We start from the raw sequence: 56,145 nt of genomic DNA, 5'->3' as shown, positions 1-56,145 counted from the left end.
GGCGGCCACGCGCCGGTAGCGGGCCATCAGCACCCGGCCCCACAAGCTGAACACGGTGTCGCCGGGGTCGAGGTAGCGCGGTGTTGCGGTATTGGTCCTGCTGTCGTTGCGCGCTGGCCGGCGTTCTTGATCAGAGGCGCGACGGTGCGGGGTGCTGTCCTTGTCGTCAGGGCCGTCAGTCATGCTGTTCCTCATTTACTGTAGACGTGTTGTCAGTGTGCCACAAGCCAGCGTCGGAAGTCGCCCGGTTCACAATTCCTTACATGTCAGCCGGTATCAAACGGAAAGCCCGGCCCGCCTTGCCGGCCCTATAATCGGGCCATGAGAAAAATATGGAAAACCATCGGCCGCGTGGTCGCCTCGATTGCGATCGGCGTGGCCACTGCCTGGGGCGCGCTGGCGTTGTGGTTCCAGCCGCCGTTCCAGGTGGAGGCGCTGCGCGTGCCGGCCATGGGCTTATGGGTGTCGATCGCGCCGGTCACGCTGTTCTGGTGGTGGCGTCTGCACCGCGCGCGCGTGCTGCTGCCGTGGGGCGCTGCCATGGCGGCGCTGCTGGTGTGGTGGGGCACGCTGCAGCCGAGCCACGATCGGGTGTGGGCCGACGATGTCGCGCGCATGGTGACCGGCGAGGTGCAGGGCAGCGTGGTCACGCTCGACCAGGTGCGCAATTTCGACTGGCGCAGCGACGACGACTATACGCAGCGCTGGGAGCGCCGCAGCTACGACCTCGATCAACTGCGTTCGGTGGACGTGGCGCTGTCGTACTGGATGGGTCCCGCGATCGCCCACACGCTGGTGTCGTTCGGCTTTGCCGACGGCCGCTACCTGACATTCTCGATCGAGATCCGCAAGGAGCGCGGCGAAAGTTTCGACGCCGTCGCCGGCTTCTTCAAGCGCTACGAGACGGTGCTGATCGCCGCCGACGAGCGCGACATCCTGCGCGTGCGCACCAATGCGCGCGGCGAGGATATGTATTTATATCGTTTGAACATTCCGCAGAAAACCATGCGTTCGCTGTTCCTGGCGTACCTGGACGAAGGCGCGCAGCTCAAGCGCACACCGCGCTTCTACAACACGCTCACCGCCAACTGCACCACCATCGTGTTCGAGATGGCGCGGCGGATCGACACTGCGCTGCCGCTAGACTGGCGCCTGCTGGCCTCGGGCTACCTGGACCGTTACCTGTTCGACCTGGGCGCGCTGGCCGGCCCGCAAAATTTCGACACGCTGCGCCAGGCCGCCCACATCACCGCGCGCGCGAAAGCGGCAGACCAGGCGCCCGACTACTCGGCCGCTATCCGCCGGCCGCCAGCTTCGCCTTGAGGATCTTGCCGGTGGCCGCCGCCGGCAGCGCATCCATCACGATGATCTCGGCCGGTCGTTTATAGGGCGCCAGGTGCTGCGCCAGCCAGGCATCCAGCGCTTCCAGCGTGACCGGATGGCGCGCATCAAGTTCAATATACGCCACCACGTCCTCGTCGCCCTGTGCGCCGGGGCGTCCCACCACCGCCGATTGGGTTACGCCCGGATGGGCGTTCAGTACCGTTTCGACTTCGAGCGGATAGACGTTGAAGCCGGCGCGGATAATCAATTCCTTGCTGCGGCCGACGATGAACAGTGCGCCATCGGCATCACTGCGGGCCAGGTCGCCGGTATCGAACCAGCCGCCGTCGCGCATGCATGCCGCCGTCAGCTGCGCCTCGCGGTAGTAGCCAAGCATGACGTTCGGGCCGCGCACCCACAGCTGGCCATCGACACCGGGCGCCACCTGTTCGCCGTGCGCATCGACCACGCGCGCCTGCACGCCCGGAATCGGCTGGCCCACCGAGTTGTCGCTGCGCGGCTGGTCGAGGCGGGTCTGGCTGACGGTGGGCGCCGTCTCGGTCAGGCCGTAGCCGTTATGCAGCGGCACGCCAAGCACCCGCTCCACGCGCGCCTTGAGGCTGGGCGAGAGCGGTGACCCGCCGGCGTAGGCGAAGCGCAACTGGTTCGGCAGGGGCGCATCCACGCTGCCCAGCTTTTCCAGCAGCTTGGCGTACATGGCCGGCACGCCCTGGAGAATGGTCAGTTGGCGATCATGCAGCGCGGCCAGCAGCGCCTCGGGCGTGAACCGCGGGCACAGGTAGAGACAGGCGCCGGCGTACAGGGTCCCGAGCATGACCGATGTCAGGCCATAGACGTGCGTGATCGGCAGGACGCCGTACGCACGGTCCGATGGGACCAGGCCGCGCAGCCGGCTCGAGACGGCGGCGACGAACAGCAGGTTGCGGTGGCTGAGCATCACGCCCTTGGGCGCGCCGGTGGCGCTGGTCGTGCCGGTGGTGTACACCAGCGCCGCCACCTGGTGTTCGGATGCCGCGTGCACGGGCTCCGGTACGCGGCCGGTATGCAGGGCGCCGAGCATCCAGGCGCCGAACGGCGAATCGGCCACCGGGGCCGCGTGGCGCAAACCGTGCGCGGCGGTGTCAGGGAAGGCCGCGCCGCCGGGTGCGCTGGTGTAGATTACGCGGCGCGCGCCACAGTGATCGCGGATCTGGTCCACCTCGTGCGCAGACAGGCGTCCATTGACATGGACGATCCAGGCGTCGAGATCGGTGGCGGCAAACGTGAGCGCCACCTGCGCTGCGCAGTTTTCGCCGACCACCATCAGGCGGTCGCCGGGGCGCAGATCCAGTGCACGCAAGGTGGCGGCCGTTTCGTCGATGGCCGCGGCCAGCTGGGCGTAGGTCCAATGGCGGCTGCCGTCGTGCAGGGCGGGGGCGTGGGGCGTGTCGTGCGACCAGCGGCGCACGATGGCGCCGAGCCGCGCGGGCAGCGCGGCCAGCAGGCTGTGGGAATTGAAGTCGTTCATGGTGCCGGCAGCGTCGGTGGCGAAAAAGCGGCCAATGTGACGGCGCAGCGCGCCAGTGTCAAGCCTTGATGTCGAGCAGCGAGCCCAGTGTTTCGTCTGACGTCTTGATTACCGACAGCGAGGCCTGGGTCTGCGCCTTGTACAGCAGCGAGTTGGTGATGTCGGCGGCCAGGTCGGTGCCACTGGGCTGGTCGCCAGCCGCCAGTCGCTGCCCCTGCAAGGAAATCGAGACGCCACCGCCGGCCGGTGCCGATTCGCGGAAATTTACCTGCGCCGGCTGGAAGCCCTGCGTCGAGGCGTTGGCGATGGAATTGGCGCTGTTGGAGAGCGCGGTGAGGCCGGCAGACACGCCGCTGGCGCCAATATTGAGAGCTGAAATAGCCATGATGGAATTCCCCTAAGGCAATACTTCGATTGTACACCTTTGATCCAGATCATGCTTCGTGCGCGTTGCCGGCGTAGCCTTGCAGTTCGATCTGCGCTAACGCAATACGCTCGGCTCGCTTCTTTCAACACCCTCATCCATGGAGGATTACTCAATGTTTCCATATTCGCAATCCGTGACGCCCGCCGTCAAATCCCATCTCGATGCCCAGATGGCGTTTTTCAACGATATGTCGCGCTCGGTGTTTCGCACCGCCCAGCAGTTCAACGACCTCAACCTGCAAATGGCACAAACCATGCTGGAAGACGTCACCCACGCCAGCTGCGAGTGCCTCACCGCTAACCGGCCGACCGACATGATCTCGGCCGCAGCCAACCGCGCCCAACCGGCCACCGACAAAATGCGCGCCTACCAGCAGCACCTGTCGCGCATCGCTGCCGACACCCAGGTGGAAATCTCCAAGGTCGCCGGTGAGCACGTGGAGTCGACCAGCCGCACGGCCAAGGCCCTGGCCGACGAAGTGGCGCGCACCGCCCAGGAAGAGGCGCAGCGTGCCATGCAACAGCAGCAGTCGGCCATGGATCGGGCGTCCGATCCGTTCCAGCAAAACGGTGGCCGGCGCATGCAGGAGGGGCAGGGTAACCAGGACGGCCAGGATCGCCAGTCCAATGTCAGCAATGGTAGCAGTGGCAGCCAGGCATCCGGCCAGGCCACGCCAGCGCAAACCGCAGCGCATGCAGCATCTCAAAGCGGCAAACAAAGCGGCACCCGCAAGGAAGCCTGATGGTGTGTTCCCCCTCCTGAGGCAGACGACGTGACCGTGAGCGATGCTTTATCATCGGGGCTTGTTGTCCTGGAGATAAAGATATGACGAATGCCACGAATCCGACCAACCATCAGGCAGACTCCCTGCACATCGTTTGCCCTCACTGCGACACCGTCAACCGGCTGCCCGCCGCCAGGCTGGCTGCGCAGCCGGTGTGCGGCAAGTGCCAGAGGCCGCTGTTTACCGGCCAGCCGGTCGATCTGAGCAGCGCGCGGTTTCTCAAGCATATCGAGCGCAGCGACATTCCGGTGCTGGTGGACTTCTGGGCGCCATGGTGCGGGCCTTGCCGTACCATGGCGCCGTTCTATGCGCAGGCTGCGGCGCAGCTCGAGCCGCATTACCGCGTAGTCAAGGTCGATACCGAGCAGGCGCAGGACCTGGCGGCGCGCTATGCGATCCGCAGCATCCCCACGCTGGCGCTGTTCAAGGGCGGCCGCGAAATCGCGCGCCAGCCCGGCGCGATGGATGCGACCAACATCATCGCCTGGGTCAACCAGAACAATCGCTAAGGATACGGGCCCGGCTGCAGGCGCCGCCGCCAGAGTTGGCCGCTAATCTCACTGCGAGCCGGGTATTGTGCGGCCACGCACCGACGATTTGGCAGGCCCGACCGACACTGTCGTTAATATCAAGGAGGAAATATGATCGACGACCAAGCACGCCGAGCGTTCATCAACGAACTGTGGGAGCGTTTCGAAGAATTACAGCAATGGGCCGAAGCCAACTGGCCCGACCAGGAAAATCCGCTCACCAGCGCCGACTTCGTGGAAGCGCGCAAGGAAATCCTGGGCCTGCGCAACCCGTCGCAAGCACCGGGCAAAGTCCCCGAAGCGCGCGAGCCGGAGCAGGGCGGGGCGCAGTATGAAAACCTCAATCCTGCGCCTTGGCCTTGAGCTACAGCGCCTGAATCCGTCATCCCCGCTTTCGCGAGGATGACGGCGCTGTCTCCGCCTAACTCAATGCACCACCGGCTTGCCCACCTGCGCCAGCAGCCACGCCAGCACGGCCACCAGCAAACTCCCCAGCACGCCCCACGCCAGGTTCAGCGCGCTGTCGAACAGCAGCGGCGCCAGCAGCCCGGACACCAGCGCAAACAGCAGCATCTGCACGAACGACTGCATCGACGAGGCCAGCCCGCTATTGTTGGGGAAGTACTCGAGCGCCATCAGCGTAATCGGCGTCATCATCAGCGACAGGCCGAACGAATAGATAAACAGCGGCAGCACCGCCCACGGCACGGCAGCGGTGAAGTACAGGTTGTAGCCGACATTGATCACGCCGGCCAGTATCATCACCGCAAAGCCCATCCAGGCCTGTGTTTTGCGGGCAAAGCGGTGCGCGAATTTGCCCGACAGCGCCGAGCCCACCACCATGCCGCCGATCAGCGGCACGAACATCCAGGCAAACGCGGTTTCCGGCAGGTGCAGGATATTCATCACGAAGTACGCGGCCGAGCCGATGTACAGCGCCACGCCGGCAAAGCTCATGCCCACGGCAATGGCCAGCAGCAGGAAGTGGTGGTGGCACAGCACCTTCCAGTAATTGCGCGCGATCACGCCGAGGTGGAACGGGTGGCGATCTTTTACCGCCAGGCTTTCCGGCAGCAGGCGCTGGACGGCAAAGTACATCACGATGCCGAAGATGGCCAGGAACCAGAAGATCGAGCGCCAGCCGAAGCTCACCTGCAGCCAGCCACCGAGCACCGGCGCAATCGCTGGCGCCAGGCCGAACACCATCATGATGTGGGCCAGGATTTTTTGCGCAGCCGCACCGGTGAAGCGGTCCTGCACGATGGCGCGGCCCACGACCGACCCGGCACCCGCCGCCAGGCCCTGCACGATGCGGCAGGCCAGCAGCACGCCGATCGACGGCGCCAGCGCGGCGCCGATCGAGGCGGCGATGTACAGCACCAGCGAGACCAGGATCACCGGGCGGCGGCCGAACGAGTCGGACAGGGTGCCGTAAAACAGCATCATGAAGGCAAAGCAGAACAGGAACATGCTCAGGGTTTGCTGGACCATGATGGGGCTGGCGCCGAACGCCACGCCGATGGCGGGGAACGATGGCAAATAGGTATCGATAGCGAGCGGGCCGACCATGGTCAGGCCGGCCAGCAGGATGGTCAGCAGAATATTCATTAAAGGCGTATTGTTCGTTGGACCCGGCATTTTACGCGATATGCGGTCACCGCATATCGAGCGACATTTTGATTCGTTCACCTGGCGGTGCGGCGCGCGTATGCTTCATCATCGGCAGCACCATGGCCAGAAATTTTAAATTATCGAGACATGACTATTGATACCTTCGACGCCACCGGCGTCAAACCATCGCACTGGAACCTGGCCAGCGTGATCGAACAGCTGCGCGTCTCGCGCGAGGCCACCCACAATATCCGCCACCAGGGCCGGGTGCGCGAGCTGCCGTCGCGCGAGGCGCTGCAAATCATCGTCAACGGCCTGTCGGCGGTGCTGTTCCCCACCCATTACGGCCGGCCCAACCTGACCGACGAGAGCATCGACTACTTCGTGGGCGACACCCTCAACACCACCCTCAACCGCCTGACCGAACAGGTGCGGCGCGGCCTGCAATTCTCGGCCACCGAGGAAGTGCCCGACGACGCCGTGCTCACCCAGCAGGCCCACGCCATCACGCGCGAGTTTGCCGCCAACCTGCCGGGCATCCGTGCGCTGCTGGTCTCCGACGTGCACGCGGCGTTTTCCGGCGACCCGGCCGCCACGTCGGTGGCCGAGATCATGCTGTGCTACCCGGGCACCATCGCCATCCTGTACTACCGCCTGGCGCACTGCCTGCACCGGCTTGGCTCGCCGTTCCTGGCCCGGCTGATCTCCGACATCGGCCATTCGCTCACCGGCATCGACATCCACCCCGGCGCCCAGATCGGTGGCAGCTTCTTCATCGACCACGGCACCGGCGTGGTGATCGGCGAGACTGCGATACTGGGCCAGCGGGTGCGCCTGTACCAGCACGTCACGCTGGGCGCCAAGCGCTTCCCGGCTGACGACCAGGGCGTGTTGATCAAGGGCGTGCCGCGCCACCCGGTGGTCGAAGACGACGTGGTGATTTACGCCGGCGCCACCATCCTGGGCCGCATCACCATCGGCGCTGGCTCCACCATCGGCGGCAACGTGTGGCTCACGCAGAGCGTGGCGCCCAACAGCAATGTCTCGCAGGCGCAGATGCGCAACGATTAGGCTGCCGCCGAACCCCCTTGCCGCGCCGGCTGCAGGTCACACCGGGCGTCAAATCCCAACTTGCCGCCCCGCGTGGCCGGCAGGCAGGCCGGCGCCGCTGCCGAGCACCTGTTGGCGCAGCGTGCCGCCTTCATAAGCAGTCCGATAGCGCCCGCGCCGCTGCAATTCCGGCACGATCAACTCCACCACGTCGCGCATGCTGTCGTGGGCCACGGCACAGGCCAGGTTGAAGCCATCAATGCCGGTGTCGTCCTGCCACGCTTGTAGCTGGTACGCAGATGAACAGCGCCGCCTCGCGCGCGGTCCAGGTGCGCTCGGGGCCGGACTGGCTAAACGACGCCAGCGCCGAGCGGCCGGCATCCGACTCGATGTACGCGACGGTGGCATCGAGCGGAAATTTGCTGAAGTCGATACCGGTCCAGCCGGACAGCAGCGCCAGCACAATTCCGGCTATTTATATGCAAAAAAGTCATGTGTCGCAAACCGCATATGGAAGCGCAAAACTATTCGTTCTGATTTCAACGGGACGGTTCTATTCTGGCCGGCACAAACAATTGACGGGGATAGCACCATGAGCATTCTTCTTTTAGGCGGCAGCCCGGCTGCGGTATCGAGCACCGGCCGTTTGCTGGACCACGTGGCCGAGAAACTGGCAGAGAGGTTGGGTGACATTCGCCCTGGCCACCGCTACACCAAGGTGCAGGTACGCGAACTGCCGGCCCACGCGCTCTTGCAGGCCGAGACCTCGGACCTGGCCATCAAGCGCGCCATCGCTGCCGTGGCCGACGCCGACGCCGTCATCATCGCCACCCCGGTCTACAAGGCGTCGTACACGGGACTATTGAAAGCCTTCCTCGATCTGCTGCCGCAAGACGGCTTGGCCGGCAAGCTGGTGCTGCCGCTGGCCACCGGCGGCAGCCAGTCGCACATGCTGGCGCTGGACTACGCGCTGCGCCCCGTGCTGCACGCACTCGACGCGCGCCACGTGCTGGCCGGGATCTATGCCACGTCGTCGCAACTGGTGTGGAACGAGGGTAGCGGCTTGGCGGTCGATCAGGCCATCGCCTGGCGTGTGGAGGCTGGCGTGGAGGGACTGGCTGCTGCGCTGCACGGGCAAAAGTCGTGGCTGGAGCAACTCGCGCAGGCGCCGTTCGTGGCGCCGGTCGAACCGATCCGCCTGGCGCGCTGAGAGGGCTTCCACATGACCACCCAAACCATCAAAATCGTCACCGCCACCGAGGTCACCGGCCCCGCCAACCGCCGTTCGCAGCAACGCACCACGCGGCGCCGCACCCTGGGCTTGCTGATCGCGGCCGGCGTGCTGGGCGCCAGCGCGCACGTGCCGTCGCTGGCGCAGGCCAATACCGCGCAGGGCAGGCAGGAAATCAGGATCGGCTACCAGAAATACGGCACGCTCACCCTGCTCAAGGGCCGTGGCACTCTCGAGCAGCGCCTGGCCGGTAAAAACGTCACCGTCAAGTGGACCGAATTTCCGGCCGGGCCGCAACTGCTCGAAGGCCTGAACGTGGGCAGTGTCGATTTCGGCACCGTGGGCGAGGCGCCGCCGATTTTCGCCCAGGCCGCCGGCGCCAACCTGGTGTATGTCGGCAACGAGCCGCCGTCGCCGGCCAGCGAGGCGATCGTCGTGCCGAAGTCCTCGACCGTGCGCAGCGTGGCCGACCTCAAGGGCAAGAAGATCGTCCTGAACAAGGGGTCCAATGTCCACTACCTGTTGGTCAAAGCGCTGGAAAAAGCGGGTGTCGCCTACCAGGACGTGCAGGTGATCTACCTGCCGCCGGCCGATGCGCGCGCCGCGTTCGAGCGTGGCAGCGTCGATGCGTGGGTGATCTGGGATCCGTTCCTGGCCGCCGCCGAGAAGCAGATCGGTGCGCGCTTGCTGGCCGACGGCAAGGGCCTGGTCAACAACTACCAGTTCTACCTGGCCGCGCGGCCCTACGCCGAAAAGAACCGGGACACCGTGCGCATCGTGCTCGAGGAAATCGCCAAGGTCGATGAATGGGGTGCGGCGCATCCGAAGGAAGTCGCCGCCATTCTTTCCACCCAGACCGGCCTGCAAACCGACATCGTGGCGCTGGCTGCGTCGCGCTACGCGTACGGCGTCAAACCGATTACCGCCGGCGTGCTGGAACAGCAGCAGAAGGTGGCCGACGCTTTCGCCAATCTAAAACTGATTCCGAAGCCGATCGCGGTCAAGGATGCGCAGCTCGGCGCCAGCCAGCTGGCCAGGAAATAAAGGATTACATCATGTCGTTGAATATCTTCTGGTTCATCCCCACCCACGGCGACAGCCGCTATCTTGGCACCACCAAGGGCGCGCGACCGGTCGATGCCGACTACCTCAAGCAGTGCGCCGTCGCTGCCGACACGCTCGGCTACGACGGCGTGCTGCTGCCCACCGGACGCTCGTGCGAGGATGCGTGGGTGGTGGCGTCGTCGCTGATCTCGGTCACGCAAAAGCTCAAGTTCCTCGTCGCCATCCGTCCCGGACTGACCACGCCGGGACTGGCGGTGCGCATGGCCGCCACGTTCGACCGCCTGTCGAACGGCCGCCTCCTGATCAACGTGGTCACCGGCGGTGACCAGGGCGAACTGGAAGCCGATGGGCTGTTTGCCGACCACGCCAAGCGCTACGAGATTTCCGACGAATTCATCCGCGTGTGGCGCGCGTCGCTGGCCGGTGAGGGCGGTGACGCCGGCTACGACTTCGAGGGCAAGCATATCCAGGTCAAGGGATCCAAGACCCTTTATCCGGCGGTGCAAAAGCCGTATCCGCCGCTGTATTTTGGCGGCTCGTCGGAGCCTGCGCACGCGCTGGCGGCCGAGCAGATGGACGTGTATCTGACCTGGGGCGAACCGCCGGCCGCAGTGGCCGAAAAAATCGCCGACATCCGCGCGCGCGCAGCCAGGCATGGTCGCACCGTCAAATTCGGCATCCGCCTGCACGTGATCGTGCGCGACACCAGCGAGCAAGCGTGGCGCGCAGCCGATGAACTGATCAGCCACCTCGACGACGAGACCATCGCCAAGGCCCAGAAAGCCTTCGGCAAGATGGATTCGGTGGGCCAGCAGCGCATGGCGGCGCTGCACGGCGGCCGCCGCGACAAGCTGGAAGTCTCGCCCAACCTGTGGGCCGGCGTGGGCCTGGTGCGTGGCGGCGCCGGCACGGCGCTGGTAGGCGACGCCGAGACGGTCGTCGCCCGCATCAAGGAATACGCGGACCTCGGCATCGAGACGTTTATTTTTTCCGGCTACCCGCACCTGGAAGAATCTTACCGTTTCGCCGAGCTGGTGTTCCCGCTTCTCGGTAAAGGAAAGGCGGCCGGCGCCCAGTCGCTCAGCGGTCCGTTCGGCGAGATCATGGCCAGCGACATCATCCCGAAGAAGGCGGCGTAATGGCACCAGCAAAGAACCACGCGCCCAGCGCGCTCGCGCCATGGGTACTGCCCGTCACGCTGATCGTGCTATGGGAGGGGGCCTCGCAGGCGGGATGGCTGTCGAGCCGCATCCTGCCCGAGCCGTGGGCGGTGGCCAAGGCCTTCTGGGCGCTGGCTGTGTCGGGCGAGCTATGGGTGCACTTGCGCACCAGCCTGTGGCGCGCGGCGTCGGGCTTTGCCATTGGTGCCGGTCTCGGGCTGCTACTTGGCCTGCTGACGGGGAGTTTTCGTCGCGCCGAAACGCTGCTCGACACCACGCTGCAAATGGTGCGCAACATCCCGGCGCTGGCGCTGATCCCGCTGGTGATCCTGTGGTTCGGCATCGACGAAACGGCCAAGCTGTTCCTGCTGGCGGTCGGCGTGTTCTTCCCGGTATACCTGAACACCTTCCACGGCATCCGCTCGGCCGACCAGGGCCTGATCGAGATGGCGCGCAGCTATGGCCTGTCCGGCTGGCCGTTGTACCGCGACGTGATCCTGCCGGCGGCGCTGCCGTCCATCCTGGTCGGCGTGCGGTTTTCGCTGGGGCTGGTGTGGGTGCTGCTGATCGTGGCCGAGACCATTTCGGCGCAGGCGGGCATCGGCTACATGACCATGAACGCGCGCGAATTCCTGCAAACCGACGTGGTGCTGGTGGGGATACTGCTGTACGCGCTGCTGGGCAAGGCTGCCGACCTGGCGTCGCGCGGCATGGAAAAGCGCTTCCTGCGCTGGAATCCGGCCTACCGCTAATCGATCTTGAACTGGAGTAAACCGTATGAATATTTCCACCACCTTGTTCGATATGGGCGGCCTGGCCCGCGAAAACCTGGCGTCGCTGTCGGCGGCCGACGTGAAAAAACCGCCGGCGCGGCGCCAGGGCGTGTCGCTGTCGCTCGATGGTTTGAGCAAATCGTTCGGCGAGCGCGCGGTGCTGCACGACATCGGCTTGCAACTGAACCCAGGCGAGTTCGTCGCGGTGGTGGGCCGCAGCGGCTGCGGCAAGAGCACGCTGCTGCGCGCCATCGCCGGGCTGGAGACGGTGGAGCAGGGCACCATCGCGGTGGGCCAGGGCGCCATCGGGACGAGCATCCGCATCATGTTCCAGGAAGCGCGGCTGCTGCCTTGGAAGACGGTGCTGGAAAATGTCGCGCTGGGATTACCACGCTCGCTGAACGCGGCCGCCGCCACGCTGTCTACCGTGGGCCTGGGCGAACGCGCCAACGACTGGCCGGCGGAACTGTCGGGCGGCCAGCGCCAGCGCGTGGCCCTGGCGCGCGCGCTGCTGCATGAACCGCAGTTGCTGCTGCTCGACGAACCCCTGGGCGCGCTCGATGCGCTCACCCGCATCGAAATGCAGCAATTGATCGAAAGCCTGTGGCTGGCGCGTGGTTTTACGGCGGTGCTGGTCACCCACGACGTGCAGGAAGCGCTGGCGCTGGCCGACCGCGTGGTGCTGATCGAAGAAGGCCGCATTACCCTCGACCTGACGGTGGACCTGCCACGCCCGCGCGCCCGTGGCAGCGCAGCGTTTGCGGCGCTGGAGCAGCAACTGCTGGAAAGCATCCTGCATCCCGCGCCTTCCAGGCCAGCGAGCAAGATTGCGGCTGTTGCCTGATACCCTGAGAGGCAGGCCCTTCCTCAAGTCGAATCTGGCCGCGGAGGCAATTCGATTTGCCCGGCACAATGCTGCGACAAACGATGCATGAATTGCTTGCGATAGTCCCAAAACGGGACTATCATGCGATTCATGCGGATACTTTCTCTCCAGACGATTAAGTCGTTCTATGAGCAGCCAGCCTATGGGGATGCGAAGATTCCCCTGACAGCCTGGTATGGTTTTGTCCTTAAAGCGAGCTGGTCATCACCGGCAGAGGTCAAGGCCGACTTCGGAACAGCCAGCATTTTGAAAAATGGACGTGTCGTCTTCAATATCGCGGGAAACAAGTATCGACTCGTCACCTCGATCAATTATCCGCACGGCATTTTGTTTATCAAATTCATCGGCACACATAAGCAGTATGACGCGATTGATGCGCAGACAATCTGAATGAGGTTCAAAGTGGAAATCAAACCTATCAGGAACGCCGCGGACCACGCGGCAGCCTTGCAAGAGATCGACGGACTGATGTCCGCCGAGCCGGGAACACCGGAAGGTGACCGACTTGATGTGTTGGCGACGCTCGTTGTAGCCTATGAAGCCAGGCACTTTCCCATGGATTCGCTAAGCCCCATCGATGCGATCAAGTTCAGGATGGAGCAGCAAGGCCTGACGCCCAAGGATCTGCAGCCGATGATCGGCCGCTTGAACCGGGTGTACGAGATTTTGAATGGCACCCGACCACTAACACTGGCGATGATCTGGCGCCTGCATGAAGGTCTTGGCATCCCTGCGGAATGCCTGATCAGGCAGCCGTCGGCCGCAGCAGGATGATTGAACCGCAAGGTTAGGTAAACCTCATCCTTCCGACAGATTCCCCTCCCTCCCATCCCCCAGTATTATTCCCACCTGTGCAGCAGATTGAACGTAACCGCTGCTTATGATCGATTTTCTCGATAGTAACGAGGCAAATTTTTCGTTTTACAACATCAATAGTGCAGAGCATAATCATTGCCACCCGAGACATGGACTTTGCCGGAATCCCGGACCGGTCGCACGTCTCACTGTTCCCACACACTGGAGTCTGACAATGAAAAAAATCTTTGCCCTGCTGGTTGCCGCTGGTATCTCGATGTCCGCATTTGCCGCACCGGAAACCTTCACCTCCGATGCCAACCACACGTTCTCGAGCTTCAGCTACAGCCACTTCGGTTACTCGATGCAGACCAGCCGCTTCAACAATACTACCGCCAAGTTCACGGTGGACCGCGCTGCCAAGACCGGCTCGGTGGAAGCGACCATCGACACCAAGTCGGTCGATACCGGCTCGAAGCTGTTCGACGGCCACATCCAGGGCGAAGATTTCCTGGACACCGGCAAGTTCCCGACCATTACCTACAAGTCGACCAAGGTCAACTTCAAGGGTGACGTGCCATCGACCATCGACGGCAACCTGACCATCAAGGGCATCACCAAGCCAGTCACCCTGACCGTGACGAACTTCCACTGTGCCGATCACCCGATGATGAAGAAAATGGCTTGCGGCGCCAACGCCACTGCCAAAATCAAGCGTACCGAGTTCAACGCCGGTAAATATGCACCGAATGTCGGCGACGAAGTCACCCTGACCCTCGCCATCGAAGCGATCAAGGAGTAATTGAAACCGGCCGGTCCCAACGGTAATCGCTGGGCTGGCTCGATTTCATTGCACTGATCTGGACTGTTGCGACATCGCGTCGCGGCAGTCCATTTTTTTAGGAGTAACACAATGAAATTGACGCAGCTCGCGTTTGCCGCATCTCTGCTGGCCACCTTGTCGGCCCACGCCACCGACCTGATCATCACCAACGGCAAGGTCGCCACCATGACCAGGGAGGGCGCGTTTGCCCAGGCAGTGGCCATGAAGGACGGCAAGATCACCGCCGTGGGCAGCAATGCCAGCGTCCTGAAACTCAAGACCGCCGACACGCAAGTCATCGACGCCGACGGCAAGACCGTGATTCCCGGCCTGAACGACTCGCACCTCCATATCATCCGCGAAGGTCTCAATTACAACGCCGAGCTGCGCTGGGACGGCGTGACGTCGCTCAAAAAAGCCATGCAAATGCTTAAGGAGCAGGCTGCGCGCACGCCCGACGGCGCCTGGATCAAGGTGGTAGGCGGCTGGAACGAATTCCAGTTCGAGGAAAAACGCCTGCCCACGCTGGAAGAAATCAACGAAGCGGTACCGGACAAGCCGGTCTTCCTGCTGTACCTGTACGGCCTGGGTTTCCTGAATAAAAAAGGCATCGAGACGCTCGGCTATACGGCCGAGACCAGGTTCAAGGACGGCGTGGTGGAAGTGGGCGCCGACGGCAAGCCCACCGGCAAGCTGATCGCCAAGCCGAACGCCATGATCCTGTACACCACGCTGGCCAAGACCACCGTGCTGCCGCGCGAACAGCAGCTCAATTCCACCATCCAGTACTACCGCGACCTCAATCGCCTGGGTCTGACCAGCGCGATCGACGCCGGCGGCGGTGGCCAGGCCTATCCCGACGACTACGCCGTGAGCCTGGAATTGGCCAAAGATGGCAAGCTGACCGTGCGCACATCGTATTACCTGTTCGCGCAAAAGCCGGGCAAGGAGCTGGAAGACTACCAGCGCTGGCTCACCCAGACCAAGCCCGACAAGAACGAACACCTGTTCTACGCCAACGGCTACAACACCGAGGGCGGCGGCGAAAACCTGGTATGGAGCGCGGCCGATTTCGAGAACTTCCTCGAGCCGCGTCCCGACATGCCGCACGAAATGGAAGGCGAACTCGAGCCCGTGCTGCGCCTGTTGATCAAGAACCGCTGGCCGTTCCGCATCCACGCCACGTACGACGAGAGCATCGACCGCGACCTGGCCGTGATCGAAAAAGTCAACAAGGACCTGCCGCTCAACGGCCTGCGCTGGTTCTTCGACCATGCCGAGACCATCAGCGACAAGCAGCTGAAGCGTGTAAAAGCGCTGGGCGGCGGCATCGCCGTGCAAAACCGCATGTACTTCCAGGGCGAACATTACTGGAAGCAGTACGGCGCCCAGACCCGCCAGATGCCGCCGATCAAAAAGATGCTGGAAATGAAAATTCCGGTGGGCCTCGGCACCGACGGCACCCGCGTGAGCAGCTACGGTCCGTGGCCGTCGATTTACTGGGCGGTGACCGGCAAGACCGCCGGCGGCTTGAAACTTTGGCAGCCACAGGACGTGCTGAGCCGCTACCAGGCCCTGAAACTGATGACCCAGGGCAGCGCCTGGATGAGTGGCGAAGAAAAGCTCAAGGGCACGCTGGCCAAGGGCCAGTACGCCGACCTGGTGATCCTGCCGCACGATTACTTCAGCATGGACGTCGAGCAGATCAAGCACCTGGAAAGCGCGCTGACCATCGTCAACGGCAAGGTGGTGTACGCCGGCGAGCAGTTCCAGCACCTGGCGCCCAAGGCCCTCGAGGTCAAGCCCGACTGGAGCCCGGTGAAGTATTACGGCGGCTACCAGAACAAGTAGCGCTATGACATTATTGTCGCATCATGCAGGGGCAGGCACCGGCGGGTATACCTTGAGATACTGCCGGCGGTCTCGCGCGGACGCTAAGATGGGGTTCGGAGAGATAAAACCCACCATGATGAATAACGACAACTTGCCTGCTGGCGCGGCGGCCATTCCGGCGCCTGCGCTTATCTGCGTGGTGGACGACGATGCGTCCGTCCGCCAGGCACTCGACAACCTGCTCAAGTCGGCCGACTACACGCCGCTGTGCTTCGACTCGGGCGAAGCCTGCCTGGCTTATGGCCAGCTCGACGGCGTGGACTTCGCCGTGGTGGACGTCAAGCTGGGCGGCATGAGTGGTTTCGAGTTGCAGCAGCGGTTGTCATCCATGAACCTCGACTTGCCCATGGTATTCATCAGCGGCCATGCCGACAGCGGCATGGAAGCGCTGGCGGCGCGGGCGGGCGCCATCGCGCTGCTGCACAAGCCGATCGATGTCGACCGCCTGCTGGCGCTGATCGACCAGGCGCTGGTCGGCCATCCTCCACAGTCATGACCTCCGAACCGACCGAGCCTCCACCTTCCTCCACGCCTGGCGCCAGCCATACCGTCGCCAACGCCGACCTGGCCGGCGCCAGCTTTGCGCAGCTGTCCCGGGACGGCGTGCTGGCCACGCTGCGCGGCACTGACGCTGCGGGCCGCACGATGCTGATCGCCACTGCTGCCTCGACTGCCCATGCCGCCGAGGCGGTCCATTACCTGAACAACGAATATGCGCTGCGCGAGCGCCTGTCTCCGGCCTGGGCACGACCGCCGCAAGGCATCGCCTGGCGCCACGGCGCGATGGCGCTGCTGTACCCCGACCACGGCGATGTGCCGGCCACGCAGATCGACGTCGCTGGCGATGTCGACGCCTTCCTGGTGCTGGCGCTGCAGATCTGCGGCGCCGTGCGCGCCATGCACGATGCCGGCCTGCTGCACCGCAATCTCAAGCCCGCCAACATTCTGATCGATCCGGCCGGCGGCTGCCGCCTCGGTGGCTTCGGCCTGGCCTCGCTGTCGGGCGTTACCCGGCCCGCAGCCGCACCCGGACTCGGAGCCGGAGCCGGAGCCGCAGCCGAAGTCGGTCCAGAACCCGAGGCGCCCGGTACCGTGCGCGGCACGCCGGCCTACATGGCGCCCGAGCAGACCGGCCGCACCCGGCTGGCGGTCGATGCGCGCAGCGACCTGTATGCGCTGGGCGTGACCTTGTACGAATTGCTTACCGGCCGCCTGCCGTTCGCCGTCGCGCATCCGGCCAGCGCGGGCGAGTGGATCCACGCCCACCTGGCGTCCGAACCGGCGCCGCCGCAGCTTGCCGACGGCAGCGCGGTGCCGCCGGTGCTGTCACAAGTGCTGCTGAAACTGCTGGCGAAAGATCCGCAGGACCGCTACCAGGGCGCGGCGGCGCTGGCGACCGACTTGCAGCGCTGCCTGCAGGACTGGCGGCGTGACGGCGCCATCGCGCCGTTTGCGCTGGGACTTGCGGGTGCGCCAGCCGTGCGGTTCCCTGCGCGCCTGCACGCACGCGGCCAGGCTGCAACCGACCTGCTGGCCGCTTACGGGCGCGTGTTCGACGGCGGTTCGGCCGCCCTGGTGCTCGTGCACGGACCGTCGGGCGTGGGCAAGTCGGCCCTGGTGGCGCAGTTTTTGCGCGACCCGCAACTGCGCGCGGCCTCGGTGGCCATCGCCAAGGTGGACCAGTTTGGCGGCGCCGCGCCTTACGTGGCGCTGATCGAGGCGTTGCGCAGCCTGTTGCTGGGCATCCTGGGCCACAGCGGCGCGGAAGCCGGATTCTGGCGCCAGCGGCTGCGCCAGGTACAGGAGCGCGATCCGACAGCGCTGGCGCCGGTGCTCGACCTGGTGCTGGAATCGGCGCCGGAACTGGCTGCCGGCCTGGCGCAACTGGCCGGCGCCGACGTCGCGCCCGACACGTCCGGGCCTGCTGCGGTGGCGCCGGAATCGGCGGGCCGACTGGCGCTGGCGGTGCAGCGCCTGGTCGAACTGTTTGCCGCGCCCGAGCGGCCGCTGGTAATGGTGATCGACGACGTCCAGTGGCTCGACGCCGCCACGCTGGCGCTGCTCGAAACGCTGATCGCCCGCACCCGCGAACTGCCGTTCCTGCTGGTGCTGACCAGCCGCAGCGAGGACTGTGCTCCGGCATCATCGTTATCCGGGTCGGCCAATGGCGCGATCGCCGCACCACCGGACATCGCCGCACGCCTGCGCGCCTTGGCCGGCCACGTGGTGGACATCGCCTTGTCGCCGCTGGCGCCAGCCGCCATCGAAGCGATGCTGGCCGAAGCGCTGGCCACTCCCGCCGCCCAGGTCGGCGCGCTGGCGGCGCAGGTGCACCATAAAACTGCCGGCAACCCGTATTTCGTGCGCCAGTTCGTGCAAACCATCGTCGATGAAGGACTGGCGCAGCGCGATGCTGCCAGCGGCGCCTGGCACTTCGACCTCGCTGCCATCGGCACGCTGCGCTCCACCGACAACGTCGCCGACCTGGCATTGGCGCGCCTGGCCCGACTGCCGCCAGCCACGCGCCAGGTGCTCGGCGCGCTGTCGTGCCTGGGGCGGGTGCAGGGCGCCGACTTGCTTGGCGCCCTGGCCGGCGCCAGCGAGGAAGCACTGGCTGCATTGCTGGCGCCAGCCATGACCGCTGACGTGGTGGTGGCGGCATCGTCCGGCTACTTGTTTACCCACGACCGCTTGCAGGAAGCGGCTTACGCCGACCTCGATCGCGCCACCCGCGAGCAGTTGCACGCGCAGCTGGGTCGGCTGATGGTCGAGCGTGCGCTGGCTATCAACCGCGACGACCTGCTGTTCGGCGCCCTCGACCACCTGGCCCGGGCGCTCGGACTGCTGCAGCGTGAGGAGCGGCCGCACCTGGCGCGGGCGGCGTTGCTGGCCGGCCGCAAGGCACGCCGCGCGTGCGCCTACGAATCGGCGCTGTCCTATCTCGCATTGGCGCACACCCTCGGCGGGGACGGTGACGAGCGCCTGCGCTTCGACGCCGATCTCGAACGCGCCCACTGCCACTGCTTCGGCGGTCACCTGGACGCCGCGCAGGCAATGCTGCCGGTGCTGCTTGCCGGCCCGTCGGAGCGCAGGTTGCAGGGGCAGGTGCTGCGGCTGGCGGCCGAGATTGCGGTACGGCGCGGCGATTATGCCGAAGCGGTGCGCCTGTCGCTGGACGGTCTGCGACCGTTCGGCATCGACATGCCGGAACACCCCACCGATGCCGAATGCGACCGGGTCTACGCAGCGCTGCGCGCGCGCCTGCACGGGGACTGGCGCGCCACGCTGCACGCGCTGCCACAACTGGACCTGGCTGCCGACCACGGCGCCGTCTCCGACATCGGCGTCCAGCTGGCGCTGTTGTCCGGCATGTTGATGCCCACCAGTTTCAGCTCGCCGCGCCTGCTGTTCCTGCACCTTTGCCACACGCTCGATGTGAGCCTCGATCACGGCATGTGCGGCGAGACCGCCATTGCGCTGGCCTGGCTCGGTGTGATGGTGGCCGAGCGTCATGGCGACTATGCCGAGGGCCACGCCTACGCGGCCGCCGCGCGGGGGCTGGTGGAGCGCCACGGTTACCGCTACCACGCGGCGCCGGTGCTGCTGGCGCTCGACCAGGTCAGTGTGTGGACCCAGCCGCTGTCGTACGCGCTCGGTTGCGCCCAGGCGGGCCTGGAGGCGGCGCTGGCGGTGGGCGACCTGACCATGGCCAGCCTCGAACACTGCCACCGCATCTGCATGCTGGTCACGCGCGGCGATCCGCTCGACGCGGTGGCTGCCGATATCGCCGCTGCGCGGGCGTTCGTCGGCAGGCTCGAATTCCGCGACATGGACAAGATCCTGCTGGTGCAGCAACACTTCGTCAACCACCTGCGCGGCGTACCCGATGCGCCGCTGCTGCAGGGCGTGGTGGACGAGGGCACCATGCCCACGCTGCGTTTCTGGCACTGGGTGTACCAGGCCGGCCCCGCATTCCTGGCTGGCGACAATGCGCTGGCACTGGCATGTTTGCGCGCAGCGGACGCGCTGGCCTGGTCGGCGCCCGCGCACATCCACCTGCTGGAGTACCACCTGTTCAGCGTGCTGGCGCTGTGCGCCGATACTGCCCACGATCATGAGGCACGCATCGCCGCCCACGTGGCGAAGCTGGCGGCATGGGCACAAGCCAATCCCGCCACCTTCGCCGACAAGTACCTGCTGGCGCAAGCCGCGCTGCGCCAGCGTGCGGACGACAGTTTCGGCGCGCTGGCGTTGTACGACAGCGCGATTGCCCATGCCCAGGCGCAGGGCTTCAATCACTACGTGGCCTTTGCCCACGAGCTGGCGGCAGCGCTGTGCCGGCGTCATGGCCATGCCACCGGCGCCCAGGCGCACGTGCGTGGTGCTGCCGCTGCCTATCGCCGCTACGGCGCGCCCGGGCGGGGCGCCGCGCTCGAGACCCGGTGGGGGACAGGGCCGCAGGCCGGCGCCGACAGCAGCCATCCGCATCCGGGACACGACACCGTTGCGCTGGTCGCAACGGCGGACATCCGCGACATCGACAGCGTGATCCGCGCCGCGCGCGCACTGTCCGAGGAGATCGAAACCGCGCCGCTGGTGCGGGTGCTGATGACCATCGCGCTCGAGCACGCCAGCGCCCAGCGGGGCCTCTTGCTGCGCATGGACGGCGAAACGCCAGTGCTGCAGGCCAGCGCCGTGCTCACCGGCCAGGGCGTGCAGGTGGAACTGGCGGCGCAGTCCGGCGAGGCGACCGAACTGCAGCCAGGGTTACCTCTAACGGTATTGCACACCGCCATGCGCACCCTCAAACCGGCGCGCGATGCCGAACCGGGTGCGATCTGCATCCCGCTGGTGCGGCAGAGCCGCCTGGTGGGCATGTTGTACCTCGAGAACCGCCTGGCCACCGCCGCCTTCTCCGGCGAGCAGGAACGGGTGCTGTTGCTGCTGGCCGCGCAGGCGGCGGTGTCGCTGGAGACGGCGGCGCTGTACGCCGAACTGCTGGCGGAAAACCAGCAGCGGCGCGAAGCCGAGCAGGCGCTGCGCGAAAGCCGCGCCACGATGCTGCAAGGGGAGCAGATCAACCGCAGCGGCAGCTGGACCTGGGACCTGTCCAAGTCCACCATCAACGGCACGCCGGAACTGGCGCGCATCTTCGGACTGTCCGACGCGCAGCCCACCATGCCGCTGTCGATTTTTGTCGAGGCGCTGCACCCGGACGACCAGCCGCGCGTACAGCGCATCCTCGACCATGCAATCGCCAATCGCCGCGCCTACGGCATGGACTACCGGGTGGTCGATCCCGATGGCACCGTGCGGTACCTGAGCTGCGTGGGCGAACCGCTGGCCGGCACCGGCGGCGATGTCTTTGTCGGCACCACGGTGGACATCACGTCGCGCCGCGCGGCCGAAGACTCGCTGCGCCAGGCCCAGGCCGAGCTGGCGCGGGTAGCCCGCGTGACGACGGTCGGCCAGTTGACATCGTCCATCGCCCACGAAATCAACCAGCCGCTGATGTCGATATCGTCGAACGCCGGGGCCAGCCTGCGCTGGCTCGACCGCAATCCGCCGCAACTGGACCGGGTGCGCAGCGGCCTGCAGGAAATCGCCGCGCAAAGCCAGCGCGCCGGCGGCATCATCCGCGGCCTGCGGGCGCTCACCCGCAAGGGCACTCAGGAAAAGGCGCCGTTCGACCTGCACGACACCATCCGTCACATCGTCTCCATCTCGCGCAGCGAACTGGAACGCCAGGAAGTGGCGCTGGAACTGGCGCTGCATGCGCGCAGCGGCTGGGTGGTGGGCGACGCGGTGCAATTGCAGCAGGTGCTGCTCAACGTGGTGGTCAACGCGATCGACGCCATGGCCGCCGTGCCACGGCAAGTGCGCAGTTTGGCCATCAGTACGGTGTCGGAGGATGGCCAGCTGGCGGTGCGGGTGGACGACACCGGCAGCGGCATCGACGCCGCCAGCGCTGCCCAGATGTTCGAACCGTATTACACCACCAAGGATGATGGCATGGGCATGGGGCTGGCGATTTGCCGCTCCATCATCGAAGCCCATGGCGGCAGCATCGCCGCCACCGCGCGCCAGCCGCACGGTTGCAGCATCGTCTTCAGATTGCCGGAGCAAGCGTGAACCAGGAAACCATGCAGCAAATAGTCTATGTCGTCGATGACGACGAATCGGTGCGCCAGTCGTTCGTCAACCTGCTCGATTCGGAGGGTTACCAGGTGCACGCCTACGATTCGGCCGCCGCGTTTTTTGCGCAGCCGCTGGCGGTCGTGCCGGCGTGCCTGCTGCTCGATATGCGCATGCCCGAGGTGGGCGGTTTCGACGTGGCGGCCGAACTGGAACGCACGGGCGCCAACCTGCCCGTCATTTTCATCACCGGCCACGGTTCGATCCCGCTGACGGTGCAGGCGATGAAGGCGGGCGCGCTGGAGTTTCTGACCAAGCCGGTGGAGCCCGATGACCTGCTGCGCGCGGTGCGCGACGCGCTGGTGGTGGCGGCGGCGCGCCAGGTGCAGCGCCAGGAGCTCGATGAGCTGCGCCGGCGCCATGCCACGCTCACCCCGCGCGAGCGCGAGGCGATGCAACTGGTGATCGGCGGCCTCTTGATCAAGCAGATCGCCAACGACCTGGGGATCAGCGAAATCATGGCCAAGACCCACAAGCGCAACCTGATGGACAAGATGCACGCGCGCTCGCTGCCCGACCTGGTGCGCTACGCCGAACGGCTCAATATCACGCAGACGCGCAGCCGCTAGCGGCGCATCACACCAGCTGGAACCAGCCCAGCAAGGCGCCGGCCGCCAGCAGCCACAGCAGGTGGATGCGGGTGCGCCAGATCAGCACCCCGGCCACCACCGACAGCAGCCACAGCGGCCAGTCGAGCGCGAAGTCACGGTGCGCGCTGCCCAGCGTAATGCCCACCGAGACCATCAGGCCCACCACCACCGGCGCCATACCCTGCTTGAAGGCGCGCACGCCCAGCTTGTCGCGGTGGCGCCGGGCCCAGCGCGCGGCCAAGTAGGTGAGGGTGGTGCTGGGGATCAGGATGCCGAACATGGTCACCGCCACGCCGGCAAACGCCGCAGCGTAACTGCCCGCATTGAGGCCCACGTTCCAGCCCATCAGCGCCACGAACAGCACGTTCGGACCGGGCGAAGCCTGGGCGATGGCGACCGAGTCGTTGAACTGCGATTGCGTGAGCCAGCCCTGTTCGAGCACCAGGTAGCGGTGCATCTCGGTGGTGGTGGAAATCGCGCCGCCCACCGACAATAGCGACAGCAGCAGGTAGTGACCGAACAGGTTGCACCAGTCCGCCATGCTGAGGACAATGTGGAGCGGGGCGCCGCTCATGGCCGCTCCTTGATCAGATGGCCCGCTTTCAGGCTGCGCTGTTTCAATATCCTGTAGGTGAGGCCCACGCACACGCCGCCCAGCAGCAGCAGGGTCCATCCCAGCGGCACCTTGAACACCACCAGCAGCGCCACGCACAGCACGGCGGCGGCGCCGCTGAACCAGCCGGGCAGCGGGTGCACGCGCAGCGAGGACGCGAGCTTGACGCCCGTGGCGGCGATCAGGCCGGCAGCCACCGCCGCCATGCCGCGCAGTGCGCCGGCCACGCCCGGGTGGTTGGCGTAGTGCGAATGCAGCACGGCCAGGCACAGCACCAGCAACAAGGGCAGGGTCAGCATGCCGGCCAGCGCCACCATGGCGCCGCGCAGGCCGAAATAGCGGTCGCCGATCATCAGCGACAGGTTGACCACGTTAGGCCCGGGCATCACCTGCGCCACGGCCCAGTCTTCGATGAACTCTTCCTGGGTGAGCCAGCGCTTGCGCTCGACCATCTCGCGCTGGACCACGGCCAGCACACCGCCGAAGCCTTGCAAGGCCAGCAAGGTGAACGAAATGAACAGGTCGGTGAGGGAACTGGGTTGTGGGCGTGGTGATTCTGGCGTCATCTTGGCATTATCACCCCGGTCGTTGCTGCGTGTCCACGCACATCAATTCCGGGTAAGATTTTAATTGTGAAATGATAGGAGCCTGACATTGACTTTACGGCACGGTCGCGCATACTCCCCTAGCGTATCCGCTTGATCTCGATCAAAACCCCTATCTTTTTAGCGAGGCTCATGATGAACGATTTGCACTTTCCCCCGGTGATGCAGCAACAATACCAGCGTAGCGACCAGCACAGCAGCGCCATCGTCGAGCGCGGCATCATCGTGCAATCGACCTTCAACACCGTGTGTGCCATCGAATACCTGCGCTCGCACAACGTCCAGCCGCAAATCATCGAACGGGTGCTGCTCCATCCCGAGCAACGGCGGCAAGCGACCCACTAGTTGCAGGTTTACTTATGCACACATCATGATGGCAAGAATGATTTTTTAAATTTTTCGTGTCGAAAAATATATCAACGTAAGTGCTTGATTTATATAAGGATAAAAACTGCCTGTTGGATGGGCAGTTTGTTGAACCCCGCGCCGTTACAGGCGCGCTTCGTTGTCAATGGGGGGATATCCACATAGATATCCACAGAGCTTGTGGATATCGTAAAAAACGCTTGAGAATCCTGTACTTAGCGATGGTTAGCGAGCATCGGCGACGCTGAGCCGGATCAAAGCGGTTTCTTCAAGGGCTGCATCACGCTGCCGACCACCACGTACGGTGCTGCCGGGTCGTCCACCACGCTGGCGGTCACCCGCAGCCGCAGTTCCTGGCCGTCGCGGCGCCAGGCGGTCACCACGTCGGTCCAGGTTTCGCCCGCGCGCAGCGCGCTCAGCGCGTCGGCCAGCTGGTCGGGCGGATAGGGCGGGGTGTGCAGCAGGCGCAGGTCGGCGCCCACCAGCTCGTGACGGGCAAACTGGAACTTGGCGCAAAACTTGTCGTTGACAGTGGCAATGCGGCCGCGCGCATCGAACGTGGCGATCACCGCGTGCTGATCGACAGCGCCCAACAGCCGTTTTGCATGGTTCAGCTCGGCTTGCAGGGCGCTGGCGTGTTCCTGCGCCTCCTGTAGGGCGGCGTAGGCGCGCAGCGACGAGATCACGGTGGTAAACAGCTTGCGGGTGGTCAGGTCGGTCTTGCACCAGAAATCGTTGATGTCGTAATCGAGGATGATGCTGTGTTCGAGCGCCTGGCCCGGCTGGCCCGTGCGCAGCACGATGCGCACCAGGCTGTTGTGCAGGCTGTCGCGGATTTGCCGCGCCACGTTGAGCCCTGCATCGCTGGTTTCCATGATCACGTCCAGCAGCACCAGTGCGATATCGGGGGTATTGCGCAGCGTGGTCAGCGCTTCCTCGCCGCTGTAGGCATGCAGGAAACTGAGGCGTCGGCCACGGAAGCAGGCGTTGCTCAGAGAAAATTTCGTCACCACGTGGACATCGACATCGTCGTCCACGATCAGCACCTTCCACGGCAGCGGGGCGGCCGCCGCTTCCTTGCTGCCAGCGTGCGGCTCGTCGGCGACAGCATCGCCGTCGTCGATCATCCAGTCTGTATCGTCATCATTTTGATTCATGCACCGATCCCGAAACGAGTTCTTGGAAGAAATTTCGAACCTCTGGAGTTACACTATTCCTCGTGTGCGGATTTGTCAAAGACTTCGCGGCCCGATGTTTCATACACCGTATTTATGCACACAAAAATATTTTTCAAGCAGACTGAAAAAGAAACGGGAGCCCCGTGGCTCCCGCTGTAAGTTATTGATTTTATTCGCCTAAAATATTGCCTTCCGTTTCAGCATTTTGTTGAAACGCCCGCCATTAAAGGCGTTCCCGGCTGTCAAGTGGCGGTTATTCACAAGCTTATCCACAAAACGTGTGGATATCTCTATACCGCGACGATTTCGGACAATTGCTTGCGCACGGCGCCATGCGCCATCACCAGTTCCGGTCCGTCGTGCAGCATGGCGTTGTACTTGGCGCGAAACTCGAGGTCACCCTGTTCGGACGGGCCGATCAGCGCTTCGATGGCGCGCCGGAAGGTCACCGCTTCCTCGGCCGTGACCGGTTCTTCATCGTCAAGGCGCTCATCCATTTGCGCCATCAGGCCCGACATTTTTTGCAGCCAGGCGAAGTTGGGGTGATTGGTGACCAGCTGCAGCAGTTCCAGCGGGCTGCCTACATTGCCAAAATACTGGCTCTCGATGTGGATCAGTTGCTTGTGCAGGTCGCGCAGGGCGCGGCCCAGGTCGGTCAGTTTGGCGCGTTGCGCAGTGTCGTCGATGCTCATGGCGGATTCCTGTTGGTAAGTTGGCTATGGGATGGCCGCAGCTTAGCAGAGTCCCCCCTATGGTGGAGCCTATCTTATTGCAGTGGTGTGGAGTCTTTTCGGTCCCTAATATGAAGCTTCTTTTACACCACTCTGGAAGCATGATGATGAACCCAAAACTCGAAGTCCTGACCCCGCAAAACTCGCAGCTGATCTTCATCGACCAGCAGCCGCAAATGGCGTTCGGCGTGCAGTCGATCGACCGCCAGGTTCTGAAAAACAATACCGTTGCACTGGCCAAGGCCGCCAAGGTCTTCAATATCCCGACCACCATCACCACCGTCGAGACTGAATCGTTCTCGGGCCACACCTACCCTGAACTGCTGGACGTGTTCCCGGGCAAGGACATCCTGGAGCGTACCTCGATGAACTCGTGGGACGACCAGAAAGTACGCGACGCCCTCGCTGCCAACGGCAAAAAGAAAGTGATCGTGTCGGGCCTGTGGACGGAGGTGTGCAATACCACTTTCGCCCTGTGCGCCATGCTCGAAGGCGGTTACGAAATCTACATGGTGTCCGATGCGTCGGGCGGCACGTCGAAAGAAGCGCACGACATGGCCATGCTGCGCATGGTGCAGGCCGGCGTGATCCCGGTGACCTGGCAGCAAGTTCTGCTGGAATGGCAGCGCGACTGGGCCCACAAGGAAACCTATAACGACGTGATGGCCATCGTCAAGGAACACTCGGGCGCCTACGGCATGGGCGTGGACTACGCTTACACCATGGTGCACAAGGCCGCTTCGCGCGCCAACCCGGACCATAAAACCCTGGCGCCGGTCCCCGCAAAATAAGCAGTCAGAACGCGCTGAGCAAGCCGCGCCGGGACGCCACTGTGGCGGCCTCGGTGCGGCTTCCTACGTTGAGCTTGGCAAGAATATTGTTGACGTGGAATTTCACCGTGCCCACCTCGATGGCCGCGCTGCGGGCGATCATCTTGTTGCTCTTGCCGGTGGCCAGGTGCGCCAGGATTTCCAGTTCGCGTGGCGACAGGCGCGCCACGTCGGTCCGTTCGGCCAGCTTGCTGGCGACTTCCGGCGGCAAAAACTGGCGGCCTTGCGCCACGGCGTGGATGCACGCCACGAGTTGTTCCGGGCCGCTGTCCTTGAGCAAATACCCGCGTGCGCCCGCGCGCATGCCCCGGCGCACGTCTTCGTCGCCCTGGTAGGTGGTGAGGATGACGATGCGGGCTGCCTCATCGACCGCCAGGATCTGGCCGATGGCCTCCAGCCCGTGCATCACCGGCATGCTCAGGTCCATGATGGTCACTTGCGGACGATGCTGGCGGTACAGTTCCACCGCGCGCGCGCCGTTATCGGCTTGCCCCACCAGGGTCAGGCCGGGCGTGGCGTCCACCAGGGCGGCCAGGCCGGCCAGGATCAGCGGGTGGTCGTCGGCGATCAGGACGGTAATAAGGTCGGCGTTGGCGTCGGCATAAGTGTTCATCCGGGATGTCCTTTGAGGCTGATGTGAAAGGCGGCGCCATGCGGCTGGCGCGAGGTGGACCAGATGCGCCCGTTATGGGCCTGGACGATGGTGCGGCAGATCGCCAGCCCCAGTCCGGTACCGCCGGGCTTGGTGGAAAACAGCGGGTGGTACAGGCGCTCGGCCAGCTTGGCCGGCACGCCCACGCCGTTGTCTTCCACGCTGATGCGCACGGTGCCGGCAATATCTGCCAGCACCGAGCGCACGTGCAGCTGGCGCGGCCGGGTGTGCACGTCTTTCATCGCCTCGATGGCGTTCAGGACCAGGTTCATCATCACTTGCTGCAACTGCACGCGGTCGGCGCACAGCTGGTGGCCGTTCAGGGACAGGGCGTCGTGGACCTCGATGCCGTGCTTGTGGAATTCGGCGCGCAACATGCGCAGCACTTCGCGCAGCGCTTCATCGAGATCGAACGTGGTGGGTTCGGGATTGGTGCGGCAGGACATGCCGCGGATGCTGCGCACCACGTCGGCCGCAGTGGCGCCGGCATGGCGGATCAGCTGGAGCGCATCGCGCACCCGCTCGGTATTCTGTGATTGCAGGGACATCAGTCCGACTTCGGCCTGCAGCACGATGGCCGCCAGCGGCTGGCTGACCTCGTGCGCCAGGGAGGCGGCAAACTCGCCCATGGACGAGATGCGCGCCAGCCTGGCCAGTTCTTCCTCGGTTTCCCGCAGCGCCTCTTCCGCCTGCAGGCGGCGGGCTTTTTCGGCCAGGTAGCGACGGTACAATTGCTCGTTGTCGAGCGACTGGTCCGTCGCCAGGTCTGCAGGCGCCGGCATCGTGCCTACCTGGCGGCCTGGGTTTGCGCGGCCAGGTGTTCGCCGATGAACCAGCTGTGCAGCTCGTTGCTGCGCACGACCTGGCTGATGATCAGGTCGTTGGTGCCGTCGTCGCCGTTGTCGGCGGCAGCGCGCGCCAGCGGACGGGCTTCGATCAGGATGGTTTCATGGGCGTCCAGCAGGCCGGACAGCTGGGCTGCCGCCGTTTCGCGGCCACGCGGGGCGTTGCGCGAAATGGTCGATTCTTCCACCACGTCCTGCGCCAGGGCGAAGGTCACGCCGCCCAGGGTTTGCACGCGCTCGGCGATGGTGTCCATGATGGCGACCTGCTCGTTGTAGTGCTGGTCGAACAGCAGGTGCAACTGGTGGAAGGTAGCGCCCGACACTTGCCAGTGGGCTTTCTTGTAGGCGTCGCGGATGGCCATGGTGTGGGCCAGCAGGCGGTTCAGGGCGCGCACGCTGTGGGCGCGCGTCTCGGTCGACAGGCCGATGCGCACGTCGGTCAACGAACCGAAATCCTGCAATACTTCCTTGGTGTTTGCTTTGCTCATGATGTGCTTCCTTTAAAAAATGCTTTCTGCCTGCCGATCCATTATGGACCGGGATCGCCATGGCGCTTAGCTCCGAAAGAGTGAGGCAGAAAGTTGAACAGGGGAGGGTTTTGATTACCTCTATCGGGTGATCACGATTGCAGGAATTCCAGCAGATCGGCGTTGAGCTTGTCCTTGTGGGTGGTAGGCAGGCCGTGCGGTGCGCCTTCGTAAATCACCAGCTTGGCATCCTTGATGATCTTGGCCGAGGCCTTGCCGGCGGCGTCGATCGGCACGATCTGGTCGTCGCTGCCGTGTACCACCAGCACCGGCACGTCGATCTTTTTCAGGTCTTCGGTGAAGTCGGTTTCCGAGAACTGCTTGATGCAGTCATACGCGCTCTTGATGCCGCATTGCATGCCCTGGGCCCAGAACGTATCGCGCACGCCTTCCGACACTTTCGCGCCGGGGCGGTTGTAGCCGTAGAACGGCAAGGTCAGGTCCTTGAAGAATTGCGAGCGGTCGGCCAGCACGCCGGCGCGGATGCCGTCGAACACGTCCATCGGCAAGCCGCCCGGGTTGGTTGCGGACATGACCATTTGCGGCGGCACGGCACCCACCAGCACGGCCTTCTTGACGCGCGCGCTGCCGTGACGGCCGATGTAGCGCGCCACCTCGCCGCCACCGGTGGAGTGGCCCACCAGCGTGGCTTCCTTGATGTCGAGGGCGTTCAGCAGCGTGGCCAGGTCGTCGGCGTAGGTGTCCATATCATTGCCGCCCCAGGGCTGGCTCGACAAGCCATGGCCGCGACGGTCATGGGCGATCACGCGGTAGCCTTTGCTGGCCAGGAAGATCATCTGGTCTTCCCAGGCGTCGCTTTGCAGCGGCCAGCCATGGCTGAATACCACGGCAGGGCCGGTGCCCCAGTCCTTGAAATGGATGCGGGTGCCATCTTCGGTGATGACGCTGTCGACTGAGAGATTGCTGTTTGCCATGTTGTGACTCCTTGGTGTGGTGTGAGTGGTGACTACGAAACCAGTGTAGTGATCGCACTGTTGAAAAGCTCCTGCCAAAAGTGCAGGGCCATTGCTAACGTTTGGGTGGGGCGTCCCGTGTCACGGTGATGGCGATCGGGTCGCTGGACGGAAACGATTCGGCCAGGGCTTCGTCGAGGGCGTCCTGCTGGTGCTGCGCTGGCGTGGCGGGCGTTGCCGGCGGGTTTTCCGATGGCGCTGGCGGTTGCTTGGGCTGTTTCATACTGGGCATCTCCTCGGTTAGTTGACGGTGCCGGGCGTGCCGTCATAGTTGAACGGCAGCCAGTCGTAGGCTTTGCCGTTCTGGCGGATGCGGCCCAGGCCGGGGAAGGCGATGTGGGCGGCGCCAATCAGCGTGTGATCGTTGGCCAGCGATTGCAGCAGGCGCGCGCGGGTGGCGGCAGCGTCGGCTTCGCTGCTGTCGTACTTGACGGTCGCTTCGGGGTGTTCGAGCTGGATCGCGGTGACGTGCACAATATCGCCCCAGATCAGCAGCGTCTGGCCGGCGCTCTGCACGCGGTACATGGCGTGGCCCGGCGTGTGGCCGGGCGCCGGCAATGCTTCGATGCCGGCGTCGAGCTGGCCGAATTGTTGATAGGGCTGGTAATGCTGCGACGCCTGGTACGGCGCCACGGCCGCCTTGGCGGCATCAAAAAAGGTCGAGAGGAAGTCGGGCGCCTTGGCCTTGTTGGATGCCGACAGCCAGTAGTCCGATTCGGTTTGCGACAGGCGCAGCACGGCGTTGGGGAATACGGCTTTCCCTTGCGACATGATGCCGCCCGCGTGGTCCTTGTGCAGGTGGGTGAGCAGCACTTCGTCTACCTGCTCCGGCCGGTAGCCGGCAGCGCGCAGGTTGGTCAGCAGCTTGTTGCAGCAGTCGCCGTACAACACGCCAGCGCCGGCATCGACCAGGATCAGCTTCTTGCCGGTGTTGATCAGGAAGGCGTTGATCGAGCCTTGCACCGGCTGCGCCAGGTCGGCCTTGGCCAGGTCCTGCTTGATGATGGACGCCTCGATATGGGTCATCACCGTATCGATGGGGAACGGGTGGCTGCCATCGGAAAGGGCGGTGATTTCGAAGTCGCCCAGCATGGTGCGGTAATAGCCGGGCGCCTGGGTCTTGACCAGCGGCGCGGCGGCCTGGCTGGCCACGGCAATGAGAAGGGTGCAGGCAGCCAGCAGCGGCAGCAGCAGGGTTTTGTTGAGGTTCATGGCGGTCCTTTACGTGTCATCTTGGATGGGAAACGAGGTTCCCGATAGATGAATGGTAAAGGCCCGCGGTGGTGCTGCCACCTCCATTAAGGCGGGGCTAACGATACTGCTTAGATTTCAGTTTCCGCTTCGTCGATGGCTTCGCGCACCTCGTCGGCAAAGCCGAACTGCACGTCGTGGCCGCCCACGCCGTCCTGGTAGAAGAAGTGCACCGGTCCGTCTTCGTCGGCGACGATCCAGGCATCGACTTCGGCGCGCTGGTGGCGGTCGCCGATGCGCACGATGTCGATCTTGTGGCGCTCGCCGGGGGCGAGCAGGTTCTTGACCACGTCCTTGGTGCGGGCGGTGGCCAGCGGGACGTAGTGGGCGGTGTGGCGGTCGATCATGGCAACTCCTTGTGAATTAGGCTGCCGCGAGTGTACCGCGCGCGGGAGCCTGGCACCTCTGCCATTGGGGGAGTTCGGTGCGCCAGCTTACGGTGTGATGCCGTAGGTGGCATACTCGGCATCGATGCCGGGGTCTTGGGCCCGTGCCGCCTCGAGGTCGGCTTTGCCGGCTGCTTGCTGGCCCAGGCGCAGGCGGGCGATCCCGCGCACGAAACGGGAATTGACCTGTTCCGGTCTCAGCTTCAGGGCGTGGTCGAAGCGCTGGATGGCTTCGTCGAATTTACCCAGGCGCAGCAAGATCACGCCTTCGGTATCGAGGCGGCTGGGGGCGTCGGGCTCGTCGGCATTGGCCTTTTGAATATACGTCAACGCCGTGGGCAGGGCGGTGTTGTGGATGGCCATGATCCAGGCGAGGTTGTTGAGCCGCAGCGCGCTGTCCGCCCGGGTGCGCGCTTTCTCGAAGTCTGCGGCGGCCATGGCTGGTTTGCCGGCCATGGCATAGGTCACGCCGCGCTGCGCCAGGAAATTGATCAGGCGGTCGGTGTCGTCGGTGCGTTCCATGGCGTTTTTGTAAGTGGCGATGGCGTCGTCCAGGCGGCCGGCGTTGCGTTCCCAGTTGGCACGTGCTTGCAGCACGACCAGCTTGTCTTCGGCGAGGGCAAGGGCCGAGTCGAAGTCGCGCTGCTTGCCGGCGACGTCGCTGTCCGGGCGCAGCGTGGCGCGCTGCAGGTACAACATGTCGTCGGGCGTGGTCGCCACCCCGCGGGTCAGCACTTCCATGGCCTTGTCCTGGTGGCCGTTCCTGTTGTGGATGAGGGCCATGAGCAGGTACACGCGCGGCTTGTCGCTGAACGCCGTGAGCATCGATTCCAGCCGCTCCAGTGCTGGCGACCACTGCCGCGTATTGATCAGGACCTCGACCTGCAAGATCCGCGTGAAGTACAAGTCCTCGTCACGCGGCAGCAGCCGGTCGATATCGCGCAGCGCCTCCTGGTAATTGCCGCGATACGCCGAGATCGCCGCGCGCAGGCGCAGCAGACGCATCGAATCGGGGTCGAGTGCGGCAGCTTTTTCCAGCATGCTGTCGACCGGTTGGCGGGCGCCGCTCAGCTGCCACAGGTAGGCGCGCATGGCGTAGGCATCGGCATAGTCGGGCTTCAGGGCGATCGCCTGGTCCAGGCTTTTCATCGCCGCCTCCATCTTTCCGTCGAAGTACTGGTTTTCGGCCTGATCGACCAGGGCTTGCTCGTTGAGCGCAGCGACCGCCGGTGCGGTAGACCGGTCGCTGCCCATGTTGGACAGGGTGCGGAATGCGAAGAATACAACCACTAACAAAACCCAGACCCAATACCAGCGAAAGGTGTCGTCAACCGCTGCAGCGCTAGCGATCGCCGTGCGCTTCTGGCCCAGCAGCGCCAGCACGCGGCGCCAGGTGGGCATGTTTTCTTCCATCTTGCGCCAACTGTCGATGGCGTCGAGGTCTGCCACCATGGACAGCCAGTGCGGAAACCGAGCCATCATGCTCTCGATGACCTGCACCTGTAGCGCCAGTTCGCGCCAGGTCGGCATGGCCGGGTCGCGCAAGCGTTGCAGCAACTGCCGCTGCTGCTCGGTTTCGTGATATTCCTGCGCATCGAACAGCCCACGTTCGTCGATGGCCGTGTCGATCAACGTGCCGGCGTAGCCCAGCCCCTGCACCCGGCGGCGGTCGGCCGTCCAGCCGAAGGTATCCACGGCCGCCACCAGCAGCGCCTCGTGGCCGGGCCGCCAGCCTGCGGCCAGCAGCATCGCCACGCGCCGTTCGAACTGCTCGCGCGCGTCGATGCCGAACAGGCGCAAATCGTCCAGGCAGGCTTGCAGCGCTTGCACCCACGGCGTTTCGCTCTCGATCGGACCGTGGGCGGCGGCGGCCAGTGCGGGCAGGCGCTGGCTGAATTCTTCGAAGACGGCGTCGCCCAGTGCTTGCTGGTCTTCACCGGTGGGCCGGGCGGTGGTTGCCGGCGCACCGGTAGCGCCGGCCGCCCCGGCTGCGCCTGGCGCCGTGGTGGCTTCGGCTGTGCGGTCTTCGCCAGCCTTGACTAAGTCCGCGCCGGCGGACGATTCGGTCAATTCGATGCGGTCCACTTCGGCACCAGGCTGCGCTTCGGCCAGTTCGCGCGCCTGTCCGAGATCGTCCTCGTCATCGACAAAATACGCCGGGTTGCGCACCCCGAACAGCGCCGCTTCGTACGCCTCGCGCAGTTCCTGGAAGCCGGCCGCATCGTGCTCCTGGTCGATCAGCTTGAGCTCGCGCGCATAGGCGCGCCGGATCGCGCGCTCGTCGGCATCCCCGGCCAGTGACAGCCGCTGCAAGAATATCGGTTCCATGGCGGCCTTATTGGGGATCGTTGAGTGGCATGACGAAGCTGTCGTGCTCGATATCGTTGAGCATGGCCTCGAACTGCTTGCGCGCCGGTTCGACCACGCGCTTGTCCTGGCTGTCGAGCGCCTGCTCGAACGCCACGATCTGGGCGCCGAACCATTCCCGGCCCTGGCCGCGCATCAGCTGGTACATGCGCTCGGCGCGCGCCAGCAGGGTGCGGTGTTCGATGCGATCGCGCGGGTGGATTTTCAGTTCCGACAGCGAGATCAAGCGCTTGGCGATGTCGTCTTCCGACAGCAGGCCCGGATTGCCTTCGATGACCAGCGTGTGCACGTCGCCGGTGGCGGTGACGGTGGCCTGCACTTGCAGCAGGCCGTTGACGTCGTAGGTAAAGCGGATATCGACGCCGCTGTCGGCAATCGCGCCGCCGGCCAGTTTGACTTTCAGGCTGCCGAGCAGGATGTTATCGCGCGTCAGGCGCGCCTCGCCCTGGAACACGCGCAGCGCCAGCCATTTCTGCTTGTCGCTTACCGGGTGGTACTGCTTGACGCGGCTGACCGGCACCGCCGTGTTGCGCTCGATGATGGGATCGAAATGGCCGGCAGCGAAATTGCGCTCGCCGATCTGCATCGACACCTCGATGCCCAGCGAGTAGGGCGCCACATCGGTCATCACCACTTCGTCGAGCGCGGCGTCGCGCATTTTCAGGCCGGCCTGCACCGCCGCGCCCAGCGCCACCACCTCGTCGGGATTGATGTCGCAGGCGGGAAAGCGGCCGAACATGCGCGCCACCAGCTTGCGCACCACCGGCATGCGGGTGGCGCCGCCAGCGAGCACGATGTTGTCGAGTTCGGAGATTTTCAGGTTGGCGTCGCGCAGCGCGCGTTCGATCGGATCGCGCAGGCGGCGCAGCAGCACAGTGCACACCTGTTCCAGCGCGGCTTCGTCAAGCGCCAGCGTGTACTGGGTGTCGCTGTGATGAATCTCGATGCTGGCGCTGGCCGACTCGCTCAGCGCACGCTTGGCGCGTTCGCACGAGGCCAGCAGGCGCTGCATGAAATAGGCGTCGCTCTTGAGCGTGGCCGGCAGCTGGTGGTGCGCCAGGAAGTGATCGACCAGGGCCAGCACGAAGTCTTCGCCGCCGAGCATATTGTCACCGGCCGAGGCGCGCACTTCCATCACGCCGTCAAACAGGTCGAGGACCGACACGTCGAAGGTGCCGCCACCGAGGTCGAAGACCAGGAAGCGGGTTTCGGCATCGCGCTGGTGGATGCCGTAGGCCAGCGCGGCGGCGGTCGGCTCGTTCAGCAGCCTGTCCACCTTCAGTCCGGCCAGCTGCCCGGCCGCGCGCGTGGCCTTGCGCTGGCTGTCGGAAAAGTAGGCCGGCACGGTGATGATGGCTTCCGTGATGGGCTGGCCCAGCGCCGCCTCGGCGTCTTCCTTGAGCGAGCGCAGGATCAGCGCCGACAATTCCTCGGGCCGGAAATCGCGCTGGCCCAGCCGCAGCGTGCGGTCGCTGCCCATGTAGCGCTTGAACACGGCAGCGGTGCGGTCGGGATGGGTTTGCAGCCGTTCGCGGGCAGCCCGGCCGACGAGGATGGTGCCATCCTCGTCGACACTGACACACGAAGGCGTCAGGATTTCTCCCAGGCTGTTGGGGATCAGGCGCGCGGCGCCTTTTTCCCATACTGCGATCAAGCTGTTGGTGGTGCCTAAATCTATCCCGACGATCATTATTAGTGCTCAGCAAAAATAGTTATGCTAGCACAAGTTGTAAACTTTGAAACGGTGTTGTTGCCCTGTGAAGATCAGGAGAAATGCACCAGGCCACGTCGCGCCGCCACCATGGCCGCCTCGGTACGGGTACAAACGTTGAGCTTGGACATGATGCTCTTGACGTGGAACTTGACGGTGCCAACGCCGATGCCAGCGGCGCGGGCGATCACCTTGTTGCTCATGCCGGTGGCCAGGTGGCCGAGGATGTCGCGTTCGCGCGGGGTCAGCTGGTTGCCGTGGATGCGGCTGGCAAGCTTGATCGCCATTTCCGGCATCATGTATTTTTTACCGGACAGCACGGTGTGGATGCAGGCCATCAGGTCGTCGAGCGGCGCGCTCTTGGCCATGTAGGCGCTGGCGCCGGCGCGCATGCCGCGGTCGGCTTCGTCCTCGCCTTCGTGCCCGCTGAGGATGATGATCTTGGCACCGGGGTGGCGCGCGCTGATGCGGCCGATCGCTTCGATGCCGTCGCAGTCGGGCATGTTCAGGTCCATCAGCAGCAGGTCCGGTTGCAGGCGGTCGCACATTTCCATCGCCTGCATGCCGGTGGCCGCCTGGCCCAGCAGTTTGAACGCGTCCTGCTTTTCGATCAGCGACGCCATGCCGGCGCGGATCAGCGGGTGAACGTCGGCGATAACGATGGATGCGGAAGTCAAGGTATTCATGGTCGTGCTCCTCGTGTGGTTGGATGAGCACATTCTCCGCAAAGCCGCCGGTTACGGATAGTTATACAAAGGTATGGTGAATCGGTTAAAAAGGTTAAACCCACCACGGCGCTTACCCTAAAGGGTGAGTGCCGCCTGTCCCTCAAGCACTCGTCGCCGGTTTCAGCGCCTGGTATCGTTCGAGGAAAAGTTCGTAAGCCCGCTCCGGCCCCACCGGCACGATGGTCGTTGCGGCTGGTGGCGGCAGGTGGCCCCATTCCATCCAGGCCGGCGGCAGCAGGTCGCGCAGTTCGGTGGCCATGCACACCAGGTCGGCGTGCTTGATGGCGGGCACCTCGTCGTTGAATTCAAAGCGCTTGCGCAGCGCCTGCTTGACGGGATGCAGGCGTTCTTTGACATAGTCCCGGCCGAGCATCACCTTGACCGGCGACGGCCAGTCCCCGAGGAATTCCTCGCAGTCGTGCATCAGCGCGGCGTATGCGTGTTCGGGCGCCACCAGGCGCGAGCACATGATCGAATGTTCGGCCACCGAGTACCAGGGCCGGGCAGCGCCGCCCCAGCGCGGCTGCGAAGCGAGGCACAGCGCAATGTCGGTGATGGGCATACCGGTGGCGTCGGGCGCCAGCAGGCTGAGGACGAAGCCGGAGGGCAGCAGGATCGAGGTCCTGCCATCGGGTTTCTGGTGGTCGTGATCAGTCATCGCCAGATCGTACACCAGCAGCCGGCAATTCTATTTCACGATTAAAACCTAGGCCTGGCCGAGCAGATCACGCACCTGGCGATAACTCGACGCGGCAGCATTACCGGCCTGGAGCGTGGCGATGATTGCCGCTGCCGGATTCGGTTTGGCGGTTTGAATCTTGCCGAGGTAGTCGGTCAAGAGCTCGCGGTAGGCGGCCAGGTCGGTGATCTCCTTGTCGCCGTAGTGGCCTTTGACCGGGGTGTTGACCGCCTTGCCGCTTTCCGACAGGAGCTTGGTTATCTCCATGACGTTCTTCACCCCATCCTGTGACAGGCCCTCGATTTGCGGCAGGATGTAATAGATCGGGCCGGTCGGCTGGGTTTTCTGGGGGACGGGGATACCCGCCGATTCCATGAACTTCTCCATTTCCTCGCGCGCCTTGTTGCCCTCCGCCCGCACCCTGGCGATTTCCGCCTTGATCTCGGGCGTCTGTACTACGGGTTTGGCCAGGTATTTCTCGTTCTTGCCAGTCGCAAAATAGACGCCGCGTGGTTGCACAGCCGGTGCCGTGCCAGGCGCGGCGGCATCGTTCGATACCGTGGCAGGTTGGGCCCAGAACGGGTGCAGCGGTATCGGTGCAGGCTTCACTTCTCCGCTTTTAAGCTTGCCCATGTAGTCAGTCAAGATGGCTTGATAGGCGGTCAGGTCGGTAATTTCCTGCTCACCGTAGCGCCCTCTGACCGGGGTGTTAACCGCCTTGCCACTTTCCGCAAGCAGCTTGGTCATCTCCATCACATTCTCTGCGCCGTCCAACCAAAGATCGTCGATTTGCGGCAGGATGTAATAGATCGGGCCGGTCGGCTGGGTTTTCTGCGGGACGGGGATACCCGCAGATTCCATGAACTTCTCCATTTCCTCGCGCGCCTTGTTGCCTTCCGCCCGCACCCTGGCGATTTCCGCCTTGATCTCGGGCGTCTGTACTACGGGTTTGGCCAGGTATTTCTCGTTCTTGCCAGTCGCAAAATAGACGCCGCGTGGCTGCTTAGCGGATGGTGCGCCTGGTGTGCCGGGATCGTTCGCTACCACAGGGGTATTTGCCTGTGACGGCGGCGCTACGGGACTCGCCGCTTCTCGCGCGAACGCCACTTTTTGCTCGACCGCCAGGTTCGCTGGTTGGGCGACGACCGTCGGGTGCTGGTCAGCGCTTTTGACCGCAGCGCGCACCGGTGTTGTAAATGTCACGCTTGGGCTGATGCTGCCGGAAATTGTCGTCATGGTTCGTTCCTTTTTTCAGTACGCTGGCGCTGCCGGGTGGTCGCCATTAAACAGACTCATGTGTGTTTTATCGACAACATGCGCGGTAACTTTAAGGTCGCGGTGTTAAAAACTCAACGGTTTGATCCGGTCGAACGTGCTGAACAGCAAATTAATTTTGGGCAATATAAAGTTTTGCCTTACACTAAAAAGCCTGTTCTTCTTTTAATATGGATTAGCAAATGGCAACACGGCCTCCCTATATTTACCAAGGCGGTTCGGCGCTGATGCACTCGCCGCTGCAACTGAAGAACGCCGAGATGGTCGGCTTCTTCATCAAGGGCGACAGTGCCCGCCTGCAGGCCACGCTCGACGACACGCTCAACCGCGTGGCCGGCGCACGCATGCGCTTCAAGGCCATTTCACCGTATGTGCTCACCACATTTACGCGTGTTAACCACGCCAATTCGGCCGTCCCGGTGGACCAGGCCAAGGGCTGGATCACCGAGATCGACATCGTCACCTGGATCATGGTGGGCGCCATGGACGCCGAGGGCGAACTGGCCCACATCTACTACTACCCGGCGCATATTTTTGTCGATGACGGCATGGCGCTGATCAACGGCCGCGAACTGTTCGGCTATCCGAAATACCTGTGCGAGTACGAGATTCCCACGGCGGGCGCCGAGCCGCTGCGCTGTGCGGTCGCCGCCAAGGGCTTTCACCCGTTTTCGCCTGAAACGCGCATCGCCATGCACCCGTTATTGGAGGTCAACGCCACCGAAAAGACCGGCATCGAAAAACCCGTGCACAGCGTGCTCGATCTGATCGAAGAGGCGCTCGAACTGTTCCTGTCCATCCCCGATTTCTTCAACCTCGACGTGGCCGGCTGGGACGACATCATTTCGCTCCTGCGCAACCCGCGCATCGACCAGATTTTCCTGAAACAGTTCCCGGACAGCGCCGGCGTCAAGGCCGTGTACCAGGCTATCCTGGCCGCACCCGCCACGGTCGAAAAAATCCACGGCGGCAAGCTGCTCGGCTACGAATACCAGGCCGTGCTGCACGCGTTCGACAGCTTCCCGCTCGACCAGACTCTCGGTTTCAAGCTCGGTGCGCAAGACGCCATCCTGCCGTTCAACCTCAACTTCGATTTCACCGCCCAGCCGGGTGAGGAACTGGTCGACAACTCGACCATCGCGCCGCAAAAGATCGCCGTGCTCGGCGGCGGCGTGTCGGCCATGACCGCTGCCTACTACCTGAGCGACCAGCCGGGCTGGCAGAACAACTACGACATCACCGTGTACCAGCAAGGCTGGCGCCTGGGCGGCAAGGGCGCCAGCGGGCGCAACGCCCAATACGGCCAGCGCATCGAGGAACACGGCCTGCACATCTGGTTCGGCTTCTACACCAACGCCTTCAAAATGATCAAGCAGGCGTATGGCAGCCTCAATCGCCCGGCCGGCGCGCCGCTGGCCACCTGGCAGGATGCCTTCAAGCAGCACGACTACGTGGCGCTGTCGGAAGACGTGGGCGGCCACTGGCGCAACTGGTCGATCGTGTTTCCGACCCTGCCGGGCGTGCCGGGCGAGGGCGACCAGGAGATCACCTTGTGGCAGCTGGCGGTGGCCATGGTCGGCTGGATCGAAAAATGGATCAAGAGCCTCGACCGCCTGACCGAGGCGCTGGACCTGGAAGACCACCCTCACCACACTGGCATCGTGCCCGACTGGCTGTATCACCTGGCCGAGGGCGTGGCCAATACCGTCGGCGAGCTGGCCGAAGATTTCAAACTGCTGGGCAGTGCCTTGTCCGGCATGGTGGCCAACCTGTCGCCCGATACGCGCCGCCACACCGAGCTCGAGCACCATGCGCTGGCCGGCGTGATGGCCGGCGTGCGCACGCGCCTGCACAGCCGCTACGGCACGCTGCTGGCGCGCGCCGACAGCGGCAAGCCAGGTGGCAAGGGCGGCGCCGGCGCCGACATCATGGACGACGTGCGCCGCCTGTTCATTTGCATCGACCTGGGCACCACGGTCATGAAAGGCGTGTTCGATGACGGCGTGATCAGGAACGGCTTCGACGTGATCAACGACATCGACTTCCGCGCCTGGCTGCGCAAGCACGGCGGCCACGAAGAACTGTCGGTCAACTCGGCGCCGGTGCGCGGCTTTTACGACCTGGTGTTCGCCTACGAGGGCGGCGACTTCGGCAAGCCGAACATCGAGGCCGGCACGCTGCTGCGGTCCATGGCGCGCATCGGCCTGTGCTACAAGGGGGGCATCATGTTCAAGATGCAGGCCGGCATGGGCGACGTGGTGTTTACGCCGCTGTACGAGGCGCTGGTGGCGCGCGGCGTCAAGTTCAAGTTTTTCCACAAGGTCGAGGAACTGGTGCCCGACGGTGCGCAGATCGGCAGCATCCGCATGACCGAACAGGTCACCATGGCCGCCGCCGGCGACGATTACTACCCGCTGGTGGACGTCAAGGGCCTGGCCTGCTGGCCCAGCCAGCCGCTCTACAGCCAACTCGATCCTGACCAGGCCGAGCTGCTGCAAGTGAAAGAGATCAACCTCGAATCGCATTGGACCGACTGGCCGCAGCAGTACCAGGAACGCTTCGGCAAGCCGCTGCCCACGCATACGCTCAGGCGCGGCGTCGATTTCGACCAGGTGGTGTTCGGCATTTCGATCGGTTCGCTGCCGGCGCTGTGCCCGCAGCTGCTGGCGCAAAGCCCGGCGCTGCTGGCCACGTCCGAGCACGTGAAAACGGTGGCCACGCAGGCCTACCAGGTGTGGCTGGACAAGGACCTCACGCAGATGGGCTGGAGCCACCAGCCGGGTGGCCAGCAGCCGGTGCTCAGCGGCTTTACCGAGCCATACGACACCTGGGCGCCGATGGACCAGCTGCTGGTGCGCGAGGACTGGCCGGCCGGGGCCGAGCCGCGCAACGTCTCGTACTTCTGCAGCGCGCTGACGGTAAGCGACTACCCGCCGGCCACCGATACCGGTTTTCCGGCGCGCATGGCGCTGCAGGCGAAGGATGGCGCGATCAACCAGCTGAGCGGCGAGATCGCGGCGCTGTGGTCGGCGGCGGGGCCGGCCGGCGCCTTCCCATGGCAGTGGCTGGTCGATGGCACCGGCGCTACTGGCGTGCAGCGTTTCGACGCCCAGTACTGGCGGGCGAACGTCGATCCGTCGGAGCGTTACGTGATGTCGGTGGTAGGCAGTACGAAATACCGGCTGCGCACCGACCAGTCGGGCTTTGGCAACCTGTTCCTGACCGGCGACTGGATCAAAACCGGCCTCAATGCCGGTTGCGTGGAGGCGGCGGTAATGGCAGGCATGCAGGCCGCGCGCGCAATCAGCGGCTACCCGCTTGATATTGATGGAGAAACAGACTTTATTTGAAGGGAAAAAGAGGCGCGGTGTGGCTAAATCGTTAGCTTAAGAGCCGTCATTCCCGCGCAGGCGGGAATCCATGCTGAGCGTCACAATGACGCGCCGTATGTCGACGGCTCTGGCAACTCAACGGCTCTTGCCACTATGGCTATCGGCCCGGGCGCCAGCTGCGTTGTAGCGATGCGTGGTTTGCGCGGCTGCCGCAGCGGCGTCCTGCTTGCTGTCGTGGTAGCTGCGGCCCAGGTTGCCCTGGCGTACGCTCTGCTCGGAGCGCGCGGGCTGGCGGCCGTGCTGCTCGTGGTTGGTCGTGGGGTTGTCGTTGCCGGGATGGCCCACGGCGTGGTTGCCGCTCTCGGACATGCCCTGTTCCATCGGATCGTAATCGTCGTGCGGCATATTGGCGCCGGGTTTGAAACCGCGTTTGTTCGCTTGGCTCATGATAATTCTCCTGGAAGTGCGGGACTGATCACGTTGATTTAACATTCTCATTGCCCGAACTCACAGTGTAAGCCGCGCTGAAGCGCGGGCGCGTAGGTGCACACGCCGTTCCCTTGTAGGAAGCTTCGTCAGGAAACTATCGTGCAGATTGTCAGGCCAGCGTGGCCATCACCTCACCCAGGCGCACCGGGCCGGCCGGCTGCCATGCCGGATTGAAACGCAGCGTGTCTTTCGGAAACAACATCACCACGGTGGAGCCGAGCAGGAAACGGCCCAGCTCGTCGCCTTTTTTCAGCACGATGTTCTTGTCGTCATAAGTCCACTCGGTGACCTTGGGCAGGCGCGGCGGATTGACCAGGCCGTGCCAGGCAGTCGCCATGCTGCCGACGATGGTGGCGCCCACCAGCGTCATCACGAACGGCCCGTGGGCCGTCTCGAACACGCACACCACGCGCTCGTTGCGGGCGAACAGGCCGGGGATGCCGCGCGCGGTCGTGGGATTGACCGAGAACAGCTCGCCCGGTACATAGATCATGCGGGTGAGCTTGCCATCGACCGGCATGTGGATGCGGTGGTAGTCGCGCGGGCTCAGGTACAGGTTGGCAAAGCTGCCATGTTGAAACTTGGCGGCCAGCGCCGCATCGCCGCCGACCAGCGCGGTGGTCGTAAACTTGTGGCCCTTGGCCTGGAAAATCTGGTCGTCCTCGATGGCGCCGAACTGGCTGATGCGGCCGTCAACCGGGCAGACGAACGCGGCGTCGGCCAGCGGCCGGGCATCCGGGCGCAAGGCACGGGTGAAGAACTCGTTGAAGCTCGCGTAACTGGCGATGTCCGGATTCAAGGCCTCGCCCATGTTGACGTCGTAACGGCCCACGAACCAGCGTATCAGGCGAGTGGTCATGGCGCCGCCCTTGGCGCCGGCCACGCGGCCGGCGAAGTTGGTCAGCGCTCCCTTGGGAAGCAGGTATTGGGGCAAAACGGCTAGGCGGTCGGACACGATGGCATTCCAATAACGAAGGGACGATCGCGCATTATAAACGCATCGCCAGTGTTGTAGCGAAGTCACGCTGGGGTAAGATTTTTACCAATCGGCATGACGAAATTTCGCCAAAGTGTCGCATCGAAGACATTGCGCCAGGGGAAGTCATCAATGTTTAACTTGGGCAATGCATAATGTCACATCCCATCGTTTTCCTACTGCCTACCCATGTCCAAGCCCGCCTTGCGCCCGATCGCCGCAGCCATTGCTTCCCTTTCCTTGTTGCTTGCCGCCGACGCGGCCCACGCCGACGACGCACCTGACGTCGTCAAGGCCAAGCTCGTCACTGCAGCGACACCGGCCATGCAGATGGTGACGATCAAGGGCAGCGCTGCCACCTACGACGCGCGGCGCGACGACACTGCCAGCAAGGTGGTGGTCAACAGCGAAGAAATCCAGAAATACGGCGACACCTCGGTCAACGACGTGCTCAAGCGCCTGCCCGGCATTACCGTTGGCGGCGCGGCCGGCCGTGGCGGCGGCGAAATCCGCATGCGCGGGCTCGGCGCCGGCTACACCCAAATCCTGATCAACGGCGAAAAAGCGCCGGCCGGCTTCTCGATCGACAACCTGGCGCCCGACGTGATCGAGCGCATCGAGGTGCTGCGCGCGGCCAGCGCCGAGTTCTCCACCCAGTCGATTGCCGGCACCATCAATATCGTGCTGAAGAAAACGGTACAGCTCGACCAGCACGTGTTCAAGCTCAGCGGCGCCAAGGGCAGCACTTTCAGCTCGCCGAGCGCCAGCATCCAGTGGTCGGACCGTGATGGCGCCATGTCGTATTCGATGGGCGCCAATGCCTGGCGCTACCAGTACGACCGCACCACGCCCAGCTATGAAACCGGCACCGATGCGGCCGGCGTGGCCGATGTGGCCCGCGCGTCCACCTGGTCCGACCACGGCCGCTCCGACGGCTTCAACCTGTCGCCGCGCATCAACTGGGCGCTGGGCGACGGCGACACGCTGACCTGGCAGACTTTTATCAACTACAACACCTTCTCCAGCGACAGCCAGAGCCTGACCAGCGTGGAACTGGCCGCCGACCCCGGCCCCGACTACGACCGCATCGACGGCAATTTCAACAGCCACAACGGCTTTGCCCGCACCGACCTCAACTGGGTAAAGCAGTTGCAAGAGGGCGCCAAGCTCGACGCCAAGTTCGGCGTCAACGGCCTGCGTAACAACTCCGACAGTTTCAACCTGGGCAGCAAAGAGGGACGGGCGCCGACGCTCGAGCGCACGGTGGCGTCCAAAACCACCGAGCAGGGCTTCAGCAGCCAGGGCAAGTATTCGCGGCCGCTGGTGCTGGGCGCAGCCCACGACGGCGAGCAGGCGCCCGAGCACGCGCTGTCGCTGGGCTGGGACGTGGGTGTGACCGACCGCGACGACCACCGCCGCCAGCGCGAAGCGCCGATCGCGGGCAGCAATCCGACCAACCTCGACGAGGACTTCTCCGCCCGCATTACCCGCGTGGCGCTGTTCGGCCAGGACGAGTGGAATATCACCGCACGCTGGTCGATGTACGCCGGCGTGCGCTGGGAGGGCTACCAGACCGAGATCGACGGCGCCGGCTTCGACCCGGTCAGCCAGCGTTCCAGCGTGCTCAGCCCGCTGTTCCAGACCCTGTACAAGCTGCCCAACAAGAAGGATCAATTGCGCCTGGCGCTGACCCGGACCTACAAGGCGCCGGCCACCGCCAACATGGTGCCGCGCAATTTCATCTCGGCCAACAACAGCCGACTCGACCCCGACCGCCGTGGCAACCCGCGCCTCAAACCCGAGGTGGCGTTGGGGCTCGACGCGTCGATCGAACATTATTTTGAAGACGGCGCCATGCTCAGCGCCAGCGCCTCGCTGCGCCAGATCGACGACTATACCCACAACGTGCTGATGCAGGAAGACGAGCGCTGGCTGGCGATGCAGGTCAACGATGGCCGGGCGGAAACGCGCGGCATCGAACTGGAAGCGAAGTTCCCGCTACGCACGGTGTTCGAGGCCGCCCCGGCGCTCGACGTGCGCGCCAGCGTCAGCCGCAACTGGTCACGCGTGGACAGCGTGCCGGGACCGGATAACCGACTGGACCAGCAAGTGCCACTGAGCGCCACCGTGGGCCTCGATTATAAAAGCGCCGATGGCGAACTCAGTACCGGCACCAGTTTCAGTTTCCGTAACGGCGGTTTGGCGCGCCTGACCGATAGCCAGAGCGGATACAACCCGGTGCGGCGCGATCTTGACGTATATGCGCTGTGGAAAATCGATCCCCGTAATAATGTGCGGGTGGCGGTATCGAATTTACTGGCGCAGGATTACACCACTGAATCGCTGTATGCCGATGCCCAGGGAGCCTCGGCCCGTTCCACCACCAATGCCGGAGAAACCCAGTTCCGGGTAACGGTGGAGCGCCGGTTTTAAGTTTCCTCCGCCCGATATTCATCGGGCGCGTTCCCCGGTTCAAATCCTTAATCGATTCGCCGCCGCAATGATACCGGTCGAACCCGCGTTCGATAGGCGACGGGTTTTGTGGAAAAACTCGCGATTTATAGTTATATTGGTATTTGTACCGTGCGCCACTGGAGAATTACGGCAAAGTTATGGTAAATTGCGCCTATAAAATTCTCACACATTCTCACTTGTGGTTTTTTAGCGAACAACCCACCGATAAGAAGGATTCAAGATGACGACCTATCAAGAGTACAAAGCCAAAATCGCCGAGCTGGAAAACCTGGCTGAAAACGCCCGCAAGAACGAAGTGACCAAAGCCAAAGAACAAATCGCCACCATCATGCGCGATTATGGCCTGACCATGGCCGACCTGGGCACCGTGGCCAAAGCCAAGCCCGTCAAAACCCGCGCACCGGTACCGACCAAATACCGCGACGAAGCCACCGGCCAAACCTGGACCGGCCGTGGCCGCGCGCCTAAATGGCTCGAAGGTAAAGACAAAAACCAGTTCCTGATTAAGTAATTCGGTATTGGTTTTTGCAACCCTTGTTGCAATCAAAGGCACGCTGCTCGCAGTCGCACGGTGTGCCTTGCATTTTCTACCTCTTTATATAAAGCCGTTGCTTTTCTGTTGAAAGGCGAGCGCGCCCAAGCCGGCCGCGGCACTTTCGTGCGATGATGGCGGCATGCCTTCGATTCCTCTTTTCCCCCTCAACACCACTCTGTTCCCTGATGGACATTTGCCGCTGCAAGTGTTTGAAGTGCGTTATCTGGACATGGTCAAGCGCTGTATAGGACAAGACGAACAATTTGGCGTGGTTTGCCTGCTCGAAGGCAGCGAAACCCGGGTACCCGATCAGCAAGATACTTTATCGGGCGGCGGTACCATGGCCAGGATTACCGAATGCGTTACACCGATGCCGGGACTGTTGCAGATATCATGCGTGGGCACCACGCGTTTCCAGGTGCGTTCGGCGCACCAGTTGAAACACGGTTTATGGATGGCCGATGTCGATATCCTGGCCGAAGATATGGTGGTGCCAGTTCCCGCCGAACAGCAGGACGTGGCCAATGCGCTCGGTTCCCTGATACGTTCGTTACAAAAAAAACAGATCTCGATATCGAAAATGCCGTTGTCGCCACCGTATAGATTAGATGAGGCCGGTTGGGTGGCGAATCGCTGGTGCGAATTACTGCGTTTGCCGCAGGAAGAAAAACAGCGCCTGCTGTTGCAGGAAAATCCGGTGCTGCGCCTGGAATTAATCCAGGACGTGCTCAGCGAAAATGGCTTACTCGATCAACAGTAAAAGATAATTAATCGCCGGGATGTACGGAGGGGGCGTTATCGAGCGCATGAACCCGCACCGACCACATCACGCCCGCCACCAGCAACAGCATGGCTGCCACTTCCAGCACGCGCGGCCATTGCTGGTGAAAGATAAAGCCATAGCCGAGCGCGAACAGCGTTTCAAATAAAATCAGCTGGCCCGACAGCGTCAGCGGCACGCTGCGGCTGGCGATATTCCATAAATGATTGCCGATCACGGATGCCCCCAGCGCCAGCACGGCGTTGATGATCCAGAATAATGTCCAGTCGCGGCCGCTTGCCACCGCGCCAGCGCCGGTCACGTCGCCATGGAATACGGCCAGCGCCACGGCGGCAATCGCCAGCGCGATCAGGCCGCTGGACACGCCATACAGCGCCGACCATTCGCCGCTGCTGAAATGGGGATTGCGCTGGAGGTAGCGGGCATTGTCCACCGAATACCAGGTCCAGCACAGCAGCGCGCCGACGGCGCAGGCCACGCCGGCCAGTTTGATTGGCAGGGTGGCGCCCGATCCTGCGTCATGCGAGAACACATCGAGATTGATACAGGCGATGCCAGCGGCCACCAGCAGCAGCGGCCACGCCAGCTGGCGCAGCGGCACCGCGCCGTGGTCCTTGCGGCCCATCAGGGTGACGGTAATCGGCAGCACGCCGATGATCAGCGACGTGGCGGACACGCCCGCCAGCTGCACGCCCAGCGCCAGCAACATGTAATAGACGATATTGCCGGCCAGCGCGTGCTTGACCATGGCGATGATATCGCTGCGGTCGAGCCGGCGCAGCAGCGGCGGCAGGCGCCCGCCCAGCAGGCTGGCGGCGATCAGGCCATAGGCAATGTAGCGTCCGCACGCCATTTCCAGCGGGGTGAACGCGGTGAGGTAGGCGGGCACGATGAACACCATGCCCCACATGGCCCCGGCCAGCAGGCCGCACAGCACACCGTTGAACACCCGGTTCGACATCTCAATAACCCCGGCACAGCCAGCCGATGGCGGCCAGGTTGACCGCCACCGTCAGCCAGAACTTGACCTGGAACGATGTCTTGGCGGTCTTGTGGCGCAACCGGCGCTGGGCCAGCCAGCCACCGGGCCAGCCGCACAGCAAGCCGATCAGCAGCAACACGCGCTCGGGGATGCGGCGCTCGCCGCGCCGGGCGGCAGCCTTGTCGACCGCGTAGACCATGTAGCAGACCACGCTGGCCACCGCATACACCGAGGCCAGCCACATGGCCAGCAGTGGCCACATGGTTCCCGCTGCGAGCGCAGGCACGCTCAGAAGTACGACAGGCCGAGCGCGGCCTTCACTTCATCGGCGGTCCTGGCCGCCACTTCGCGCGCGCGGAAGGTGCCTTCCTTGAGCATCTGCATGATGTAACCCTTGTCCTGGGCCAGTTCCTCGCGGCGCGCGCGGATCGGCGCCAGCATTTCCTGCAGCACCACTTCCAGGCGCTTCTTGACGATCGAGTCGCCCAGGCCGCCGCGCACGTAATGCGCTTTCATCTCTTCGAGCTTGTCCTTTTCCGGATCGAAGGCGTCGAGGTAGATGAAGGCGACGTTGCCTTCCAGGTGGCCGGGATCTTCCACGCGCAGGTGCAGTGGGTCGGTATAGACCTTCTTGACGGCAGCGGTGATGTCGGCGGCGGTGGCGCCGAGGTTGATGGTGTTGCCGAGCGACTTGCTCATCTTGGCCTTGCCGTCGGTGCCCGGCAAGCGGCCGATTTCCGGCACCAGCGCCTTGCACTCGACCAGGATCTCGCGGTTGGCCAGGCGGTTGAAGCGGCGCACGATTTCGTTGGTCTGCTCGATCATCGGGATCTGGTCTTCACCGACCGGCACGATCGACGCCTTGAATGCCGAAATATCGGCCGCCTGCGAAGCCGGGTAGGTGAGGAAGCCGGCCGGAATGTCGCGCTCGAAACCGCGCAGCACGATTTCGGCCTTGACGGTCGGATTGCGCTCGAGGCGCGCCACGGTCACCAGGTTCAGGTAGTAAAAGGTCAGTTCGGCCAGTTCCGGAATTTGCGACTGGATCAGGATGGTCGATTTGGCCGGGTCGATGCCGACGGCCAGGTAGTCGAGCGCCACTTCCACCACGTTGCGGTGGACCTTGTTGACGTCTTCCATATTGTCGGTCAACGCTTGCGAGTCGGCCAGCATGATGAATTGCTTGTAGTCGTCCTGGTACGTGACGCGGTTGCGCAGGCTGCCCACGTAGTGGCCCAGGTGCAGCGGGCCGGTCGGGCGGTCGCCGGTGAGGATCACGGTCGGGCCCTTGGCCGCAGCGGTATTGGTGGCACCGGGTGCGGAGGAGATAACTTGGGACTGGTCGGGCTGGTTCATCGGGCAGTATTCCTTGGGTTGCCCAAGTCCGGCTCGACGCATAAAAAACGCCACCAGACGAGGGCGGCGTTGATAAAAATATCACATCACTATGGGTAAGCAGTGGCCGCGCTAGCTAGGAGCGACGCCAATTCAGCAGCAATGTGGTGAAAGAATTCATGGCCCGTATGGTTGCAGTTCGGCGGCGGTCTGTCAAGGCCGGTCCGTTGCATGCGGATGCGTGGCGAAATACCGCCGCGCCGCCACGATGGCCGCTACCTGCATGGCCGCGCACAGGAAGAAGGTGGCGCCGATGCGCCAGTCGCCGGCCGGCAGCCGGCTCACCTGGGCCAGGATGAAAGACCCGAGCAGCGGCATCACGATCACGCCGGCGCTGCTGATCGACTGCAGCGACCCCATCAACTCGCCCTGTTCATTGGCCGGCGTGGCGCGCGAGACCAGGCTTTGCAGCGCCGGGCCTGCGGCAAAGGCCAGCACATTGCAGACGATGATGGCGTACATCATCCAGCCTTCGGTGGCCAGGCCATAGGCCAGGTAGGCCACCGCGCCCGAAATGATGCCCAGCACCGACAGCCTGACTTCGCCCCAGCGCTTGATCAGCACTCCGAGCAGGCCGGCCTGCACGACGGCAGCCGTCAACCCCACGCAGAATAGCGCGAAACCATTCTGGCCCGGCGACCAGCCAAAACGGAACGTGGTGTACAGCACCCAGGTGGTGTTGAGCATCATCTGCGCGCAGGTGACCAGGGTGAAGGTGACAACCAGCCCCCGGATGTCGGTGCGCCGTGCCAGCTTGATCAGCGAAGTGAAAGGATTGAGGCGCGCCTTGTCAAACGGCGGGCGCACACCCGGCGCCAGCGATTCCGGCACCACCAGGTAGCCGTAAATGAAATTGGCGGCCGACAGGCCGGCGGCCACGTAAAACGGCAGGTGGATATTGACGCTGCCGAGCAGACCGCCCAGCATGGGGCCGCAGATGAAACCGAGGCCGAAGGCCGCGCCCACCTTGCCAAAGCTCCTGGCGCGGTTCTCGGGCGTGGAGATGTCGGAGGCATAGGCCGCCGCCACCGACATGCTGGCCGACGACATGCCGCCGATCACGCGGCCGATGAACAGGCAGGCCAGGTTGGGCGCCCAGGCGGTGGCAAGAAAATTCGCGCACATGCCGCCCATCGAATACAGCATCACCGGGCGCCGGCCCACGCGGTCGGACAAGGCGCCCAGCATGGGCATGAACAGGAACTGCATCAGGCCGAAGGTGGCGCTCATCACGCCGTACCACAGCGACTGCTCGTCGCGCGAGGATGTGAACTGGCCGACCAGCACCGGCAGCACCGGCACGATCAGGCCCACGCCCAGCATGTCGATGAACACGCAGATCAGGATGAAATTGAGGTTGCCAGCCTTCTGCACTATGCCCACTCTTCGGCAAAGCGGTCGCGGAACGCCAGCAGTTCGTCAAGGCGCTCCTGGCCCAGGCGGCGGCCGGTGGCGGTCTGCATCTTGCCGGGCAGGGTGGCGAGCTTGGTCTCGATATGGTCGAGCGCATAGGCGCGGTCGTCGCGGTCGCGGTGTTGCGCCAGCGGATCGCGGCTGTGCGCCAGGCTCGAACCCATGCGGCCGGCGATATAAAACAGCCGCGCCAGGCCCACCGCGCCCAGCGCATCGAGGCGGTCGGCGTCCTGCACGATCTGCGCTTCGATGCTGTTGGCGGGCAGGTTGGCGGAAAAACTGTGGCACTCGATGGCGTGGGCCACGGCGGCCAGTCGCTCGGCCGGAAACTCGCGCGCACCGAGTTCGCGCACGGCCAGCACGGCAGCCTGGCGCGAGGCCAGGTGGCGTTCGGGATGATTCTTGGGCAGGTTGACCAGGTCGTGCAGGTAGCAGGCGGCCAACACCACCAGCGCGTCCGCTTCTTCGTGCTGGGCCAGCAGCAGGGTGGCGTTGCGCCACACGCGGTGCAGGTGATTCATATCGTGCGCACCGTCGTCGTCCTGGCGCGCGCCGGCCAGGGCAATCAGGCGCGGCTGCCAGTAATCGAGCAAGCTATCCATGACACTCCGCAATCAAAACACCATCATACCTTGCTCGGCGATGAATTTTGTGCGATGGAGCGCTTTAGCTAAGAATAGTTGGTGCTTGGAAACTTTACATGAGGTAACATTGGGGTATATTTTTAGTGAAGGATTATCGCCATGAACAGCAACGTAACCGAATTGCACGCCAATTCCCCCGCCGGTGAATTCCTGGCATTTACCCTCGGCCAGGAAGAATACGGCATCGACATCCAGAAAGTGAGCGAGATTCGCAGCTACGAAACCCCGACCCGCATCGCCAATGCGCCGGAATTCGTCAAGGGCGTGGTCAACCTGCGCGGCATCATCGTGCCGATCGTCGACATGCGCATCAAGTTCAACCTGGGCACGCCGAGCTACGACCAGTTCACCGTGGTCATCATCCTCAACATCGGCCACCGCGTGGTGGGCATGGTGGTTGATCGCGTGTCGGACGTGACCACGCTGACTCACGAGCAGATCAAGCCGGCACCGGAAATCGGCTCGGCGATCAATACCGACCATATCGTGGGGCTGGGCACCATCGAAGACCGCATGCTGATCCTGGTCGATATCGACAAGCTGATGTCGAGCGAAGACATGGGCCTGATCGAGAAGACTGCGATGGCTGCCTGAGGCGCTGTCGACTAATCTTCTTTCTCAACGGGCGATGGTTCGATCGCTCGTTGCGACAGGCGGTCGGCGTCACCGTTGCGGTGGCGCGGCACCCAGTGCAGGCGGCTCGTTGCCGTTTGCGCCATCAGCGCCAGCACCCGGGCGCGATAGTCTTCCAGGCCGCTCGCGCCGACCGTTACACTCCCCGCATTGACATCATTGATCACCACCTGGCTGTCGCCGTACAGCAGCAGGTCGCGTGCGCCTGCTTCCACCGCCGCCTCCAGTAGCGCGGTCAGCGCCAGGTACTCGGCTTGGCCGCTGTTGCCGTGGCCGGCGCGGCGGCTGATCTCGATCCGTTGGCCGGCAGGGCCGCACAGCAACGCGCCGATGCCGATGCGGCCCGGGTTGGGATGGGCCGAACCGTCGAACCAGCCGCGCCAGCGGTCCGATGGCGGCGCCAGTTGCGCCTTCCTGTGCGCCAGCCGGGCTGCCTGTTCGGCCCGGCGGCCGGCGCGGCGGTCTGCATCGATCTGCTTTGCAACGCCACGCGCAGCCAGCAGCGCTGACAGGTCGGCCAGGCCGGCCGTGGCGGCCGCTTGCGTCAGTACTTCCAGCAGCGCTTGCGCTTCGCTCCGCTGCGAACGCGTGGCCAGACGGCGCGCGGCCACGCGCTCGCCGTGAAAGGCGGCCGTGGCCAGCGTGTCAAACAGTGGTTCGGTTGGCTGCATCAGTCGCGGCGCGGATTGTCCGGGCGGCGGTCGTTGCGATTGGGCACGCCGTCGCCATCGCGGTCGCGGTCATAGCGGTTGGGCACGCCGTCGTGGTCGCGGTCGCCCCGGCCACCGTTGTTGCCGCGATGGTCGCCACGATGATCGCTGCGGTAATCGTGACGGTAATCGTGGCGGTAATCGCGGCGGTCGTCGTGGCGGTCGTAACGGTTGGGTACGCCGTCATGATCGCGGTCGCCATTGGGGCCACGGTTCCAGCGCGCCTGTTCGCGGTACCAGCGACCCTCGCGCTGCACCCAGTGCGGCTGCGAATACACGTAGCCGGGACGCACCGCCACCCAGTCGCCGCCGATCCACACGTGGCGGTTGCTGCGCCAGTCCCAATAGCCTGGCGACCAGATGTAGCCGTTGCGCGGCGGCGGCACGCGCTCGTAGCGCAGGGGCGGCGGCGCCTGGCCGATCACCACGCTCACGCCGACCTGGGCGGAAGCGATCGTAGGGGTAAAAGCTGCGGCGCTCAGGGCCAGCAGGGCGGCGGCGAAAACGGTGTGCGAGCGAGTGGTCATGGTGGTTCTCCTGTTTGACATCTGTGTGACATTGGTACTGCGTGCAGTTGAATCAAATATAGCAAGCGCGCACAAGTGCACCGGTAATTGATGCAACTTTTTACATATGACACAAAGTCAGGGCTGAATTGTAAGCGACAGGATGCTTTCCGTCTCCCCCGGCTACACGGCGCTATTACCCTTTGAAGACGAGTGCCCGATGCCGCGATTATTCAGCCAGTTGTTGCAGGCCTGGGCCGAGCGCCGCCGCGCACGGCGCCGCCAGGCCAACCTGCGCGCCGGAGCGCGCTCGCGCGCCCGCCCGCAACTGGTGCCGGTGGCCGCCCGCGCCCCCATGGCGCTGCCGTCGAGCCGATCGGCCTGGCTGTGGACCCTGCTGGCCGTGCTGCTGGTGCTGGCCGGCGCCGCCCTGATCGTCGGCCATGCGCGCCACCTGGGCGCCCCCGTGCCGGTATCGTCCACGCTGCCGGTCGACCTCCTGCGCAGCGCCTTGCCCGGCGCCGTCTTCACTGTACCGCAGCGCGCCGGCGCGACCACCAGCCTGCATGCGGAAGGCGCGCTGCTGGTGTTGGCCGGCATGGAAGCGGCGCCCGTGGTGCGGGTGGATTTGTGCAGCCAGTTACGCAGTCCCGGCACGCATGGCGACGCGCGCCTGCTGCCGCTGCGGCTGGGCGAGCGCTTCGCCGATGTCGAGCGACAGGTGGCCGACAATCTCAAGGCCGGCACGACTGCCGCCCTGCGCAACGTGCTGCTGGTGTCCGACAGCGGCGCGGGCGTGGATGCCATGCCGCAGGTGCGCATCGAAGGCAACGCCCGCGCCGACTTCGCCGACCCCCTGGCTGAACCGTTGAGGCTGTCATGGCGCAGCCGCCAGGGCGACGCGCGCTGGATCGCCGACGCCAGCCTGGGGCAGGTGGAGCAGGGCGCCGCCGGCCAGGTGGCGCTGCGCCGGCAGGGCTGGTTGCTGTGGGGCGCAGCCTCGGCGCTGCGGCTGGAGCGGCGCGCCAATGTGCTGTGTCCGCGCGCCGGAGAATTGCTGGTGCAGCTGTACCGGCGCGCCGCGCCGTCTGCCGCCGATGGCGCCACCGCGCTGGTGGTCGCCTTCCCGGCGCGCGGTGCGGCCGTGCGCACGCGGCTGGCGCCCGGCAGCTACCGGGTACCTGTGGGCGCCGCGCCGGCGCTGGAAGACCAGGTCCTGTTCGGCGCGCTGCAGGCTGCCGGCCTGCTGCGCCTGAGCTCCACCGGCGTGATCGAACTGGCGCCGCGCGACCTGCCGCAATGGGTGGCCGCCGGTCCCGCCGACCGCGTGGCGCACCTGGACGACTGGCGCCATGTCGCATCCGGCGCGGCCACCGACAAACTGCTCAAGCGCCTGTACTACCAGGCCGACGGCGCCTACGTGCGGCAACAGGTCGATATCTTCAACGGCGAGCGGCGCCTGCTGGCATGGCGCGTGCGCAGCGATGTCGCTGCCGCGCCGGAGTGGCGCGCCAGTACGGACGGCGGCGCGGGAAATGACAGTGGCAGCAGCGGCGACAGCGGTCCGGTGATGGTCGCGACCACCACGCGCATGCCGGTGGCGGCCGCGCGCCTGTTTGCCACCTTGCCGCAGGGCTGGCAGCCGTGGACACGGGTGGCGCGCTGGCCGCTGGCCGGCGAGGGGGGCGATGGCGGCCATGGTAGCAATGATCACGAAGGCAGCAATGGCCGCAACCACGACGATGGTAGCAACGGCCGTCATGGCAGATCGGCACCGCTGGTACGGCTGGCCGTCACCTTGCCGCAAGCGGCAGCAGGCGGCGAGGTCCTGCGCCTGTTCGTGGCGGGAACCGTGGTGGCCAGCAGCGGCGCCGCCATGCGGTCGGTCGAGGCCTGTACCGGCCGCGCCTGTGCTAGCGCCGCCGATGTGCAGGACGTGTCGCTGACCTTGCACGCCGGCGCACGCGAGGTGGCAGTGACCGTGCGTCCGCTGGCCTTCAGCGCCCCGGACGACGAGCGGTATCGGCACCTGCGCCTGGCCGGTGGCAAGCTGGTGTGGCAGGCGCTGGCTGGCGGCGCTTCGATGCCGTCGCCGGCGCCCTCGTCGGTCCGGCTGTTCGATCGCTACGGCGCGCCGCTGTGGGACGACGGTGCACCGACCGAAGCAGCCGGCAATGCCGGCCTGGCCCCGTTGCTGGGCGTAGGGCCCGGGCACGCCAGCAGCGTGGCCGGCATGCTGGCCCGGTTGCCAGCGGCGGGTAAGCCCGTCACCGCCACGCTCACGCTCGACCTGCCGCTGCAGGCGCTGAGCCAGCGCATCCTCGATTGCGTGGGCATGCGCCAGGGCCGCTGGACCGGCGCCGGCGCTGGTTCCGGCTGTGCGGGCAGGCAGGCCGTGCCGGCCGGACGGCGCGCAGGCCTGGTCATCCTCGATACCGACACCGGCGACGTGCTGGCGGCGGCGGGAGCCGGGGGCGGCGCGGTCAATGCCACCAACTGGGCCGAGGTGCGCGACCACGACCGCACCAATCCCGCCCGCAGCGCGTTGCGCCTGCCGGCCTTGCAGCACGACGGCGGCGCCCACCAGAGCCCCGGCTCCACTTTCAAGGTGATCAGCGCGCTGGGGCTGGAAATGGCGGCGCGCAAAGACCCGCAGCTTGACGCGCTGCTGGGCGGTCTGCCGCTGCCGGCGATCAATGCGCTGGCGCGCCAGCGCGGCTTCGGCTTCGAGACCGGCGCCCCCACGTATCCGCAGGAACCCCGGCCGGCGCGCATCACCAACTACCGCGAGCAGGGCCTCGACCGGCGCGCGCAGGATGGCCGCCTGGGCCTGGCGCAGGCGCTCACCTACAGCCTCAATACCTGGTTCGCCTGGACCGGCGAGTTGAGCGA

56 protein-coding genes (2 of these 56 running past the window's edge) are annotated in these 56,145 nt (G+C 64.5%); 25 read left to right on the top strand and 31 right to left on the bottom strand.

Going from position 1 to position 56,145, the window contains the following annotated elements; all coding sequences use genetic code 11:
• Positions 1 to 183 carry the beginning of a gamma-glutamyl-gamma-aminobutyrate hydrolase family protein gene (locus J2X54_RS09500; protein ID WP_070246845.1) on the bottom strand. 798 nt of this gene lie to the left of the window's left edge, so the window shows 183 of its 981 coding nt (coding positions 1-183); its start codon is at positions 181 to 183; its stop codon lies beyond the left edge, outside the window.
• A gap of 138 nt (positions 184 to 321) precedes the next feature.
• Between J2X54_RS09500 and J2X54_RS09495 the strand changes: the two genes are divergently transcribed.
• The gene (locus tag J2X54_RS09495) at positions 322 to 1,323 is read left to right on the top strand and encodes a DUF4105 domain-containing protein (RefSeq protein WP_310180036.1); all 1,002 of its coding nucleotides are present in this window, start codon (positions 322 to 324) and stop codon (positions 1,321 to 1,323) included.
• Here the strand turns inward: J2X54_RS09495 and J2X54_RS09490 are convergent.
• Both J2X54_RS09490 and J2X54_RS09485 read right to left on the bottom strand, forming a co-directional pair.
• Positions 1,295 to 2,851 (bottom strand): AMP-binding protein, encoded by a 1,557-nt coding sequence (locus tag J2X54_RS09490; protein WP_310180035.1) that lies wholly within the window; start codon positions 2,849 to 2,851, stop codon positions 1,295 to 1,297. The two genes, J2X54_RS09495 and J2X54_RS09490, sit on opposite strands and share 29 nt — an antisense overlap.
• Positions 2,852 to 2,909: 58 nt before the next feature.
• Positions 2,910 to 3,236, bottom strand: coding sequence for a hypothetical protein (locus J2X54_RS09485; protein ID WP_310180034.1), 327 nt, complete (start codon positions 3,234 to 3,236; stop codon positions 2,910 to 2,912).
• 154 nt (positions 3,237 to 3,390) lie between these two features.
• Here J2X54_RS09485 and J2X54_RS09480 point away from each other — a divergent pair, with 154 nt between their 5' ends.
• The 3 genes from J2X54_RS09480 (at position 3,391) to J2X54_RS09470 (ending at position 4,955) form a co-directional block, all read left to right on the top strand.
• Positions 3,391 to 4,020: a phasin family protein gene (locus tag J2X54_RS09480; protein WP_310180032.1), complete on the top strand. Its 630-nt coding sequence runs from the start codon at positions 3,391 to 3,393 to the stop codon at positions 4,018 to 4,020.
• Positions 4,021 to 4,103: 83 nt separating this feature from the next.
• Positions 4,104 to 4,571, top strand: a complete 468-nt coding sequence (gene trxC, locus J2X54_RS09475) for a thioredoxin TrxC (RefSeq protein WP_310180029.1) — start codon at positions 4,104 to 4,106, stop codon at positions 4,569 to 4,571.
• Between the two features lie 132 nt (positions 4,572 to 4,703).
• Positions 4,704 to 4,955 (top strand): hypothetical protein, encoded by a 252-nt coding sequence (locus tag J2X54_RS09470; protein WP_070246839.1) that lies wholly within the window; start codon positions 4,704 to 4,706, stop codon positions 4,953 to 4,955.
• 63 nt (positions 4,956 to 5,018) lie between these two features.
• On the opposite strand, the gene J2X54_RS09465 is transcribed toward J2X54_RS09470, so the two are convergent.
• Positions 5,019 to 6,200 (bottom strand): multidrug effflux MFS transporter, encoded by a 1,182-nt coding sequence (locus tag J2X54_RS09465; RefSeq protein WP_310180027.1) that lies wholly within the window; start codon positions 6,198 to 6,200, stop codon positions 5,019 to 5,021.
• A 150-nt stretch (positions 6,201 to 6,350) separates the two neighbouring features.
• Here J2X54_RS09465 and epsC point away from each other — a divergent pair, with 150 nt between their 5' ends.
• A complete protein-coding gene (gene epsC / locus J2X54_RS09460; RefSeq protein WP_019922470.1) occupies positions 6,351 to 7,274 on the top strand; it encodes a serine O-acetyltransferase EpsC in 924 nt (307 codons plus the stop codon).
• A gap of 48 nt (positions 7,275 to 7,322) precedes the next feature.
• On the opposite strand, the gene J2X54_RS09455 is transcribed toward epsC, so the two are convergent.
• Positions 7,323 to 7,487 carry a hypothetical protein gene (locus tag J2X54_RS09455; RefSeq protein ID WP_310180024.1) on the bottom strand — a complete coding sequence of 55 codons (165 nt, stop codon included), beginning with the start codon at positions 7,485 to 7,487 and terminating at the stop codon, positions 7,323 to 7,325.
• Positions 7,488 to 7,509: 22 nt separating this feature from the next.
• Complete coding sequence (locus J2X54_RS09450; protein ID WP_310180023.1) at positions 7,510 to 7,716, bottom strand: hypothetical protein; 207 nt, start codon at positions 7,714 to 7,716, stop codon at positions 7,510 to 7,512.
• Positions 7,717 to 7,845: 129 nt separating this feature from the next.
• Here J2X54_RS09450 and ssuE point away from each other — a divergent pair, with 129 nt between their 5' ends.
• The 12 genes from ssuE (at position 7,846) to J2X54_RS09390 (ending at position 22,643) form a co-directional block, all read left to right on the top strand.
• Positions 7,846 to 8,463, top strand: a complete 618-nt coding sequence (gene ssuE / locus J2X54_RS09445; RefSeq protein ID WP_310180021.1) for an NADPH-dependent FMN reductase — start codon at positions 7,846 to 7,848, stop codon at positions 8,461 to 8,463.
• Between the two features lie 12 nt (positions 8,464 to 8,475).
• Positions 8,476 to 9,528 carry a sulfonate ABC transporter substrate-binding protein gene (locus J2X54_RS09440; protein ID WP_310180019.1) on the top strand — a complete coding sequence of 351 codons (1,053 nt, stop codon included), beginning with the start codon at positions 8,476 to 8,478 and terminating at the stop codon, positions 9,526 to 9,528.
• Between the two features lie 17 nt (positions 9,529 to 9,545).
• Positions 9,546 to 10,688, top strand: a complete 1,143-nt coding sequence (ssuD, locus tag J2X54_RS09435) for an FMNH2-dependent alkanesulfonate monooxygenase (protein WP_310181153.1) — start codon at positions 9,546 to 9,548, stop codon at positions 10,686 to 10,688.
• Positions 10,688 to 11,461: an aliphatic sulfonate ABC transporter permease SsuC gene (gene ssuC / locus J2X54_RS09430; RefSeq protein WP_310180018.1), complete on the top strand. Its 774-nt coding sequence runs from the start codon at positions 10,688 to 10,690 to the stop codon at positions 11,459 to 11,461. Before ssuD ends, ssuC begins: the two co-directional genes overlap by 1 nt.
• Before the next feature lie 25 nt (positions 11,462 to 11,486).
• Complete coding sequence (locus J2X54_RS09425; RefSeq protein ID WP_310180017.1) at positions 11,487 to 12,326, top strand: ATP-binding cassette domain-containing protein; 840 nt, start codon at positions 11,487 to 11,489, stop codon at positions 12,324 to 12,326.
• Between the two features lie 132 nt (positions 12,327 to 12,458).
• Positions 12,459 to 12,758, top strand: coding sequence for a type II toxin-antitoxin system HigB family toxin (locus J2X54_RS09420; protein ID WP_404990905.1), 300 nt, complete (start codon positions 12,459 to 12,461; stop codon positions 12,756 to 12,758).
• A gap of 12 nt (positions 12,759 to 12,770) precedes the next feature.
• Positions 12,771 to 13,142: a type II toxin-antitoxin system HigA family antitoxin gene (locus J2X54_RS09415; RefSeq protein WP_404990900.1), complete on the top strand. Its 372-nt coding sequence runs from the start codon at positions 12,771 to 12,773 to the stop codon at positions 13,140 to 13,142.
• 256 nt (positions 13,143 to 13,398) lie between these two features.
• Entirely contained in the window at positions 13,399 to 13,965 is a 567-nt protein-coding gene (locus tag J2X54_RS09410; RefSeq protein WP_070246829.1) for a YceI family protein, read from the top strand.
• A 111-nt stretch (positions 13,966 to 14,076) separates the two neighbouring features.
• The gene (locus J2X54_RS09405) at positions 14,077 to 15,837 is read left to right on the top strand and encodes an amidohydrolase (RefSeq protein ID WP_310180013.1); all 1,761 of its coding nucleotides are present in this window, start codon (positions 14,077 to 14,079) and stop codon (positions 15,835 to 15,837) included.
• A gap of 115 nt (positions 15,838 to 15,952) precedes the next feature.
• On the top strand, positions 15,953 to 16,375 hold the full coding sequence (locus J2X54_RS09400; protein WP_310180012.1) for a response regulator: 423 nt from the start codon (positions 15,953 to 15,955) through the stop codon (positions 16,373 to 16,375).
• Entirely contained in the window at positions 16,372 to 22,011 is a 5,640-nt protein-coding gene (locus J2X54_RS09395) for an AAA family ATPase (RefSeq protein ID WP_310180011.1), read from the top strand. The genes J2X54_RS09400 and J2X54_RS09395 overlap by 4 nt, the downstream gene beginning before the upstream one ends.
• Entirely contained in the window at positions 22,008 to 22,643 is a 636-nt protein-coding gene (locus J2X54_RS09390) for a response regulator (RefSeq protein WP_310180010.1), read from the top strand. Before J2X54_RS09395 ends, J2X54_RS09390 begins: the two co-directional genes overlap by 4 nt.
• Positions 22,644 to 22,650: 7 nt before the next feature.
• Here the strand turns inward: J2X54_RS09390 and J2X54_RS09385 are convergent, their stop codons facing one another.
• Positions 22,651 to 23,238: a chromate transporter gene (locus J2X54_RS09385; protein ID WP_070246826.1), complete on the bottom strand. Its 588-nt coding sequence runs from the start codon at positions 23,236 to 23,238 to the stop codon at positions 22,651 to 22,653.
• Positions 23,235 to 23,843, bottom strand: a complete 609-nt coding sequence (locus J2X54_RS09380; RefSeq protein WP_070246825.1) for a chromate transporter — start codon at positions 23,841 to 23,843, stop codon at positions 23,235 to 23,237. Before J2X54_RS09380 ends, J2X54_RS09385 begins: the two co-directional genes overlap by 4 nt.
• A gap of 171 nt (positions 23,844 to 24,014) precedes the next feature.
• Between J2X54_RS09380 and J2X54_RS09375 the strand changes: the two genes are divergently transcribed.
• On the top strand, positions 24,015 to 24,227 hold the full coding sequence (locus tag J2X54_RS09375) for a hypothetical protein (protein WP_229255248.1): 213 nt from the start codon (positions 24,015 to 24,017) through the stop codon (positions 24,225 to 24,227).
• Positions 24,228 to 24,502: 275 nt separating this feature from the next.
• On the opposite strand, the gene J2X54_RS09370 is transcribed toward J2X54_RS09375, so the two are convergent.
• Positions 24,503 to 25,405: a PAS domain-containing protein gene (locus J2X54_RS09370; protein WP_310180008.1), complete on the bottom strand. Its 903-nt coding sequence runs from the start codon at positions 25,403 to 25,405 to the stop codon at positions 24,503 to 24,505.
• A gap of 311 nt (positions 25,406 to 25,716) precedes the next feature.
• Complete coding sequence (locus J2X54_RS09365; RefSeq protein ID WP_310180007.1) at positions 25,717 to 26,118, bottom strand: hypothetical protein; 402 nt, start codon at positions 26,116 to 26,118, stop codon at positions 25,717 to 25,719.
• Positions 26,119 to 26,261: 143 nt separating this feature from the next.
• On the opposite strand from J2X54_RS09365, the gene J2X54_RS09360 reads away from it, so the two are divergent.
• A complete protein-coding gene (locus tag J2X54_RS09360; RefSeq protein WP_019922489.1) occupies positions 26,262 to 26,948 on the top strand; it encodes a hydrolase in 687 nt (228 codons plus the stop codon).
• 4 nt (positions 26,949 to 26,952) lie between these two features.
• Here J2X54_RS09360 and J2X54_RS09355 read toward each other — a convergent pair whose 3' ends face one another.
• The 12 genes from J2X54_RS09355 to J2X54_RS09300 form a co-directional block, all read right to left on the bottom strand.
• Positions 26,953 to 27,600, bottom strand: a complete 648-nt coding sequence (locus J2X54_RS09355; protein ID WP_310180004.1) for a response regulator transcription factor — start codon at positions 27,598 to 27,600, stop codon at positions 26,953 to 26,955.
• Positions 27,597 to 28,421 carry a HAMP domain-containing sensor histidine kinase gene (locus J2X54_RS09350; RefSeq protein ID WP_310180003.1) on the bottom strand — a complete coding sequence of 275 codons (825 nt, stop codon included), beginning with the start codon at positions 28,419 to 28,421 and terminating at the stop codon, positions 27,597 to 27,599. Before J2X54_RS09350 ends, J2X54_RS09355 begins: the two co-directional genes overlap by 4 nt.
• 5 nt (positions 28,422 to 28,426) lie before the next feature.
• On the bottom strand, positions 28,427 to 28,972 hold the full coding sequence (locus J2X54_RS09345) for a Dps family protein (protein WP_070246820.1): 546 nt from the start codon (positions 28,970 to 28,972) through the stop codon (positions 28,427 to 28,429).
• A gap of 131 nt (positions 28,973 to 29,103) precedes the next feature.
• On the bottom strand, positions 29,104 to 29,946 hold the full coding sequence (locus J2X54_RS09340) for an alpha/beta hydrolase (RefSeq protein ID WP_310180002.1): 843 nt from the start codon (positions 29,944 to 29,946) through the stop codon (positions 29,104 to 29,106).
• Positions 29,947 to 30,040: 94 nt separating this feature from the next.
• On the bottom strand, positions 30,041 to 30,208 hold the full coding sequence (locus J2X54_RS09335; protein WP_167359033.1) for a hypothetical protein: 168 nt from the start codon (positions 30,206 to 30,208) through the stop codon (positions 30,041 to 30,043).
• 17 nt (positions 30,209 to 30,225) lie between these two features.
• Positions 30,226 to 31,197: an MBL fold metallo-hydrolase gene (locus J2X54_RS09330; protein ID WP_310180000.1), complete on the bottom strand. Its 972-nt coding sequence runs from the start codon at positions 31,195 to 31,197 to the stop codon at positions 30,226 to 30,228.
• 110 nt (positions 31,198 to 31,307) lie between these two features.
• Positions 31,308 to 31,583, bottom strand: a complete 276-nt coding sequence (locus J2X54_RS09325; RefSeq protein ID WP_070246817.1) for a hypothetical protein — start codon at positions 31,581 to 31,583, stop codon at positions 31,308 to 31,310.
• 87 nt (positions 31,584 to 31,670) lie between these two features.
• Positions 31,671 to 33,950: a tetratricopeptide repeat protein gene (locus J2X54_RS09320; protein WP_310179999.1), complete on the bottom strand. Its 2,280-nt coding sequence runs from the start codon at positions 33,948 to 33,950 to the stop codon at positions 31,671 to 31,673.
• 7 nt (positions 33,951 to 33,957) lie between these two features.
• Positions 33,958 to 35,679 carry a molecular chaperone HscC gene (locus J2X54_RS09315; RefSeq protein WP_310179998.1) on the bottom strand — a complete coding sequence of 574 codons (1,722 nt, stop codon included), beginning with the start codon at positions 35,677 to 35,679 and terminating at the stop codon, positions 33,958 to 33,960.
• A gap of 74 nt (positions 35,680 to 35,753) precedes the next feature.
• On the bottom strand, positions 35,754 to 36,386 hold the full coding sequence (locus tag J2X54_RS09310) for a response regulator transcription factor (RefSeq protein WP_070247360.1): 633 nt from the start codon (positions 36,384 to 36,386) through the stop codon (positions 35,754 to 35,756).
• Positions 36,387 to 36,528: 142 nt separating this feature from the next.
• Positions 36,529 to 37,086 carry a hydrolase gene (locus J2X54_RS09305; RefSeq protein ID WP_310179996.1) on the bottom strand — a complete coding sequence of 186 codons (558 nt, stop codon included), beginning with the start codon at positions 37,084 to 37,086 and terminating at the stop codon, positions 36,529 to 36,531.
• Between the two features lie 48 nt (positions 37,087 to 37,134).
• A complete protein-coding gene (locus tag J2X54_RS09300) occupies positions 37,135 to 38,343 on the bottom strand; it encodes a hypothetical protein (RefSeq protein WP_310179995.1) in 1,209 nt (402 codons plus the stop codon).
• A gap of 221 nt (positions 38,344 to 38,564) precedes the next feature.
• Between J2X54_RS09300 and J2X54_RS09295 the strand changes: the two genes are divergently transcribed.
• The gene (locus J2X54_RS09295; protein WP_310179994.1) at positions 38,565 to 41,732 is read left to right on the top strand and encodes an NAD(P)-binding protein; all 3,168 of its coding nucleotides are present in this window, start codon (positions 38,565 to 38,567) and stop codon (positions 41,730 to 41,732) included.
• A gap of 117 nt (positions 41,733 to 41,849) precedes the next feature.
• Here the strand turns inward: J2X54_RS09295 and J2X54_RS09290 are convergent, their stop codons facing one another.
• Entirely contained in the window at positions 41,850 to 42,161 is a 312-nt protein-coding gene (locus tag J2X54_RS09290; protein ID WP_310179993.1) for a hypothetical protein, read from the bottom strand.
• A gap of 151 nt (positions 42,162 to 42,312) precedes the next feature.
• Positions 42,313 to 43,158 (bottom strand): archaetidylserine decarboxylase, encoded by an 846-nt coding sequence (gene asd, locus J2X54_RS09285; protein ID WP_310179992.1) that lies wholly within the window; start codon positions 43,156 to 43,158, stop codon positions 42,313 to 42,315.
• A 210-nt stretch (positions 43,159 to 43,368) separates the two neighbouring features.
• On the opposite strand from asd, the gene J2X54_RS09280 reads away from it, so the two are divergent.
• The 3 genes from J2X54_RS09280 to J2X54_RS09270 all read left to right on the top strand — a co-directional run bounded on the left by J2X54_RS09280 (position 43,369) and on the right by J2X54_RS09270 (position 46,949).
• Positions 43,369 to 45,612 (top strand): TonB-dependent receptor, encoded by a 2,244-nt coding sequence (locus J2X54_RS09280; protein ID WP_310179991.1) that lies wholly within the window; start codon positions 43,369 to 43,371, stop codon positions 45,610 to 45,612.
• Between the two features lie 262 nt (positions 45,613 to 45,874).
• Complete coding sequence (locus tag J2X54_RS09275) at positions 45,875 to 46,165, top strand: H-NS family nucleoid-associated regulatory protein (RefSeq protein WP_070246299.1); 291 nt, start codon at positions 45,875 to 45,877, stop codon at positions 46,163 to 46,165.
• A 163-nt stretch (positions 46,166 to 46,328) separates the two neighbouring features.
• On the top strand, positions 46,329 to 46,949 hold the full coding sequence (locus tag J2X54_RS09270; protein ID WP_310179990.1) for an LON peptidase substrate-binding domain-containing protein: 621 nt from the start codon (positions 46,329 to 46,331) through the stop codon (positions 46,947 to 46,949).
• A gap of 7 nt (positions 46,950 to 46,956) precedes the next feature.
• Here the strand turns inward: J2X54_RS09270 and J2X54_RS09265 are convergent, their stop codons facing one another.
• From J2X54_RS09265 to J2X54_RS09245, 5 genes are all read right to left on the bottom strand, one after another.
• Positions 46,957 to 47,931 carry a DMT family transporter gene (locus tag J2X54_RS09265; RefSeq protein WP_404990899.1) on the bottom strand — a complete coding sequence of 325 codons (975 nt, stop codon included), beginning with the start codon at positions 47,929 to 47,931 and terminating at the stop codon, positions 46,957 to 46,959.
• 1 nt (position 47,932) lies between these two features.
• Positions 47,933 to 48,214, bottom strand: coding sequence for a DUF1294 domain-containing protein (locus J2X54_RS09260; RefSeq protein ID WP_310179989.1), 282 nt, complete (start codon positions 48,212 to 48,214; stop codon positions 47,933 to 47,935).
• A 26-nt stretch (positions 48,215 to 48,240) separates the two neighbouring features.
• On the bottom strand, positions 48,241 to 49,308 hold the full coding sequence (trpS, locus tag J2X54_RS09255) for a tryptophan--tRNA ligase (RefSeq protein ID WP_310179988.1): 1,068 nt from the start codon (positions 49,306 to 49,308) through the stop codon (positions 48,241 to 48,243).
• A 192-nt stretch (positions 49,309 to 49,500) separates the two neighbouring features.
• Positions 49,501 to 50,721, bottom strand: coding sequence for a TCR/Tet family MFS transporter (locus J2X54_RS09250; protein ID WP_310179987.1), 1,221 nt, complete (start codon positions 50,719 to 50,721; stop codon positions 49,501 to 49,503).
• Positions 50,721 to 51,362, bottom strand: coding sequence for an HD domain-containing protein (locus tag J2X54_RS09245; protein WP_310179986.1), 642 nt, complete (start codon positions 51,360 to 51,362; stop codon positions 50,721 to 50,723). The genes J2X54_RS09250 and J2X54_RS09245 overlap by 1 nt, the downstream gene beginning before the upstream one ends.
• 141 nt (positions 51,363 to 51,503) lie before the next feature.
• On the opposite strand from J2X54_RS09245, the gene J2X54_RS09240 reads away from it, so the two are divergent.
• Positions 51,504 to 51,998, top strand: a complete 495-nt coding sequence (locus tag J2X54_RS09240; RefSeq protein WP_070246287.1) for a chemotaxis protein CheW — start codon at positions 51,504 to 51,506, stop codon at positions 51,996 to 51,998.
• 11 nt (positions 51,999 to 52,009) lie between these two features.
• On the opposite strand, the gene J2X54_RS09235 is transcribed toward J2X54_RS09240, so the two are convergent.
• Entirely contained in the window at positions 52,010 to 52,708 is a 699-nt protein-coding gene (locus J2X54_RS09235) for a ribonuclease HI family protein (protein WP_310179984.1), read from the bottom strand.
• Positions 52,708 to 53,274, bottom strand: a complete 567-nt coding sequence (locus J2X54_RS09230; protein ID WP_310179982.1) for a hypothetical protein — start codon at positions 53,272 to 53,274, stop codon at positions 52,708 to 52,710. Before J2X54_RS09230 ends, J2X54_RS09235 begins: the two co-directional genes overlap by 1 nt.
• 199 nt (positions 53,275 to 53,473) lie before the next feature.
• Between J2X54_RS09230 and J2X54_RS09225 the strand changes: the two genes are divergently transcribed.
• Positions 53,474 to 56,145: the 5' portion of a penicillin-binding transpeptidase domain-containing protein gene (locus J2X54_RS09225; RefSeq protein ID WP_310179981.1), read on the top strand. It continues 706 nt past the right edge of the window; 2,672 of the gene's 3,378 nt are visible here — the first part of the coding sequence; it begins with the start codon at positions 53,474 to 53,476; its stop codon lies off the right edge, out of view.

The organism is Duganella sp. 3397 (genome assembly GCF_031456625.1).
Lineage (GTDB): Bacteria > Pseudomonadota > Gammaproteobacteria > Burkholderiales > Burkholderiaceae_D > Rugamonas > Rugamonas phyllosphaerae.
The sequence above is the reverse complement of the archived record's forward strand: the minus strand, read 5'-3'. Positions and strand labels throughout refer to the sequence as shown.

Bases quoted from the DNA above. Each gene is read 5' to 3' on its own strand.
- J2X54_RS09495 (WP_310180036.1), top strand. From the start codon at position 322: ATGAGAAAAATATGGAAAACCATCGGCCGCGTGGTCGCCTCGATTGCG.
- J2X54_RS09490 (WP_310180035.1), bottom strand. From the start codon at position 2,851: ATGAACGACTTCAATTCCCACAGCCTGCTGGCCGCGCTGCCCGCGCGG.
- J2X54_RS09485 (WP_310180034.1), bottom strand. From the start codon at position 3,236: ATGGCTATTTCAGCTCTCAATATTGGCGCCAGCGGCGTGTCTGCCGGC.
- J2X54_RS09480 (WP_310180032.1), top strand. From the start codon at position 3,391: ATGTTTCCATATTCGCAATCCGTGACGCCCGCCGTCAAATCCCATCTC.
- trxC (WP_310180029.1), top strand. From the start codon at position 4,104: ATGACGAATGCCACGAATCCGACCAACCATCAGGCAGACTCCCTGCAC.
- J2X54_RS09470 (WP_070246839.1), top strand. From the start codon at position 4,704: ATGATCGACGACCAAGCACGCCGAGCGTTCATCAACGAACTGTGGGAG.
- J2X54_RS09465 (WP_310180027.1), bottom strand. From the start codon at position 6,200: ATGAATATTCTGCTGACCATCCTGCTGGCCGGCCTGACCATGGTCGGC.
- epsC (WP_019922470.1), top strand. From the start codon at position 6,351: ATGACTATTGATACCTTCGACGCCACCGGCGTCAAACCATCGCACTGG.
- ssuE (WP_310180021.1), top strand. From the start codon at position 7,846: ATGAGCATTCTTCTTTTAGGCGGCAGCCCGGCTGCGGTATCGAGCACC.
- J2X54_RS09440 (WP_310180019.1), top strand. From the start codon at position 8,476: ATGACCACCCAAACCATCAAAATCGTCACCGCCACCGAGGTCACCGGC.
- ssuC (WP_310180018.1), top strand. From the start codon at position 10,688: ATGGCACCAGCAAAGAACCACGCGCCCAGCGCGCTCGCGCCATGGGTA.
- J2X54_RS09425 (WP_310180017.1), top strand. From the start codon at position 11,487: ATGAATATTTCCACCACCTTGTTCGATATGGGCGGCCTGGCCCGCGAA.
- J2X54_RS09420 (WP_404990905.1), top strand. From the start codon at position 12,459: ATGCGGATACTTTCTCTCCAGACGATTAAGTCGTTCTATGAGCAGCCA.
- J2X54_RS09410 (WP_070246829.1), top strand. From the start codon at position 13,399: ATGAAAAAAATCTTTGCCCTGCTGGTTGCCGCTGGTATCTCGATGTCC.
- J2X54_RS09405 (WP_310180013.1), top strand. From the start codon at position 14,077: ATGAAATTGACGCAGCTCGCGTTTGCCGCATCTCTGCTGGCCACCTTG.
- J2X54_RS09400 (WP_310180012.1), top strand. From the start codon at position 15,953: ATGATGAATAACGACAACTTGCCTGCTGGCGCGGCGGCCATTCCGGCG.
- J2X54_RS09395 (WP_310180011.1), top strand. From the start codon at position 16,372: ATGACCTCCGAACCGACCGAGCCTCCACCTTCCTCCACGCCTGGCGCC.
- J2X54_RS09385 (WP_070246826.1), bottom strand. From the start codon at position 23,238: ATGAGCGGCGCCCCGCTCCACATTGTCCTCAGCATGGCGGACTGGTGC.
- J2X54_RS09380 (WP_070246825.1), bottom strand. From the start codon at position 23,843: ATGACGCCAGAATCACCACGCCCACAACCCAGTTCCCTCACCGACCTG.
- J2X54_RS09375 (WP_229255248.1), top strand. From the start codon at position 24,015: ATGATGAACGATTTGCACTTTCCCCCGGTGATGCAGCAACAATACCAG.
- J2X54_RS09370 (WP_310180008.1), bottom strand. From the start codon at position 25,405: ATGAATCAAAATGATGACGATACAGACTGGATGATCGACGACGGCGAT.
- J2X54_RS09365 (WP_310180007.1), bottom strand. From the start codon at position 26,118: ATGAGCATCGACGACACTGCGCAACGCGCCAAACTGACCGACCTGGGC.
- J2X54_RS09360 (WP_019922489.1), top strand. From the start codon at position 26,262: ATGATGAACCCAAAACTCGAAGTCCTGACCCCGCAAAACTCGCAGCTG.
- J2X54_RS09355 (WP_310180004.1), bottom strand. From the start codon at position 27,600: ATGAACACTTATGCCGACGCCAACGCCGACCTTATTACCGTCCTGATC.
- J2X54_RS09350 (WP_310180003.1), bottom strand. From the start codon at position 28,421: ATGCCGGCGCCTGCAGACCTGGCGACGGACCAGTCGCTCGACAACGAG.
- J2X54_RS09345 (WP_070246820.1), bottom strand. From the start codon at position 28,972: ATGAGCAAAGCAAACACCAAGGAAGTATTGCAGGATTTCGGTTCGTTG.
- J2X54_RS09340 (WP_310180002.1), bottom strand. From the start codon at position 29,946: ATGGCAAACAGCAATCTCTCAGTCGACAGCGTCATCACCGAAGATGGC.
- J2X54_RS09335 (WP_167359033.1), bottom strand. From the start codon at position 30,208: ATGAAACAGCCCAAGCAACCGCCAGCGCCATCGGAAAACCCGCCGGCA.
- J2X54_RS09330 (WP_310180000.1), bottom strand. From the start codon at position 31,197: ATGAACCTCAACAAAACCCTGCTGCTGCCGCTGCTGGCTGCCTGCACC.
- J2X54_RS09325 (WP_070246817.1), bottom strand. From the start codon at position 31,583: ATGATCGACCGCCACACCGCCCACTACGTCCCGCTGGCCACCGCCCGC.
- J2X54_RS09320 (WP_310179999.1), bottom strand. From the start codon at position 33,950: ATGGAACCGATATTCTTGCAGCGGCTGTCACTGGCCGGGGATGCCGAC.
- J2X54_RS09315 (WP_310179998.1), bottom strand. From the start codon at position 35,679: ATGATCGTCGGGATAGATTTAGGCACCACCAACAGCTTGATCGCAGTA.
- J2X54_RS09310 (WP_070247360.1), bottom strand. From the start codon at position 36,386: ATGAATACCTTGACTTCCGCATCCATCGTTATCGCCGACGTTCACCCG.
- J2X54_RS09305 (WP_310179996.1), bottom strand. From the start codon at position 37,086: ATGACTGATCACGACCACCAGAAACCCGATGGCAGGACCTCGATCCTG.
- J2X54_RS09300 (WP_310179995.1), bottom strand. From the start codon at position 38,343: ATGACGACAATTTCCGGCAGCATCAGCCCAAGCGTGACATTTACAACA.
- J2X54_RS09295 (WP_310179994.1), top strand. From the start codon at position 38,565: ATGGCAACACGGCCTCCCTATATTTACCAAGGCGGTTCGGCGCTGATG.
- J2X54_RS09290 (WP_310179993.1), bottom strand. From the start codon at position 42,161: ATGAGCCAAGCGAACAAACGCGGTTTCAAACCCGGCGCCAATATGCCG.
- J2X54_RS09280 (WP_310179991.1), top strand. From the start codon at position 43,369: ATGTCCAAGCCCGCCTTGCGCCCGATCGCCGCAGCCATTGCTTCCCTT.
- J2X54_RS09275 (WP_070246299.1), top strand. From the start codon at position 45,875: ATGACGACCTATCAAGAGTACAAAGCCAAAATCGCCGAGCTGGAAAAC.
- J2X54_RS09270 (WP_310179990.1), top strand. From the start codon at position 46,329: ATGCCTTCGATTCCTCTTTTCCCCCTCAACACCACTCTGTTCCCTGAT.
- J2X54_RS09265 (WP_404990899.1), bottom strand. From the start codon at position 47,931: ATGTCGAACCGGGTGTTCAACGGTGTGCTGTGCGGCCTGCTGGCCGGG.
- J2X54_RS09260 (WP_310179989.1), bottom strand. From the start codon at position 48,214: ATGTGGCCACTGCTGGCCATGTGGCTGGCCTCGGTGTATGCGGTGGCC.
- trpS (WP_310179988.1), bottom strand. From the start codon at position 49,308: ATGAACCAGCCCGACCAGTCCCAAGTTATCTCCTCCGCACCCGGTGCC.
- J2X54_RS09245 (WP_310179986.1), bottom strand. From the start codon at position 51,362: ATGGATAGCTTGCTCGATTACTGGCAGCCGCGCCTGATTGCCCTGGCC.
- J2X54_RS09240 (WP_070246287.1), top strand. From the start codon at position 51,504: ATGAACAGCAACGTAACCGAATTGCACGCCAATTCCCCCGCCGGTGAA.
- J2X54_RS09235 (WP_310179984.1), bottom strand. From the start codon at position 52,708: ATGCAGCCAACCGAACCACTGTTTGACACGCTGGCCACGGCCGCCTTT.
- J2X54_RS09230 (WP_310179982.1), bottom strand. From the start codon at position 53,274: ATGACCACTCGCTCGCACACCGTTTTCGCCGCCGCCCTGCTGGCCCTG.